Here is a 57,671-nt window from a genome sequence, read left to right as displayed (position 1 = left end):
ACGCAGCTTGTCGTGACCCGCTTCCGAGAATAGGTCTGCCCAGGCGGTATCATCCAGTTGTAGGTAGCGACATCCGGCGTCATAGAAAGCCTGAACCGCTTTTTGATACGCTGCGATCGTATCTTGCAGGAATGCTTCGCGATCCGTATAGACATTTGCACCGTTCTCCAAGCGATAGAGCAGCATGTTCGGACTCGGAATTGTTTGTTTTGCTACTGCGTCACCTGCATGCTGCTTAACGAAATTGAAATCCTCCAGGAAAGGATGAGTCGAGAAATCCACTTTGCCTATAACGCGAATTCCGCCTTTGCGCGTTTGCATATTGTGGAATTGTGGTCCGTCGATTTGCTCATACAGCTCTACGCCATCCAGACCGCCCAAGAAATCAAAATGCCACCAGCTTCTGCGCAGCTCTCCGTCCGTAACAGCGAGTACGCCGTTTTCCTTTTGCTTTTCAATAATGCGGATAATCTCTTGATCTTCTACAGCTCTTAATTGTTCATGGGTGATGCTGCCTGCTTTATATTGTTCGCGCGCCTGACTCAAGTTGTCAGGACGTAAAAAACTACCTACATGGTCATGTCGAAAGGGTATCATATCACTTGCTCCTTCTGCCTTTTTGTTCTCATGAGTATAACATGAGGGAAGAGGAGTCCTGTCATATGAAAAAGGTATGTCTGGCCATATGTTGGGGCTATAGCTGACGCAATCTCATTCTGGAAATCACGGCTTCCATAACGAGCAGATTAGGAATCCAGCACAACCAAGCGACAACCCGAAACGCCGCCTCGAAATCGCCAAGCACAAAAGCCAGCGGCGCTAACCAGATTCGAAGCGTGACAGCTGCAAAAGTAAGCGCATAACTGCGAAGCATCCATACTTTATGAGCCTGGACGTCTTTAGCCATAATTTTTCTCGTTGCAGTAAGCGTAGTCGCAATCCACAATACACCCAGCAACATAAACCCAAGCCCGGAAATCCAGCCTCCTGTCGCAAAAAGGGATAAATACACACTCACGATCCCACTAACTACAATCGAAAAAACATATCCATAACCTAATAGGCGATGCCAACGTCTTCTGGCGTGTGTTGGCTTTATAAATAGTTGAAAAGGTCCTATGATCAGGGCAAATATCGCGGTAAAAATATGGATGTATAACACATACACCCATGGTTGGAGTTCAAAATCCGGCTTTTGCAATTTGAAAGAGACCAGTCCAGCATCACTCGCTTGAAGAACGCCATACTGAACCATTGCGTATCCGGCAATCGAAAATGCGAGAATGAAAACGAGTGCCCGAATCATTTTACTTGTCATATTCTCAAAAAGCTCCTCTCCTATCGGTAGGATATTTACTCTAAGTATAGGGGAGTACATACTGTAGTCTTTGCCTTTTCTGTTAAAGTTTTTGCCTGATTCAACAAATTCCGTCATTTAATAAAGAAAAATCCGCAAGCTTCATGCTCGCGGAAATTGAAAATTCGTTTATGTGTGCGTTTCACTTCAACTGCTGCTGGTCTTGATGCCATCTTGTGATATCTCTAGCTGGAAGGGCTGTTTGTTGTCAGAATCATAGTTCTAGCATTTTTTGCGGTCTCTATCTGTACGGTAATCCTCACCAGTTCGCTCTACTTATGATACGGCTCACCGTAATGTACTTAAACGCAAAGTACAGTTTGACCATAAAATTTATATCAATATATAAAAGATCAAAGAAGCCGCTAATTACTTTTAGCGGCTTCAAACTCACTTCAGTGCTTTATTCACTTTTTCTATAAATAGCTTCCACTGTTCTTGTTCTTTTTGAGTCAGTGAATTTGCACTATTACTACGAGCCCATCGAAGAAATGCTTTAGCTAACTTATATTTAGAAAATTCCCTAATCTGAGAAGAAAAAATATCTGCTATAGGTCTAGAAACCTGAGAAGCAGCTATATCTTCTACATCCCATTCAAGTTCACTTTTAGCGATAGATACTAAGGTATCTCTTAATAAGTCTTCAACTTCTACTTTTTTAGCATTACCTTGATAAAAATCCTTTACTTGTAAAATATTAGTTTGCTTTAATAAAACCAGTAAGTTATCTTGTTTTGCAGCTTGCTCTCCTTCGGGATCAGAGTCAAATAGAGCAGCTACTTTGAGGTTATGAGATTTAAGAATTGTCGCATAAAAAACAACTTTGCTAGCTGTACCAGCAGGAATAAGTGCAATTTTCTCATTTAAATTGGCCATCTCTTCACTACGCAACATCTCAGAGACTGCTTCAATATACCAGTAATCAGTCAGTCCTTCAAAAACAAGATTTCTTTGTTGGGTAAATAAGCTTTGAGCCAAATCGTAACCTAATGCTTCTTGTAAAGGCAAAATAGCATTAGAGTCTGATGCTGTCACTGTAGTATTAACCTTGGTGCCTGCTTCTCTACTTATCATTTCGACTACGCGTACAATATCTAATTCGTTAGCTCCTACCATAAATGGAGAATGTGTAGTATAGATAGTTTGATTCGACTCTCCTAATCTAGATATTGTTTTTCTAAACTCTGCTTGTTTCAGGGCATGCAAATTCAAGCCAGGCTCATCAAGTAATAAAATTGCGTTTTTATACTTCTCTTCAGCTTCGGCAAAAAAGATAACGAAAAAAGATACAAGCCATTGGTAACCTTCCGACCTTTGGTCTAATTCAATCTCTACACCCATTTCATCTTCTACAACAACCTTTAAGTACTGACCGTCAGCTACAATTCTAAGTTTAGAAGCTTCAGCACGGTTTTCATCAGGTGCCCACACTTTATTTATTTCTCGCGTCAGTCTGACGCTTGCGGCATTGAGTTGATACTGTCTTTTATCAAGCTGATCTCGATATCTTTGCCATTCTTCCTGCGTAACTCCAGTTGCTGTAGCTTTACCCAGATTAGACAGTTCTCTTGCATCAAACCCAAGCAACTTAAGTAAACATACATTACCATAATCATAATAAACATCATCTAAAATATTACTTTCAATTCTGCTAGCTAATTGTTCCAAATGAATAAGCGGTTTTACTCTAGCATAATTATTGAAATATACAAAAGTAGGCATATGACTTGAAAATTCTCTTAATAACTGTTTTTCAATTTCATATAAATTAATCTTACTTTTAAGTTTATCGAATCTTTCCTCCTCTGTAACATTAGATTCGTCAATATGCTCAAAGACAACATCTAGCCATGTGTCTAACAATTGTGCTTTACTTTCTGTAATTATAGTTGAGTCGACCCAACTTGAAGTGATTTCAGAAAGTTTATATGCAAAACTCGTTTCATTTTCATCTGGACTAACTTCCGTTCGTTTATCTACGTAAATTGCTAACCGTTTAAAATCTTTTGAAATCTCTTTGTAAGTTATTTTGGAAGGACCATTTTCTAAGTGATGATATGCCTTGTTGTTCATTCTTTTTTCAAACACATAAAGACAATTTTCAAAACCTGATGGAATTTCAATATTGTCAGTTTCTTCGATTTTAAACTTCCCCTCAACTACTGTAACGTTACTTGAATTTACTTTATTAGTGCTAATATCATTATATTTTGATCTTGGATAGTCTCTAAGTTCATCCAGTTTTTTTACCCCTTCAGGGGGACTCAATTGTTGAAGGGCCTGCAAAACAGCAGTCTTACCTGCTTCATTCGGTCCTACTAAAATTAACTTATTTTCTTCAACAGAAAACCAGCCTGTATCAACTATGCTTCTATAGTTTTGTATACGTGCCATTAAAAGTCTCATTAGGAGCCCCCTATAGTTAAGTTAATAGCATAATATATAGTTCAAAATATGCCTCAGATTCTTATTCAAAAAGAAGCTATTCTTTTAGCTTAGAGAGCCACTTTTTGAATTCTGTACTTAGGTTAGCGTAGCACCTGATGCAACTAAGTTCGCAGCTAAAGTCCACCCAGATTCCACAGTAGCATTAATAAGCCTTTTAATCTTTTCTTGAAGTATGAGTTTCATGGGCGTTCCCTCCTCTTGGACAATCTTATTACGAAGAATTGAATTATCCAACCAATATCGTATTAGTGAAAGGATGGCTAGGGAGACAACAAAGCTTACGAACCCGATTGGATTCGAACCAATTGGCGCTAACCCTAACTTAAGTACAGAATATTTCTTCGTTTATACATTATACGTGATACATGATACGTGAAAACAGAGATAAAGTTTCAAATCATTTGTTCGATCAGTTTCTTTGTTATAAATCTTCTCTTTATTATAAAGAATTCTTATACTATAATATTCAAATCCAAAATTTCACCCTACTTATGGTATGGTTCACCCCGGTTAATCTTCACCGCCCGGTAAATCTGCTCTACCAGTACCAATCGCATCAACTGATGCGGCAGCGTCATCCGACCAAAACATAGCTTCTGCTGCGCCCGCTTCAGCACCTCATCCCCGATCCCGTGACTACCGCCAATCACAAAAACTACATGACTGCTGCCATACGTACCCAGCTTATCAATCTCGGCCGCCAGATCTTCGGAGCTCCACAGCTTGCCGTCCAACGTCAGTGTAATCACATGCGCATCCGGCTTGATCTGCGCTAGAATTCGCTCGCCTTCTTTGTCTTTCACAATCCTTACTTCGGCATCGCTGAGTGTATCTGGTGCTTTCTCGTCACTAACTTCAATTACCTGGAACTTGATGTATGGCGTCAGCCGCTTGGCGTACTCGGCGATTCCCTGTACGAGGTATTTCTCCTTAAGCTTACCTACTCCAATAATCTGTATGAACATAAATAATTTCCTCCTGAATACTACTTCTTTGTCTTCCGTCGCTGGAACTCACATATTATTATCATACCAGATATCATGATAGAGTCTGCTAATATCCTCTTTCATCATTTCAAAAATCATGTCATACTTTATTTTCTGCATTTTATTTTGAATAGATACTTTATTCTATGTAGACTATTTTAAGATCTATTTACATAAGGAGGCTTCATATGATTATAGGAGTTATCATTTTTTTTATTATAGTAACCTCTCCAATCTTGTATCGTCAAAATCGAAGAATACGTCTATTGGAAGAACAAGTACGTGCAATGGATGAAAAAAACAAACCTTATTACTAACATAATCCCTGTGCAATTAAAAACTCCCTCCACGCTGACTGAATGGCAGTCGGCCCGGAGGGAGCACTTGTGATACACGATTTTCTTCCTTTTATTATATCGAACATTTGTTAAATGAGCTGTATAGGACTTACGTATGAATTGTAAAATATATCCTCTAAATCTAGTTATATACACCAAAATCTGTTTCGCTAATATGATTCGACTACCGGCGTTCAATCCCGATTTACTTACCGGCAATCGCGTTGGCAACCAGCGTCGCGAATACTTTGGCACCTGACGGATTCACATGCACACCGTCGGTCGCGAAGAAGCTGTCTTGTCCCTTACTCGCCGAATACCAGTCTACAACAGTAATGCGCGAATCTTCCGCAGCTACTGCGTTGATCGTATCATTCACGAGCGTCTCCCATGGACGCGGTACGCGGGTGTTCACCAGAATAATCTTCTTCGCATCGCCCAGTTCATCCAGCAGACCTTCCAGCTGTTCCCGGGTAAAGGAACCATTAGTACCAAGCTCGATAATAACCTTGGAGCCCAGGTGACCACTGCGGCGCAGCTGCTGGATTTCTGCCGGGGCTTCGGTCATCTGGCGGCCTACCCGGCCGTCGATCGTAATACCCGGCATGACTTCGCTCAAATGACGGGCCACGTCCAGCATAACCGAATCCCCAATCGCAGTTACTCCGTCGCCAGAGACGATTTTATCCAGCACTTTCTTGTTCACCGCAGATGCAGGATCGGAAGAATTCTGCTGGGAAGCCGACGCCAGCTTGCTAGGCTTACCGGAAGTCGATTCCTTGGTACTGCCCGAATTCAGGCTACTCGATCCTGTCGTTCTGCCGGAAGATGGCTTGCTCGTTGATTCATCGTTACTCTCGTTAGACTTGTTATCCGATGAGTCGGCATTTTGTTTGTTCCCGGCATCCTGTCCAGCTGTGCTGTCCTGAGGAGTAGTCTTATCTTTGGGCTTCACAGTCTCTGCTACTTCCTTGGGCATCTTGTCCGTTTTCGAGTCGGACTTGTCTTCGGTAGAAGCAGGCTTGCCGACGATGAACACAGACTGTGGCTGCTGCGGATCGACTTTGGGTGCCGAGCTGGAGACGACATGTCCCAGCACGAGTGCCGATACGACGAACAGCATGGCAGCACCGCCGCCGTAGATCAAGGCGCGAGAATTGCGCCATTGGTTGCGCTGTGCATACGTGCGGTTCAGCACCTGACGGAAGCCGTTTTTTCGAATCGGCTCTTCGACATATCTCCAGCTAAGCTCGGCCAGTGCCAGACTGACTGCCACCTGGATAATGGCCCGCAGAATCGAAGGCTCCTCCGTGCTGACCTGCGGCGTACTGAGCGTAATAACGGGAAAATGCCACAGGTACAGACCGTAGGAGCGCTTGCCCAGCCAGCGCAGCGGCTTGCTGCCGACGATAACTGCCAGGCGGCTCGCCGGATGAGCTAGTACAGCGATTAGAATCGCGGTCAGGATAGCGATGAGCAGCATGCCTCCGCGATACAGGAACGGCTGATATTCATTCGTATGCCAGACGAGCCAGATCAGCACCAGCAGAGAGATGGTACCTATTCCATCGAGTACATTCCGTGCAGGAGCAGATACGCTGCTTTTAAGCTTCATGCTCGGCCAGACAATCGCCAGCGCCGCCCCGATCAGCAGGGCGAATATGCGCGTATCCGTCCCATAATATACACGGCTGGGATCTTCACCCGGCACATAGATGACGGCCATGAGCAGTGCCGAGATAATGGACAGGCTGACAATCCAGCCTGCCAGATTACCGCGCTTGGGCAGGAATTTCAGTCCAAGCAGCAGCAGGAACGGCCATAACAGATAGAACTGCTCCTCTACAGCGAGTGACCAGAGATGACCGAGTGGTGAAGCCGGTCCGAAGCTCTCAAAGTACGATACTTTATGGAAAATAAACCACCAGTTGCTCACATACAGCAGGGCTGCCGGAATATCTCCAGCCAGCGCGCTAAGTCTGGAGTGGTCGCCGATCAGACACCAGACCGCCACTACGGCGATCATGACGAACATGGCCGGCAGCAGTCTGCGTGCGCGGCGAATCCAGAAGTCCTTCATGGCAAAGCGGTGATGGCGTTCCCACTGCCCAGCCAGAATATCCGTGATCAGATAACCCGATAACACAAAGAAGATTCCAACACCCAGCAGTCCGCCGGGTGCCCAATCGGTATTGAGATGATAAATAATAACAGCCAGTACGGCGAATGCCCGGAGGCCATCCAGCCCTGGCATATAACGGTGTTGCTGGAGCGGCTTAGGCATATACCCACCGCCCTCTATGTATATTGAACCCGGTATGTCCGGAGTACCTTTCCCTCTGTTGCTGCGGTTCCTTTTTGTTCATTGTGAGCATTCCATACCTGATGTCTATCATTATTCCTTTCCTTTCCCTGGGCATTCTGATTCTGCATACTGACGCGCATAAACCGACATGTCCCATTATATCCAAGTATTCTGCAGCAATCGTCTCAAAGCAGTTAAAATTGGTTTACAGCAAAGTCGTAAATGAAAAAAAGCCTACGGCTCTGAGGGCAACAAGAAACAAGGACCGCGATATCCGGTCCTTTCCCCTTTGTTCCGTCATGATCAGTACGCGCTAATGGAATGTCTGGCTGTTATATAGTAGTGTAAGGCATTCGTTATCTCTCTGTATCAGCTTGACCCGTCTCTTCTGTCTCCATTCTTGGAGCAGGCAAAGACGGGCTGTGTATCATCCGGAACGATCCGGCAAATCAGACGACCAGAAACTCACCGTGCTGATCGCAATAAATACATTTGGCGGGCGGGTCCCAGTCCGAGAATTCGGTTTCTTTCAGATCTACGACATCCGGAGCATCTTCGAATTCATCGACGAAGGCTTCGAGTGCCTCTTCCACATGATCTTTGCATACGACATACATCAATAGTTTCAAGCTTCCTTTCCGGTGTATCCTGAGTTGTTATTTATGATTATCCGGCTGGGACTCCAGAGTGACGCTGACCGTCTTCTTGGCTCCACTGCGGTAATACGTAATTTTGAGTGTATCTCCGGCTTTTTTGTGGTGATACAGATATTTGCGCAGTTCCAGCGTAGAGCCGATTTTCTCGCGATCCAACTGGACAATGACATCATCGGCTGCCAGCCCCGCCGCTTTGGCAGGTCCGCTTGCTTCGACGATCACTGCACCCTCTTTGACATCATCGGGAAGTTTCGGCTTTTTGGACTCCGTTTCTTCTTCGTCATACGATGGATAGGCATATTCATTATCCAGATCGATACTGTAGACACCGAGATACGGGCGATTGATTTTGCCATCTTTCATCAGCTGCTCGGCGTTATCCATCACTTCGTTGATCGGAATGGCAAAGCCCAGCCCTTCGACACCGGTATCAGCAATTTTCATCGTGTTGATCCCGATCACCTGGCCGCTGAGATCGACGAGTGCGCCGCCGCTGTTGCCTTCATTGATCGCTGCATCGGTCTGAATCACGTTCTGTTCCCAGTCGTAATTTCCATCCTGGTTAAGCGATACGGGGATGAGCCGGTTGTCATAACTCACAATCCCTGATGTCATCGTACCATTAAACCCGAGCGGATTGCCAATAGCCAGCACGGTCTCGCCCAGCTGTAGCTGATCCGAGTCACCGATCTGGGCGACGGTATCCACATCTTTGGCACTGACCGACAGCACAGCGATATCGCTAATAAAGTCGGCACCCACTACCGTAGCTTTCAACATTGTGCCGTCTGTTAATACAGCATCCACTTCGTCGGCATCGGAGATCACATGGTTATTGGTGACAATATAGGCTTTGCCGTCTTCTTTGCGGAAAATAACGCCAGAGCCGAGCGCTGATTCATCCAGTGCAGGCGGCGTATCCAGTTCCTTTTCCCCATTTCGGTAATTCACGATGCTGACTACCGCAGGACGTACCTGCTCGGCAACCCGGGTCAGCTGCTCATACGGACTGCCTCCGGTCTGCTCCAGTGGCAGCAGACTGCTGGCTGATGCCGAAGCAGGGTAGCTGTTATGATACCAGATCAGGGCTCCCAGTACGGCGAATACGGTGACTGCACTCGTCAATGCACTGACCAGCACGATCTTCAGCATGGACGATCTGCGCGGCTGTACACGAAACGAGCGGGGAACCGGATAAGAAGGTGGAAGCGAAGCCTGGCGCCGGGATTTTCGCGGCACTTTGGTGGAATAGAAATCATCATCAAACAATGCCATGCTCATCGCCCCTCTGCGTTCTTCTGCTGTGCTTTATCTATTACCTGCGGTTCCCTGCTGTTCAAACGCCGGATTATAACATTTTCTCCGATATATAGGTTTCGCTGAGCATATCCCACGGTGTAGGCCGATCATAGTACGTATCACACAGCTGGAATTCGCTGTCTTTGAAAAAGCAGCCTCTGCTCTCCATCGCATCTCTCACAGTCATCTTGGCAATTTCCATCATGTTATGGTCGCGGCTAAGATGTGCCAAATACGTGCGCTTCATTTTTTTGCAAAGCAGCTCACTGAGCGCTTCTCCGGCTGCATCATTGGACAAGTGACCTACATCGCTCAGGATACGCCGCTTGGTGTTCCACGGGTAACGTCCCATGCGCAGCATTTCGATATCATGATTGGCTTCCAGCACGAGCACGTCCGAGTCGGAGATACTCTGCATCACCTTGTCGCTGACATAGCCGAGATCGGTCGCCACGCTGAGCTTCTGATCGCCATCCCGGAAAAAGTAACCTACCGGTTCAGCCGCATCATGCGAGATGCCGAATGACTCGATTCGCAGCGAACCAAAAGTCAGAAAGTCTCCTGTCTGCATAATCTGCTTTTGCTCGGGGGTGATTTTGCCGACTGCCCGTTCGATAGCCATCCAGGTCTTCTCGTTGGCATAGATCGGCAACTGATATTTGCGCGCGACTGCGCCCAGTCCTTTGACATGATCAGAGTGTTCGTGAGTGACCAGAATGCCGCTCAGTTCCTCCCCGGTCATCTCCCGCTCGCGCATCAGCTCATCGATCCGTCTGGCACTGAGGCCGGCATCGATCAGAATTGCCGCGTCTTTGTTGCGAACGACAGTCGCATTGCCTGTTGAACCACTCGATAATACTGTAAATTGTATACCATGTATGCCTATCATTTATGTCTACTCCTCATTTTCTGCCGCCGGGGATCTCATGACTTCCCCGTTTATTCCCTGTACATAATAGATTTCGCCGCTCTCCAGTACGATTCTCCAGACCGGTTCGGCTTTGAACCGGCTGCTGTCCAGCGGCTGTCCATAGAAACCCAGCGATATATCTTTAACTACCGCGTTGTCCGGCAGTTCTTTTTCAATCAAAGTACCCAATGCTACGGAAGCCGACAGAATCTCCTGTCTTGGCTGTCCTTCATTCTCGCCATCCACCATCAATTGCGGGGCGGTATAGGAAATAATCTTCTGATTACTATAATACAGCTCCAGATTCGCATTAAACAGGGGTAAATCGTTATTTATAAGCGGATGCATCACAAAAATGCCTTCTTCGGTAATAAACGGATCATATTGATACTTGTTGATATTCTGAATCTCGCCATTCAGCTGGTTTTTCAGCTCGTCTTCATTGAAAATAAGCTGGCTGTCCACCGGACGCGAAAGTTTCATCGGCTGCTGCACTGCCGGCGCATTGCTGCGATAGATCATTTCCGGCAGAATCGGAGTTTCCCTCGGAATCTGGGCGGTCACCTGCACATGCTTGTTCTCCAGGGCCCGCTGTGCATTTTCACTGAGGGAAGCGATATCCAGATTGGATTGGGCCTGATCACGTATATCCATCCAGAGCTGGTAACCCAATATGATATTCAGCAGTAAAAAGGCGCTGATCAGTACACTTTTGGCTCTTCCCCAATCCATCTTGGACCTCCTCTTCGGTTACAGTTTGTGATTTGACTGAATAAGCTGATGCGTCCCATCCTGCAGCTCTACCATCCATACCGGTGTCAGTACCACGACGCCATTGCCCAGTGTTGGACGATAGGCAGGAGACAGATTGCGAATCGTCTGACCGGCTGGAATCTGCTGCTGCAGCAAATGGGTCAGCTGCTGGCCTCCAGGCAGAATCTGAATCTGCGAATTGGACGATAGCGGCTGATCAGCCAGCTGTTGATCGGCTGTCAGATACAGCAGGGAACGCTCATAGGAAGATACGGTATTGTATTCGACCATCAGCCGCATATAACCAAATCGGAGCTTGTCTGTATCCATAATCGGATACGAATGATAGTACTGACGGAACGTAAAGCCTTTTTTGTTGTCTGTACTGCTCATATTCAGCATATACGTACCCGGCCAGCCCCCGTGCTGATTGACGAATTCGACAGCAGACAGCACATTATCGACTACACTGTTCGTGCCGGTTGTCGGTGCTGTTGGATCGGTATAGGTCATCCATCTCTGCTGCGTATCGACCTGCAGACTGCGCTTGCTGTCCGTATAGATTTCTGTACCGTTCTCTTCGTTGATATTCCGCGTCGCACCCGGATCAAAAAACAGATTGCGCTGCATCTGCTCGGTTGTCAGACTGTCCAGCTTGAGCGTAACGGTCGGAATACTCAGACTGGTCTGCGGAACATAATACCCACCTGTGGCATATTGATAGTTGATACCATTTTCGCCAATCAATACATGCTTCAGTACATCCTGGCTGGTCCACTTCATATCAGTCGCTTCATAGACCACATCACCACCGGCACTGAAAAAGAAAGCACGCGGCGTATTATTTTCGGCAGCGTTATAGATAAGGATACGATTAACGGCATCTCCTTCGAACAGGGAATCCGGATTCAGATTCATGCTGCGTTCCAGCAGGCTGACGGGAATTCCACTGTTAAAGGTCAATTCGATTCCGGCTTCACTGCGGATCATATCCCAGTCCATACTCTGCAGCGGCAGACGACGGAATTGTCCAAAGCTGCTATTTTTGAGATCGGTATAGATCGAATTGTAATTGGATGAAGAAGGATAGAAAATCGTATGCCGATTTCCTGATTTATGAATAATCATTTGATCCGGAAACACGAGGTTCTCGACATCTGATCGCGGACCGATATCTTCTGCCTGTACATAACCGGCTTCCGAATTGGCGACCGAGTCGGCACCCGGCATCCGGTAGATCAGGAAATAACTCTGGATCAGACTGAGCACAATCAGAAGCATGAGTGCACATGATTTGATGTTCTCTCTCAACTCATACCCTCTCCTTCCTCATGCAGCGGCAGCATAACGGTCACAGTTGTGCCCTGTCCAAGCTCGGAATCGAGCTCAATCGTACCGTCATGAGCACGCACCATTTCCCGGGCAATAGACAGACCAAGTCCGGTACCGCCCATATTGCGGGAACGGGCTTTGTCTACCCGATAAAAGCGTTCGAAGATCCGTCCCAGATCCTGCTTTGGAATACCGATACCGGTGTCCTCTACAGATAACGCCAGCATGCCATCCTCTGTACAACGCGCTCCCAGCTTGATACTGCCGCCGTCAGGCGTGTATTTGAGTGCATTGGAGACCAGATTATCGAGTACCTGATCCATCTGATCCCGGTCGATCCATACACTGCCCACTTCCGGCTGCATATCGATCGATGAACGAATATCCTTTTGTTTCATTTGTACAAAGAAACGATCAATTGTATCCTCCAGCAGCTCCAGTACATCCGTACGCTGCTTGCGCATCATCGCTTCACTGGAATCCAGACGGGAGAGATGCAGCAGATCGCTGACGAGCCGGATCATGCGCTGGGTCTCATTGCGAATTACACCAATAAAGCGTTCCGCGAGTGCACGTTCATCCAGTGCCCCATCTTCCAGTGCTTCGGTGTAGCTCTTGATCGTCGTGAGTGGTGTACGCAGCTCATGCGAGACATTGGCAACGAATTCTCTTCGTGCGCCCTCCAGCTTCTCCTGATCGGTCACGTCCTGCAGTACGGCTATTGCACCTGCAATATTGTCTTTGCGCCGGTGAATCGGACTGAATGTGACACGTATGATCGAAGTATTGCCTTCTTCTTCCTGTCCCATTTTCAAAATGACATGACGCAGCGTACCAGCCTGCAGCTTGCTGCGATCCTGTTCGGATAGTGGCAGCAGTTCAATTAGCGTTTTGCCGGTAATGTCCTGCTCGCTCGTATCCAGCATGGCACCTGCCACCCGGTTCACCAGAATCACACAGCCATGTTCATCGGTCGCTACTACGCCGTCGCTCATATTTTTGAGAATAGAAGCCAGCTTGTCTTTTTCCTCTTCATTCTGGGCCAGCGCATCCCGCAGGCGGCTGGTCATATAGTTAAAAGCTTCACTCAACTGCCCGATCTCGTCATTGCTGTATACCGTCATATGATGGTCAAAATCACCCTCAGCCACCTGTTTGGCACGCCGGGTCATTTCCTTGATCGGCTGGGTGATGGTATGAGCCAGAATCACACCGAGTACGGCAGTCAGCGCCAGTGCGATCAGTAGCCCTGACAGGAAGATTCCGTTAATCCGCTTCATCGTGTCGTACAGATCGGCCATCGACGCGACAATATAGACGGCACCCACTGTACGGTTGCCGCTCATAATCGGCTCGGCCACGACCCGTTTACGTTCGCCGGTCTCGTCGATAATATATTCTTCATTATCACTGATTCCCTGCAGAGCGCGGCTGACTACGGTCTGTGTATTACGTCGGGCTTCCGCATTGGAATCGGAATCCAGCGAAGAAATGACGATCCGTCCACTCACATCCAGCAGCTGAATCTCCTGAATCTCGGTACCGCTCATATTATAGAGATTGTCTACCATCAGTTTCAGATCGCTGACCGAGTTCGAGCCAGTCTCTCCGCTACCGGACCATTTGTCAGCTGCGAGTACAGACAATAGCTCGGCACGCTCCTGCAGATCCTGAGTAAAGTTGCTGGTGAGGGAGTTTTTCATTGAACTTACAAAATAGACACCGATCAGCTGCATCGCAATCAAAATGAGCAGCACATAAATAATGATCAGCCGCGCCTGAATCGTGCGGCTGAACCCTGGCAGCAGCCGAAGCCTGCGCTTCACCTTACCACCCTCCTGCTTTTGGACTGCGCATCATATACCCGAGTCCACGGCGGGTCAGGATATATTCCGGCTTGCTCGGATCATCCTCGATCTTCTCCCGCAGACGGCGAATCGTTACATCGACAGTACGCACATCCCCAAAGTATTCAAATCCCCACACCGCCTGCAGCAGATGCTCGCGCGTCATCACTCTGCCGGCATTTTTGGCCATATAATAGACCAGTTCATATTCACGGTGAGTCAGATCAAGCGGCTCTCCGCTTTTATACACCAGATACATATCCGTATCGATAAATAATTCAAATAAAGCCAGTCCGTTCTTCTCCTCCGGTACTTCCGGTACTACCGCAGCGGCTACAGGCGCTTTTTTCTGCTGACGGCGTACATGGGCTTTGACCCGAGCCAGCAGTTCACGGGTGCTGAACGGCTTGGTCACATAATCATCGGCTCCCAGCTCCAGTCCAAGCACTTTGTCGATCTCGGCGTCCTTGGCGGTCAGCATGATGATCGGCATATCCAGACGGGTCCGTACCTCGCGGCACACGTCCATCCCGTCCTTGCCAGGCAGCATCAGGTCAAGCAGAATGAGATCCGGTTCCTCGGCAAAAGCCTGTTCTACCGCACTGATCCCATCAAAAGCACATATGACTTCATAGCCTTCTTTTTCCAGGTTGAATTTCAAGATATCTGCTATCGGTTGTTCATCGTCTACGACCAGAATTTTTCCCTGCATTGGGTAGTCACCTCATACCTGCTTTGATTCTTTTATTTTACCATATTCAAGGCTATAAAAAATGCAGCTTCTGAGTATCGATTCAGAAGCTGCATTGATATAAGACAGGTCTCGTTCAGATGACCTGTCCATTCCGATAGGGATTAACGCAAATAAGAGAGTGGATTCTGCAGCGCACCGCCGCTATGAATCTCAAAGTGCAGATGCGTACCGGTTGAATGGCCGGTATTGCCCATTACACCGATGTGCTGGCCCTGCTCAACGACTGCGCCATTACTGACATCAATCTGGCTCAGATGACCATACAGGGTCTCGTAGCCATTGCGGTGATCGATAATAATGACATTGCCATAGCCAGTCATGGTACCCGCATAGGTAACGACGCCATCATCGGCAGCCATCACCGAGGAACTGCCCACAATATCGATTCCTTTGTGCATACGACCCCAGCGCTGTCCGAACGGACTCGTTACTGTTGCACCGCTGGATGGCCATATAAAGTTACCACTGCCTTCGCCAACGACTACTTTGGTACCTTTAATAATGATTTTGGGTGAGGCTTCCTTGACTACTTCCTGGCCTACCCATTCTTCGCGAACCATCTGACCGTTTTCTTTGGTCACCCGGTAGTCGATCCGTTTCAAGCCTTTGCTGCCGGCAGAGATCACTTTGGATTCACCTGCACGCATCGTGTCACTTTTGCGAATCTCTACCGCAGGTTCTGTCACGACCTGCTCCGAATAATCTTCCACGGTAGTAACAGTCACCGGCGGCTGCGGCACAGTTAGTGTCAGCTCATCGCCAATCTGCAGGGAAGTTTCCTGAATACCCGGATTATTATCGAAAATTTCCTGCTGGGATACATCATAAGCAGCAGCAATCGAGCTGATTGTATCTCCTTCACGTACTGTATATTTAAGTGGTGATTCCACGCCGGTTAGCATCACTTTGGCCAGTTCTTTGCTGCTCAGCAACTTTTGCGGATTAGCTTTGATTTCTTTGGATGTGACCTTCTCGTTGAGCTTGACCGATTCCAGCTTGTTTACCTTTTTGCTATAAGCATAGCTCTGGGTAAGCTTTTTCACGGATGTCTTGTTCATATTTTTGGCAGCATTTTCGGCTTTGCGGGTATAGTTGGCCTGTACCAGCTTAAGCGCTTGATCGATCGTTTTCTGATCATCAACGATACCGATATTTTTGCCACCGATCACGACTTCTTTGCCTTTGGCATAGGCAGTCAGCATGCTATCCAGCTGCTTCAATGTAGATGTAGAATCCACCTGGGCTTTAAATGCTTTTTCCTCGGTAGTGGTGATGCCGTTGGTATTCAATACCATCGTGGCATCCGGATACTTCTTCTGATATGCAGCACGCTTCTCATTAAAAAGCTTATCCAGCTGCGATTTTTGCAATACGCTACCAATAGCCTTGTCTTTGACATATACTACATAATACGAAGTGGTATTCGCGGTTACATAGTGGTTCCCCGCCAAAACAAGACCGCCTGCTACAGCTACACTGGCAGCTGCAATTATCAGACGACGACGTACTTTGTTTTTCCCCTGGCGGATCGAATCCACGGTAAGCGTGTACCACTTGGACGATAATGTCTCTTGCTGTTCACTGGACTGCTGATCGTTGTGCTGTTCTTCCCGGACTGTCTGCTGATCAGACTCGTTGCCGGTTCCCCGTTTACCTTTCAAACCTTTCATGACCGTCTCCTTTTGTGCTTTAGCATGATTCATTTTAATCGTTCAATAGCCTTTTCCGTTATGCGATTCAGCTGTTTAAGACTGCACTCGATTCACGGCATAAGGCCTATAAGGTCAAATATTACGTAAATTATGAATAATTGTAATCAAATAATGTCAAAAAATTAACCTTTATAACTCCCCGTTTACTTTACCATAATCCCGTCAAAACTTTCAACTTTCACGCTATAATAACCTCTACGCCTATCAAGTATTCTCAGCGATTCAAAAGGCTTCCATAAAAAAAGACACCCCGCAGGGTGCCTTGTCATTATTAAGCTCTGTCTCTATCATCTATATCGCTATTTCACTGCATCCCTTACAGATGCAATTATACGTAAATCGGTGCTACCAGATTCGTCTGCTCACGGTTACGTCCAACCGAGAAAATCGCAATCGGAATACCGGTCAGCTCGGATACACGGTTCACATAGTTGCGCGTGCTTTCCGGCAGTTCTTCCAGCGTCTTCACGCCGGTAATATCTTCGCTCCAGCCCGGCATTTCTTCGTATACCGCTTCACATTCTGCCAGCATTTTCAGGCTTGCCGGATAGTGAGTGATGAACTCGCCGCGGTATTTGTAGCCTGTGCAGATCTTCACTGTATCCAGACCAGTCAGTACATCCAGAGAGTTCAGGGACAGACCCGTAATGCCGCTGACGCGACGTGCATGACGTACTACAACGGTATCGAACCAGCCCACACGACGCGGACGTCCGGTGACTGTACCGTATTCATGACCCGTTTCGCGGATCTGATCACCTACCGCATCATGCAGCTCGGTAGGGAAAGGACCGTCACCTACACGAGTAGTGTAAGCCTTGGCTACACCGATAACCTGCTGAATCTTGGCAGGACCCACACCGGAACCGATGCATACACCACCGGCAGACGGGTTAGATGAAGTTACGAACGGATAAGTACCTTGATCGATATCCAGCATGACCCCTTGCGCGCCTTCGAACAGTACGCGTTTGCCTTCATCAATAGCATCATTCAGTACAACGGAAGAATCGCGTACATAAGGACGCAGTGTCTCTGCATAACCGAGGTAGTCCTGCAGGATCGCTTCTACATCAACCGGCTCGCCGCCATATACTTGTGTAATCATCTGGTTTTTCTCTTTGACCAGATGACGCAGCTTCAGTTCGAATTCTTCAGCGTCCATCAGATCTGCGATACGGATACCTGCACGGGCTGCTTTGTCCATATAACAAGGACCGATTCCTTTACCGGTAGTACCGATTTTGTTCGGGCCTTTGCGTTCTTCTTCAAGCTTGTCGAGTACCATGTGGTACGGCAGAATCACGTGTGCACGATCGCTGATCGTCAGGTTTTTGGTAGAGAATCCATTTTCATGCACATAGTTGATCTCTTCGATCAGTGCAGCCGGATTGATAACCATACCATTACCAATTACACATGCTTTTTCTTCATAGAAGATACCGGATGGTACCATTGTTAATTTATATTTTTTCTCATTAATCAGAATCGTATGTCCTGCATTGTTACCACCCTGGTAACGTGCAACCACATCCGCTTTTTCTGAAAGATAGTCGGTAATTTTACCTTTGCCTTCGTCTCCCCATTGCGTTCCCACAACGACTACAGTTGACATAGAATCATTCCTCCGTGGGTGTATGTACACCGTTATATTTGGGCTGCCCGTTCCAACACACATGACAAATGGACAGCATGAAAACCTCCATGCGAGGAACGGTCGGGCGGACAAACACATAATAACCGTTTCGCGGGCGGAAGTTCATCCCTTATGGGTGAGCCGGGTATTACATCTGACAGCATACTCCCATAAATAGAGTCTGTCGCGCTTTACCGCAGCATTAACAGTGTAACAGGAGCCATTTACAAAGTCAAACAAAAAGCGAACAATACCATGTTACAAAAATAACATTGTTCGGAATTAATTCATTCCTTGCGCCATACGCCTCCATTACCTGTCGTAAACCCGCATTTTTGATAAAAGGAGCGATGTTCCGCAGCAAAAGTGGCGGTTACGATTTCGACGCCTTTCTGTCCGGCATGCTCCAGCAGATTCTGTACCAGCTGCTGCCCGACTCCTCTTCCCTGCATGGATGGATGTACCATCACATCTTCCAGATACCCATGCTGCAAGCCCATTCCACATATATAAGCAAAAGCAATCAGCTGTCCCCGATCATCCCGACTGCCTGCATAGAACAGACATCGCTCCAGCAGTACCGGATAATCCGAATCTCGGCGATCCCAGCCTATCTGCTGTCTGAGATCCGGAACTTCATGACGCGCCAGCGGCAAATTCATCATTATTTTTGGAGTATTCAGAGAGTACACTTCCTTTGCTGATAATAGTTGACTTTCTTATGTAAGAGCCGTTGTTTCGCGAATTAGTAACTATCTGTATAGTCGCGTATGTCCTGATCCCTTCTTACTTTATCACAAAAAAAGAATATAAATAGAAATGGGAAATCAGGAATTATATGTTTAATACTGGAATAAAGGTTTATTTATACTTAACTATAATTCAAAGACATAAGGAGGCACAAAACATGGACAAAATTCTTACCAAGCTTGTCGTAAATGGTGTGGTTGTTATTGCTTCCCTGATGCTGCTGAGTAACGCAGGCTTCTGGGGTTCGCTGGTGACTGTAGTGGTATTGGGAGCACTCGCCTATGTGCTTGGCGATATGATGGTTCTTCCTGCTACCAATAATACGGTAGCCACTATCTGTGACGCAGTACTTGCTTATCTGGTATTGTGGGCAGCTTCGGCTATGGCTGGTTGGACCATGTCTTTCGTCGATCTGCTTGTTCCGGTCGTGATTGTTGGCGTATTTGAATATGTATTCCATATGTGGCTGCTGCGTGATGGCATCCCGGGACGTACACGAAGCATCAACTCCAATTCCAGTTTGTAAGCCAGACTGGATGCAGGTTTGAAGATCAACAATAGATGATGTACATCGTAGATCGATATCGCTCCCGCCTACCTATTATCATATCAGGTGATTTCGTGTTGGATTCTATCGGTCTGTAACCAAATAAAAGACCCTGAATTCTGCAAACAGATAACTGTCTGCTGCAATTCAGGGTCTTTGTTGTTGCTTTTATCCTGCGAACATATCCGACTGGACACGTTCGTAATTGACGAATTTATTGAAGTTCTTGAGGAAGACCAGTTCGACGGTACCGACCGGACCATTACGCTGTTTGGCGATAATGATCTCGATGATATTCTTCTTCTCGGTCTCCTGGTTGTAGTAATCGTCACGATACAGGAACGAGACGATATCGGCATCCTGCTCAATCGAACCGGATTCCCGAAGGTCGGACATCATCGGGCGCTTGTCCTGACGCTGCTCAACACCACGGCTGAGCTGGGACAGGGCAATTACCGGTACATGCAGCTCACGAGCAATCTGCTTCAGTGTACGGGAGATCTCGGATACTTCCTGCTGACGGTTCTCGCCCGCTTTACCGCGTCCGGAGATCAGCTGCAGGTAGTCGATTACGATCATGCCGAGGCCTTTTTCCTTTTTGAGACGACGGCATTTGGCACGAATCTCGGAGACGGTAATCCCCGGTGTATCATCGATATAGATTTCCGCTTCTGACAGGGAGGCAATCCCCATGGTCAGCTTCATCCAGTCCTCTTCCTTGAATTCACCGGTACGCATTGCATTTGCATCCAGGTTGGCTTCTGCACAGATCATACGCTGTACGAGCTGAGCCGCTGACATCTCCAGACTGAAGATGGCGACTGTCTCTTTGGCGCGAACAGCAACATTTTGCGCGATATTCAGGGCAAATGCCGTTTTACCTACCGATGGACGGGCAGCTACGATAATCAAGTCACTGCGCTGGAATCCTGCCGTCATTTTATCCAGATCGATAAAACCTGTCGGAATACCAGTCGTATTTCCCTTATTCTCGCTCAGCGTCTCCATTTTCTCGAATACTTCCATCAGTACATCACGGATCGCAATAAATCCGCTGCCTGTACGTCGATTGGAAATTTCCAGAATCTTGCGCTCTGCATCGCCGAGCATACTGCCTACATCTTCGCCACCGGTATATCCTTCGCTGACGATCTGCGTCGCTGTACGAATCAGTCGGCGCAGCATCGATTTCTCTTCAATAATCTGTGCGTAATAATCTACGTTGGCTGCGGTCGGTACAGCATTGGCCAGCTTGGCCAGATAACTAACACCGCCGATATCTTCCAGCTGCGAACGATCCTGCAGCAGGGAGGTCAGTGTGATCAGGTCAATCGGCTGATTCTCTTCCCCCAGATGAACCATAGCTTCATAGATCAGCTGGTGGGTTTTGTCGTAAAAGTCTTCGGTGTCTACTCGCTCCATGACGCTGATCAGTGCTTCGGCCTGTAGTAAAATGGCACCCAGAACCGCCTGCTCAGCCTCCAGATTCTGTGGGGGAACCCGGTCGTAAAATATATCGCCGCCCATGATTATTCCTCAGTCACTTGGACTTTAAGCGTTGCTTTTACTTCAGGATGCAGCTTCACAGTAATCTGGGTAACTCCCAGTGTACGGATTGGCTCATCCAATTCAATTTTGCGCTTATCGATCTTGTGTCCCTGTTTACCCAGTGCTTCAGCAATCTGCTTGCTGGTGATTGCGCCGAACAGACGGCCGCCTTCACCGGACTTGGCTTTCAGCTGAACGGTTACTTCTTCCAGCGTTTTGCCCAGTGCTTCCGCAGCTTCTTTTTCTTCCTGTTTTTGTCTTTCCACAGCAGCAGTCTGGTTTTCCAGAATTTTCACGTTACCGCCTGTCGCCGGTTTGGCGTGGCCGTTTTTGATCAGGAAATTCTGTGCGTAACCGTCAGAGACTTCCTTGATGTCTCCTTTTTTACCTGTTCCTTTAACATCTTTTAGCAAAATAACTTTCATTCGAATAACCCCTCTTCCTCATTCATTTGATGTAATACTTCGAGCAGCCGGGCTTCGGCATCTTCGATTCCGCCTTCCAGCTGAACCGCTGCATTGGTCAGATGACCTCCTCCGCCCAGGCGCTCCATAACCACCTGTACATTCATCTTGCCAAATGAACGGGCACTAATACCAATCAGCCCATCCATCCGCTCGCTGATTACAAAGGACGCATAAATATCATTCATATTCAGCAGCGAATCCGCCACCTGTGCAATCAGCAGCTGTGGCACCTGTTTGCCTGGACTCGTAACAGCAAGTGCTACATGATCATGAATAACACGGGCTTTTTTGATGATCTCCGCTTTGGCGATATACTCGGCCAAATCTTCTTTCATCATCTGCTGTACCATGACGGTATCTGCGCCATTGCGCCTCAGGAAACCGGCGGCTTCAAATGTCCGTGAGCCGGTATGCAGGGCAAAATGCTTGGTATCCACTGTAATCCCTGCGAGCAGAGACGTAGCTTCGAGCGTCGTAAACTGCACCTTGTCGTGAATATACTGCAGCAGTTCAGTGACCAGTTCGCAGGTCGATGAGGCATAGGGCTCCAGATAGACCAGTACCGCATCATTGATAAATTCTTCACCCCTGCGATGATGATCCACCACCACGACCCGGCGCGAACGATCTACCAGCTTCGGCTCTATCGTCATGGAAGCTTTGTGAGTATCCACTACTACCGTCAATGTACGCTCGGTCATCATGCTGAGCGCATCCTCAGGCGTAACGAAGCGAACAGAAAGACGCTCATCCCGGGAAATACGATCCATCACTTTCTCGATGGACGGATTCACTTCATCAAGCACAATGTAGGCTTCCACCTCATACATATCGGCAGCCTTGAGCATACCAATTGCAGCTCCGATCACGTCCGTGTCGGGAATCTTGTGCCCCATAATCAGTACCTGATCACTGTCGAGCATCAGATCACGCAGCGCGTGCGCGATGACCCTTGCCCGGACACGTGTACGTTTCTCGATCGCATTGGACTTGCCTCCATAAAAGGAAAGCCGCTGCTCCGCTTTGACGGCAGCCTGATCACCACCGCGACCAAGTGCCATATCCAGACTGGACTGAGCCAATTCACCCAGTTCGCTGATCGTTTTGGTACCGAATCCGATACCGATACTGAGCGTTAGCGGTACTTTGAGATCAGCGGTCATTTCGCGAATCTCATCGAGAATCACGAATCGACTCTGTTCCAGTTCACGCAGTGATTTCTGGTTGAGCAGCAGTAGATAGCGCTCGGAAGACAGACGACGTACATAGATCCGGTAGCCTTTGGCCCAGTCGGTAATACGCGTCGCTACGCGGGCTATCATGCTGGCCCGTTGCTGATCGTCCATACCCTGGGAAGCTTCATCAAAGTTATCCAGGAATACGATACCGACAGCCAGACGCTCTTCATCATACCGGGAGCGCATATCCGCATATTCGGTAATATCCTGGATATAAATCAGACGCTCATCCGGCAGGACGATACATTCCAGTGTCTTATCCTGATGCTCCAGTTCAAAGCGTACTTCCTTGGCTCCATCCTTGCGCCCTTCCCTGGCCGCTTTGTAATGCTCCTGAAATTGCGTAAAGCATTCTTCCAGCGGCGTGCCAACCAGTGTCTTGCGTCCAAATAAGCCGGCAATATAGCGGTTATGCCATTCTATCGAATATTTGTTATCGTACAAAATAAGACCAAAAGGAAGCGTACTGACCGCTTCCTCCTCAACGCGCCTGATCCGAAAGGATAATCCGGCAATATACTCCTCCAGCTCCCGGCGAAAGGCAAGCTCTGAACGAAGCAGAACCGCAGCGAAAAGGATGACGCAGCATAGCGCAGCCAGCCCGATCATCCAGTTGAACCAGGACAGCACAATCACCAGTCCCAGCATGAGCAGAGATGCCCATACGGACCGGTAACCATGCCAGCGGTTTAATAAAAAATTAGGCATCATTCATCACCTTACCGTTTCGGTCTCGTAATATACTCACGGAGCGGAAATGCCAGATCCAGAATACCAATAATCCGAAGTGGTGGAATCAACACAACGACAATGGATAGCAGGAACGGCAGGAACGAATTCCATTTCCGGTGATTGGCCCAGAAAAACACAAAGCCAATCGTCTGGATCGTAAAGGCTATGTGGATTAGCGGCATAAAGTTCAATACAATGGCAGCCAGCACACCAGTCATATTCGTACTTGCGATAAACTCCAGGAATACCGCAATCAGATAATACCAGATCATCGAACTTGGCAACCGCCAGTCGCGTGCAGGCTTGAGACGCGGTACGGAATAACCCATACTTTCCAGTAGCGGACGCGATATTGCATGCGTAATTACCGCCATCGTAAAGGAAGCAATAATCAATGCACACGGAATGAGCATCAATGTATAATTGCTCAGCCCGATAATATATTCCGGTGTCAAAATATCATTCAATTCCGGATTCACATCCGCCATCGCCTTCATAGGAGCGACCGATATCTCAATAACATCACGGATATAAGCGCCCAGACTGAAATCAAACATGACACGCGCTGCTACCAGCAGTACAAGCAGTTCGATCAATGTCGTAATGCCACCGGCAATAATAATACGTAATGCAGGCGTAAACTTTTTGTACATTCTTCCCATGACAATACCGGGAATCATAAAGAATACGCCCAGAATGGGCAGAAATAATCCGGCTTGCCCGGCAATAATAATCGCCACCAGCCAAACGGGAACCATGTGCATAATAAATTGGCGCAGGGTCAATGTCGAATACAGCACAACGACAGGCACGATCAGAAATAGCATACCGATGATTCTTACAGAAGTTATTAGAGATAGCAGCAGAAGCAGGTAAGCCATGCTCCATGCTATGGATGTCCAGCGCAGTTTCAAACGATTCACCTCTTACGCACAAGTTGTTCGGCGCCTATAAAAAAGATTTACTCATCATTATAGCATAGACGCCGATAATCACGCACGGGTTTGTGCAGAAGGATCAGGACATATTCATGTCTTTGGACATTCTGCTTTTCTCGGGCGTGTACTCTCCACCGCGGACAAATTGTTCGCAGTATTCAATAATCTGACTGCGTCGTACAATACCGATAAATCGGTTCATATCGTCCACAACCGGTACAAAGTTCTGTACTTTGGCCAGATTGATCAGGTCTTCCATATTCGCATCAATGGATACCGGCTTGTCATCCCGCTGCAGCGGAACTTCGGCCAACAGGAATTTCGAAGCGTTCTCAAAAGTCGCCTTACCGTCTGAATTTTTCATAAACCACAGCAGGTCGCCCTCGGTAATCGTTCCTACATACTTGCCATCCTTATCCAGCATAGGCACGGATGTATAGCGGTGGTACTCCATTCTCTCCAGCGTCTGACGCAGCGTCGAATTAAGGGTGACGCAAACGACCTCCTGCTTGGGAAGCAGAAAAAACGCGATATTCATGCAAAAACCTTCCTCCTCGCAATTTGAAAAATTGCAATTGTATAGTCCGCTCTTGATGCTGTATATCTATGTTGCTATCCGTTCCCCTGAGAGGGGTACTCTTCTATTTTAAGCGATAAGTATGACACAATAAAGCGGGTTATTCGTTATTCATCTATTGTACCTGAGATTGTGCTTCCGTATTTACCGGGTTGGCCGTTTCTCCCTGGGCAGCAGCCGGCTCCGGTCCCTGCGGACTCATCCACTGATCAATCAGATGCTTGGCTTTTTCCAGATCGTCTTCATTTGGTACATCATAATATACCCCATCGATATATTCGCCCTCTCCCGCAATGGTAAAGGAAGTAATCTTGGGATCACCGCCACGCATAATCTGACTGGCCAGTCCGGTCAGCATCTGCGGGCGCATATCTGTCTTGAAGTTGCTACCCATAATATTCAGCAGCTCCGGGATTTGATCAATCTGGTTCAGCTGTATCGCCTGATCGGTAATCGACTGCAGGAAAATCTGCTGGCGCTTGGTTCGGTTAAAGTCGCTGTCCTCACGATAGCGTACATAATATAACGCTTCCTGTCCGGAGTAGATCGGTTTATTGGATTTGATCGTGAATTTCTCATGGTTCGGGTCGCGGTTTACAATATCTTTCTCGATAGGCAGTTTGACGCCACCGAGAGCATCAACCGCATTCACCAGTCCCTGGAAATTGACGCTGGCATAATAATCGAGATCTTCATCCAGAAAATGCTCTACCGTATCCATCGTCATCTTGATCCCGCCAAAAGCGTATGCATGATTAATCTTGTCCATACGGTCTCTGCCAATAATTTCGGTATACGTATCTCTTGGAATGGAGATCAGCAGGACTTCCGGTTCCATCGGACGTACGACAGCATAAATCAGTGTATCTGAACGGGCCTTTTCATTTTTACGTTGGTCACTGCCGACCAGCAAAATGGAGAATGGCTCTGTCATGACTACACCTGGTTCTTCTTGCTCCTGTTCGCCACCGGTCTGACGTACAGGCTGATAAGTCTGCTCCAGCTGATTCTCGAGGGTATCCGCTACAAACCAGTCAAACATTTGGGCTGAAATCGGCTTCCACCACAGGAGCAGGCTGCACGCGATAAGAACTACAGCAGCGGCAATCGCGGACAGAATCTTTTGCTTTTTCGTCATTCTTCCATTCCTCATTTCGAGCAGACGTATATTCTTACTTCATTAAACGCCTCATACCAGCCGTGACACAGATGAGAATATTTTGTTCCATTTCTTCAGTTTCGCTTAAAGCTAGGTGAATTGCAAGCCTATTACAGGCACAGGTACTGGAAATAACAGGGCTATCTATATCCTTATGACGGGAATCTGCTATTTTAAATTTATTGTTTTGAGTATGACCACGTTGGATTTTTATATCCTTTGAATGTCCATGTTCTCTATTACCTATTCTCTATTAATAGTAGAAACAGGTTTGTTTTCTTTGCTGAAAGGAATAGTAGATACCCCGTATTGCATTGTAACAACGGCATAAAAAAGCCTGCTGACTCTGTGGAATCAGCAGGCTTTCTCGTGATCTTAATGGATCATCGGACAACTGTCCAATAAGATTCATTTGTTTTGTTAATTACATGGATTTAGTCAGGGTAATTTCACCAGTGGACTTGTTCCATTTTACATCCCAACCCAGCAGTTCCGTGATAGAACGCAGAGGCACCAGGGTTCTGCCATCGTTGTTTACCATAGCAGTTGCTTCCAGCTGCTGTGTTTTACCATTTACATCTACTGCTGTTTTGTTGATCCAGAATTTCATTGTGTCTTTACCTGCCATTACAGTCACTTCACCAGCAGATTTATTCCATTTTACTTTAGCACCAATGCCTTCTGCCAGATAACGCAGCGGGATATAAGTCGTTCCGTTTTTCACGACAGGCATTGTATCCATCATCGTAGTTTTGTCGCCTACTTTGAGTTGTTTGCTGTTCAGCTTCATCCATACCATCATCATTGAAGCATCCGAAGCTTTAGCTGGGGCTTTGGCTGGAGCCTTAGCGGGTGCTGCTGCTTTGAATTTGTCAGGGTACTGCTTCACGATCGCACCACCCAGTGCTTCGCCGATACCGAACATGGTTTTGAATCCTTCACGGTCTGCTTTGTAAGCAGCTGCATATTTTTTGGATGCATATTGGTCAATTACAGATTGTACCTGCTTCTCATGAGTCATGAGTGCTTTTTCTGCTGCACTTGCTGGCAGATTGTTAGCTGTAGCAGTTCCAAGGAATGTGGCGAATTCTTTGGTGAAATCGGTAATACGGTCTTTAACTGCCTGCAGAGAAGTTTTATCTCCTTTTTTCAGAGCAGCTACATAATCGCTTTGTGCTTTGATGTGGTTGGTGACCCAGATCTTCTCGAACTGGTTACCACCCTCTGCACCATAGATCGAAGTGATTGCTTTTTTAAATGCTGCTGTATTCGCTGCTTCTGCTTTGATCAGCGCATCGGAATCTTTGGCTTTGCCATTGTATTGTTTTTGCATTTGCAGGACGGACAGGGCAAAGTGTTCTGCTGCCAGGTGATTCAGAGCCGAACGCAGGTCTGCTGCCGGTGTGTCTACTGATCCATTGCTGAACTTCGCCGGGTTCTGGGCTACGATCGCGCCGGACAATGCTTTACTTACAGTAAACATGGTCTCAAAACCTTCACGATACTCCATGTACGCGCCATTGTAGTCACCTGCTACATATTTCTCAAATACATCCTGTACTTGATCTTCATGCAGTCGCAGTGCTTGTGCTGCTGCCTTTTGTGGCAGTTTGCCTTCTGTAGCTGTAGCCAGGAACTTGGAGAATTCATCTACGAATCCCTGTACTTGTGCTTCGGCTTTTTTGATTGCTGCCTTGTTATTCATTTTGGTAGCTTTAACGAGGTTGTCTGTGTATTTGTTGTGGGCACGGAAGATTCTTTCGAATTCAGCTGCGCCTGCTTTTCCGTAGATCGCTTCAATAGCCGGCTGCATGTCCAGTGCATTCTGATCCAGTGCTTGATAAGCTTCTTTGGCATCAGGTGCGCCTTCATAGGCTTTGGTCATGGCTACAACAGCCAGTGCGAAATGTTCGGATAGTAAGTAATCCAGGCCTGCACGCAGATCGGCTGCCTTGGTGCTAACCGTTGGTGTGGCAGTTGCCGGAGTGGCTGCAAATGCTCCAGCTGCCGGAAGAAGTAGAGAAAGACTTAATGCAGGTACAATCAGTTTCTGAATTTTCATAGTGTACGCTCCCTATTGTAAGTGAATTTGTTTTTCTATTTCTGTTTTGCCGTCCATGATTGGATAAACGGGCGCAATTTCGTTTTGGATCACTTTGTTTGTTTTTTTATCTGGATGATCTTCGAAATCTACCCTGCATGATAAGCGTATTTCACTAAAATACCTGATATTATTCGCCTTCTCTACCCACACTCATTCCTATACAAATGAAGTACAAAACTCCGGATTTTTCATACGTCGTTTATGTATAATGAATTAGAGGTATTAAGTAAGTAAGTGATTTTTCGGTACGATAAAATATAACCACTAACTTGCTGTTTAAACCTGATTTCCAGCTTATATTATAAAAAATTATTTTATAGTAAGGTAAATCTGACATCTTATAACTTCTGATTGAGGCTAATTTATGCAGAAATAAAACAAAAAACGCACCGAATGCATACCTTCCACGGGGAAGATTTCATTCGGTGCGTTCTAATTCAGAATACGGTTAAACCGCTGCTCTGAATTTATTTCTGCTACTATTCAGTAGTGTATGGCAGCAGTGCGATTTGACGGGAACGTTTAATCGCGATAGTCAGCATACGCTGATATTTTGCACTTGTACCAGTCACACGACGTGGCAAGATTTTACCACGCTCACTGATAAATTTACGAAGCAGGTCCGTATCTTTATAGTCGATGTGAGTGATTTTGTTTACAGTGAAGTAACATACTTTACGGCGCTTGTTACGGCCACGGCGTCCGCCTGGACGTCTGCCTTCTCCATCTCCGCTTTCACGTCTATTAAAGCTCATCTGATTCATTCCTTTCCGGTTTTAAAATGGCAAATCATCATCGGATATATCTATCGGTTTACCGTCATCGGAAAATGGATCCTGATTGTCACGCGAGTAGCTGTTTCCATTGCTGCTGCGGTTCGTATTGCTACTGTTACCGCCGCCGTAAGGTGCTTCCTCACGATTACCTCCACCGCTGCTGTTTCCTCCACCATCACGGTTGGATTCCAGGAAGCGTACATTATCAGCAATAACTTCAGTCACGTAGACACGTTTACCTTCGTTATTCTCATAGTTACGTACCTGAATACGTCCTTCAACCGCTGTTAAGCGGCCTTTCCGCAAATAGTTGGCGCAAGTCTCTGCTAGCTGTCTCCAAGTTACGACCGGAATAAAGTCCGCTTCGCGCTCTCCACCCTGGCTCGTAAAAGGACGATCCACCGCCAGCGTAAACTGCGTAACAGCCACACCTGCAGGTGTGTAGCGAAGTTCCGGGTCTTTGGTCAACCGTCCGATCAAAATGACACGGTTCAACAATCCAATCCCCTCCTCAAACGAGTTTACAATTCAATTTCTTATTTTGTTACATCAACAGTAATGAGATAACGAATAACATCGTCAGAAATTTTCATGATACGCTCAAGTTCTGCAACAACAGCTGGTGTAGCTGTGAAGTTAACAAGAACATAGATACCATCACGAATTTTCTTGATCTCATACGCAAGGCGACGCTTACCCATTACATCGTGCTTTGTAATTTCGCCGTCAGTTGTAATGATGCCTTTGAAACGCTCGTTGAGTGCTTCAACTGCTTCTTGCTCCATTTCTGGACGCAGGATGTACATTACTTCATAATTGCGCATAGTTTTCACCTCCTCTTGGACTAAGGCCCCTGATCATTGCCAGGAGCAAGGAACGAGCACAAACTCGAACCCTATTAGTCTATCAGAAATAAAGTAGAAGTACAAGACATTTTTAATAAGAAAACAGGTTCGCCAACTGCACACCGATTTTCCCTTTTATCCTGTCCCTTGATGTTTTATTACAGTCTGCAAATAAATGTATAAAATAAAGAAGCTCCACCGCAGAAAACTGCAGCAGAGCTTAGTCACGATGTTTGCCGCGCTCCAGTGCCGAGCGCTATATATATGTAGCAAAATCAATATGGGATGGCGGAGAGAGAGGGATTCGAACCCTCGCACGCCCTAAGACGCCTAACTGATTTCGAGTCAGTCCCCTTATAACCACTTGGGTACCTCTCCATAACATAGTTACGATCAACCCGCCAATTGGAAATGATCGATTTACAACAAAATTGATTATACTTGATTATATGGAGGTTGGCAATATACCTGCCGCAATAAATTCTGTTCGTCTGCTTTTAATACCAAGTCCTAAATATTATCGATCTGCACGTCCTATGCTTTGTTTGGGTTTGTTTAGTATGAGCAGATTGAATTCTGCTGTTGCCTTTTGGTAAAGAAGACTCTCTTATTTGCGTTATCCTTCTTTTGACAGTATGATCACATTACGTTTGCAGCTAATTTATTCTACATAGGATCGGTTATATGAACAATGAACCAAATGAACATATTGTCTAAATCAACAGATCGGCTCTTCACTAACTGCATTCTCTTGTCTATGTTCTATTCATTTATTGGGAAATTGCATACTGAATGTACTGCAGCGCTATTTCAACCTGGGCGGTAACGAAACTGGTTCCTTTTATTTTATGCACTGTGTCCCTATATGCTTATACTTTCAAGTTCGAATACTCAAATAAAAAAAGGTTATCCACAGTGGATAACCTTTTAAAGTCTTTCTATTCTTCTCTACCCATTGTTGATAACTTTTTTGCTGCGTTTTTTATTACTCTGGCAAAGGTGTCTCTTCAGCTGCCGATTTCAATACTTTTTTCATGTTTTTCTCAAACTTCGCTCTCGGTACAAGCACACTATGCTTGCAGCCTACACACTTGATCCGGATATCCATCCCCATCCGAATTACCTCCATCTCATTGCTGCCGCACGGATGCGGTTTTTTCATCTGTACGATATCTCCCAGTTGAAACTGCTTGCGCTCCATTCGGTCCACCCTCTCATTGTACTGAGCCGCTAGCTGTTTGCGGCTGTGCATAACTTTATTAATGTGCCTCTGTTATGCTGCCGATAGTTTATCCACAACCATTTTACCAGATTTTCTTGCTTTATTTAATCATTGGATTCCTTTGGATCTCTTTTTTCATTAACTTCTGTTTTCAATACACCGGTTACCGGTGCATTTCCGGTATTTTGCTGTTCCTGAGGTGCTGCTGACTGTACTTCTGCTGCTGCTTTGCGTTCTTCTTCCAAGCGCGCCTGTTCCTTGTCGCGATCCAGCTGTGTTTTGATCGCTGTATGAATAGCTCTTTCCACATCGGCACGTGAATTGGGCTGACACTTGGCGATAATTCGCAGCGAATACTCACCGGTTGTCAGTGTCTGGATACCCAGAATTTCCGGCGCATCCAGTACTTCGTCCTTGTCATTTTTCATATGTTCAGTAGCCCGGGTAACTAACAGCCGTGCATCTTCCAGCGAGCGATCCATGCTCATAGGAACATCGACTACAGCCAGAGAATTGGACAGCGAGAAATTCGTTACGCTGATAATCGATCCGTTGGGAATAATATTCACTTCCCCGTTCCAGCTGATCAGGCGCGTCGTACGCAGGCCCACCATCTGTACGGTTCCTTTATACGTACCGGTCTGAATCACATCACCTACTGCAAACTGATCTTCGAAAATAATAAAGAATCCGGTAATAATATCCTTGATAATACTCTGTGCACCAAAGCTAATCGCCAGACCGGCTACTCCGGCTCCTGCCAGTAGCGGTGCCAGATTGAAGCCAAATTCGTTCAGGATCAGCATAATCATAATAAAGTTGAATACACTGGATACTACATTTTTGGACAGCTCGCGAATAGTAATGAGCCGTCTTGGATTGGCGGCAAGTCGTGTTTTGTCCTTGCCTGCCAGCGAGCGGTCAATCACCTTGTTGATCAGTTTGATTGCAATCCGTGTCAGTATAAAAATAATAACGATTCGTAGCGCCGAGAAGGCAATATGCGACCACATGCTGATATCTGTGAACCAGTTCCAGAACCCGCTGGTAAAACTGTTAAATTCCTTGGCGGCATTCTCCGTAATATCCTGTGCCTCTGTAGCCTTGCCTGTTAAAAACAAATTCATTATTCGTCCTCCTTGCTTTTCCGCTTATGTTGGTTGTGCCAGTAGTTCATACCGACCCTGGTTGTTCTGGAAAATTCCCCGAATCTCTACCTGTTCTTCGCGGACAATCTGTCTGACCTGCTCCAGTTCCGCTGCCGGGAACTGCAGGGACAATGCGCACCCTGCCGTAATTTCCTTGGGCGTCGGGAACATATCGTTTTCGATATCCGCATATTCCAGCAGCATCTCTGCCCGTAGTGCCTGCTGGGTCGAATCAAAAGCCATTACCAGACTATCTTCCATCATTACCTTTACCCCCTTCTGTACAGACTATCTCGCCCTGCCACAGATTTGTCTTATGTACCAGTGTAATAATAAATAGGGCTCTTCTTCAATTCCGGCTGCATATACTGCCAAAAAAAGCCGGTACTCCAGCAGATATCCATATCGGATAAATCTGTGAAATACCGGCGATTCAGGAACATTTTCCGCGTCTGGAAATGCTCATACGTACAATAAACGGATCCTATTCACTCCCAAATGAGATGAATAACATCTTCTCTGAATCAAGAAGAGGATTTGGCAATACTGATGGCTTCCCGTTCTTCCGGAGATAGATTGTAAGTGGATTCTCCTTTGACGATCGGCTTGGCATATACGTAAGAGCTGTCCCGGTTGTGCAGCCCGGTCAATACGATTCCGTCCATTTCATCATTTAAAAGGGCTACCGAGAAGCTAAGATCACTGCCATGCTCCGAGAACGCATTATACCGCTTGATACCGGTGTAGGCTTGCACTCTGCGCAGACGATCCTCGATCGCCTGAAAGCGCGCCTTTTTCTGATTCTCTCCATCTTCCAGGGAATCCAGCTGCAGCTTCAGATCAAGCAGCAGGCTCTCCAGATCCTCTACTCCATTACCGGACATCATCAGTTCATACCGCTTGCGCATTTTCCGCAATTTGGATCCCTGCACCATGACAATGATCAACAAGATCACTACCAGCAGGGCAATTGCACCTACACATACAAATAATTGTTCTGCAATCAGACTATTCAATTCCGCCATCGTTGTCCGCTCTCCTCTTATTTCTTTCCGTACTGTAATGTTCTTTTGTTTTCACTGCTTTTCTGACAGTGGTGGCGTCTGCAGCATGTTATAGGTTCAGGATATTTTCCTGCTTCCGAATTTTACCACTTTCTACCTTGCATTCACCATATTACTCATGAATATGACTGTAAGATGATCATTTCGGTATACCTACAGCCGTTGTATTGGCCATTCAGTTGTCCTGACGCGATAGCCACTGCACTGCTTCGATCAATGTCTGTACTTGATCCGCTGTCGATCCATAACCGATACTAGCCCGTACCGCACCAGTACCGATTGTACCTGCCGACTGGTGAGCAAGCGGCGTACAGTGCATACCTGCCCTGACGGCAATGCCGAATTCACGATCCAATCGAAAAGCAATTTGTGACGGGTCCTGATGTTCCATTATAAAAGATACAATACCTGTACGCTCTCTGCCAAGTTCCGGTCCCAGTACCTGTACTCCCGGTATGGATAGCAGTCCTTCCATCATTTGATGGGACAACTGCTGCTCCTGATTGGCAATATCGGTAACGGACTGTTCAAGCACATGCCGTACCCCTGCTACCAGACCTGCGATCCCTGGTGTATTGGGTGTACCCGGCTCATAACGATCAGGTCGTACAGCCGGCTGACTGGATGATTCGGACTGACTGCCTGTTCCTCCGTATATCCAGGGTTTGAGCTCCATATCCGGCGCAATATAGAGACCGCCGGTGCCTTGCGGCCCCAGCAGTCCCTTATGTCCAGGAAAAGCAGCCAGATCGATCTTCCACTCTTCCAGCGATACCGGGATATGTCCGGCACTCTGTGCGATATCTAGCAGAATACGCGCTCCCCGGCGATGTGCCATTTCCGCCAGCTCGGCTGCCGGTAGTATGCTGCCCAGCAGATTGGAACTGTGGTTACAAATCAACAGGCGGGTGTTAGATCGAAAAGTTTTATCCACCTGCTGCAAATCCAGCTGTCCCTGTCTGTCCACCGGAATATAATCCACCTGCAGCTGTAAAGTCTCTTTTAGAGCCTCCAGCGGCCGCCATACGGAGTTATGTTCAGTCATGGTAGCAATGACATGGTCACCGGTTTCAAGAAAGCCCTGAATCGCCATATTGAGCGCCATTGTTGTATTGCCGGTAAAAGCAATATCTACCGGATTGCGAACATTCAGCAGTTTGCCTAGTACTTTGCGGCAGTCAAATAATACTCTGCTGGCTTTGACAGCCATCCGGTGGCTTCCTCGTCCCGGATTAGCCGCGTCATATTGAAGAGCATGCAGCACCGCCTCATATACGGCAGGCGGCTTTGGCCAGGAAGTCGCTGCATGATCGAGATAGATGATTGGTCGTTCCGCTTTCATTTCCGTATCCAATCGTTCCGTATTCGCCTGTTCAATATCCAACCGGATTCCTCCGTCATTACATATTATTCAGCATTTCCAGCAGCCGTTCCAGCTCCTGTCTGCTGTAGTAATTCAGCTCAATCTTACCTTTGTCCTTGCTGCTATTGCGGATTTTGACCGTTGTCTGGAAACGACTTTGCAGCGTCTGCTCCACATCGACCAGATATGGATCGGCTTTTTTGTCTTTATCCTTATCATTATCCTTGCGTCTGGTTTCCAGGTTCTGCACGGCTTCTTCCAGCTGTCTTACACTCCAGCCTTCTTCTATTGCGCGGTGAGCCAGCATCAGAATCAGATCTTCCTTTTTGATACCTACCAGAGCACGAGCATGGCCCATGGATAATGTTCCACGTGAAACATATTCTTTCACTTCATCAGGCAGCGATAATAACCGTAGGAAATTGGCAATATGCGAGCGTGATTTGCCTACCCGTGCCGACAAGTCTTCCTGGGTTAATTTAAACTCTTCCATGAGTGCCTGATATGCAGTAGCTACTTCCATCGCATTCAGATTCTCACGCTGCAAATTTTCGATCAGGGCAATTTCCATTACCTGCTGATCACTGAATGTGCGTACAACTGCCGGAATCGTCTTTTTGCCAGCGACCTGTGAAGCACGGAATCGACGCTCCCCGGCAATGATTTCATAACCTTTTAGTACTTTGCGTACAATAATCGGCTGAATTACGCCATGCTGGGCAATAGAATCAGCCAGTTCCTGAATATTGTCATCATCAAATGCTTTACGTGGTTGAAACGGATTGGGACGCAGCTCTTTTAACGGTATCTCGATCACTTTATCATCCTCACTCACGGACAGGGAGGGAATCAATGCATCCAGCCCTTTACCAAGACGTTTATTCATAAGAAACCACTTCCTTTGCCAACTCTAAGTAAACTTCTGCACCTTTGGAACGCGGATCGTAGGTAATGATCGCCTTGCCATGGGAAGGGGCTTCACTCAGCCGAACATTACGCGGAATAATGGTCCGGTACACTTTGTCCTGGAAGTATTTTTTGACTTCTTCAATCACCTGCAATCCCAGATTGGTACGGGCGTCCAGCATCGTCAGCAGCACACCCTCAATCTGAAGATCCGTATTCAAATGCTTCTGTACAAGCCGAACCGTATTTAACAGCTGGCTCAGTCCTTCCAGCGCATAATACTCGCACTGTATCGGAATCAATACCGAGTCGGCAGCTGTCAAAGAATTAATTGTCAAAATACCAAGCGAAGGCGGACAATCAATCAATATGTAATCATAAGATTGCTTCACCTGTGCAATCGCATTTTTGAGCCTTAGTTCACGTGAGATAGCCGGCACAAGTTCCACTTCTGCCCCGGCCAGCTGAATCGTCGCTGGCAGAATATCCAGCCGTTCAATCGCTGTGGACTGAATCGCTTCCCTTGGTTCTACATCATTAATAATGACATCGTAAATGCAATTTTCCACATCCGCCTTGTTGATGCCTACTCCACTGGTCGTATTGCCCTGAGGATCAATATCGATCAAAAGAACACGCTTTCCCAGCGTAGCCAGACAAGCTCCCAGATTCACGGATGTGGTTGTCTTCCCTACTCCACCTTTTTGATTCGCTATGGCAATGATCTTTGACAACTACTTCACCCCAATGTTATGAAAATCGTTCTGTGATCAGCGTCGGATAAGACAGAAAAAGCGGCTGAATGCCGCCTTGCTGTCAGCGTTTTGGTATTTTGATAACAATTTCGTAGTGATCTTCGTGATCTTGCTCGGACGTGTCGATCGCCAGGCCGGAACCCGAGACCATATCGATCGACTGACGAATCGTATTTAGCGCCAAACGTACATCCTTGCTATAAGACACCCGTTTGGACTTTTTCGCCACCTTGCTTTTTTCTTTATAAAAAGCGACACGCGCTTCGGTTTGTTTGACATTCAGCTCTTTTTCGATAATTTCGTTCATCAGGCGCAGCTGAATCTCCTCGCTGTCGAGTGACAGCAGGGCTCTCGCATGTCTTTCGGTTAGCTGACGGTTCATCAGTGACTGCTTGATTTCTTCCGGAAGTTGCAGCAATCTGATCTTATTGGCAATTGTCGACTGGCTTTTGCCAAGACGCTGTGCCAGACTTTCCTGGGTTAATGAATGCAGCTCAATCAGCTTATGGTAGGCAATAGCTTCCTCGATGGAAGTCAGATTCTCCCGCTGCAGATTCTCGATCAAAGCGATTGACGCTGCCTGCGAGTCATTGAACTCACGTATAATGGCCGGAATGGTAGCCAATCCGAGTTTGGTTACGGCTCTCCAGCGTCGTTCCCCCGCAATAATCTCATATTTTCCATTTCGCATCCGCACGACAATCGGCTGAATTACTCCATGCGTCTTGATCGTCTGGCATAACTCGTCGATTTTGGCATCATCGAAAATAGTACGGGGCTGAAACGGACTGGTTGTAATATTCGCAACCGGTATCTGTTTGACTTCATCCCCGCTAGCACGTTCAGACAAGCCAAACAATTTGGAAATTTGTTCTTTCATTCGGTATGAGACCACCTAATCTTATGATAGCAGCACCTGGTCTGCAGGTGTGCTTTATACTGACTCTCTGGCTGCATAATCCGGACCTGTCCTGCTCCGGTATTTTCCATCTGCTCCGTCTACTCATTTTATCACTTTTCGCCTTATAATCCTATGATTACCGTAGAATTTTCTATGAAAACTTCCGTCTGCAATTGTTCTGTAAATACTGTCGTATAGCTGTTTTTTACGGATACCAACATAAAAAAGGCGCCTTGCGGCGCCTTTGGCTTTTTCCTTTATTGTTCCACGTGAAACATCAAATTTGCTTATAGCAGCGGTTCTTTGAGTGGTGTACCCGGCTTACGTGGATACTTCACCGGTGTAGCCGCTTCTTTTTGTATGAGGATAATATGACGATCGGATTCCTCAACCGGCAGCTGGAAATGATGTACCTGCTGCACTTTGCCTCGCAGCAGTCCCAGACTTCGATAAGCTTCCTGAATCTCTTCGGCAGGATCGCTGCCTTTCATCGCTGCGAATGTTCCACCCGTTTTGACAAAAGGAAGACAGAACTCGTTCAATACTGCCAGTTTGGCTACAGCACGTGCTGTTACCAGATCATGCGCATCCCGGTATCCATCTTTGCGTGCTACTTCCTCGGCACGTCCATGAATCAGTTCAACATCTACCAGACCGAGACGATCCACCACACTTTGCAGGAATTTGATTCGCTTATTCAGGGAATCAATAATCCGTAGCTTGATATGTGGGAACAGAATTTTCAGAGGAATACCGGGAAATCCTGCACCCGAACCAATATCGGCAAGGGATTGTACATGATTCAGATCGGTATAGAATGCGAGTGTCACCGAATCATAAAAGTGCTTGTTGTATACCTGATCCCGCTCGGTAATACCGGTCAGGTTCATTTTTTCATTCCATGTGATCAGTTCTTCGTAATAATCTTCGAACTGCTGCAGTTGCTGCTCATTCACCTGGATATGGTGTGCTGCGAGTGCTTCTGTAAATTGCTGCTGTACCTGATCCATTATTACCCCCGTGCTGCCGTTACCCGGTTATAGTGCTCCAGATAGACAAGCAGAATCGAAATATCTGCCGGCGTCACACCGGAAATACGGGAAGCCTGTCCGATCGACAACGGGCGGATTTTAGCCAGTTTTTGCTGAGCTTCAATCGCCAGTCCCTTTACGTCTTCGTAAACAATATCTTCAGGCAGCTTTTTCTTTTCCATTTTTTTGAGACGTTCTACATGAGCCTGCTGTTTCTCGATATAGCCGGCATATTTGGTCTGAATTTCGACCTGTTCCTTCATTTCCTCGGTCAGCTCTTCCGGTGATGGAGAGATGCTTTCGATATGAGTATAGCCCACTTCGGTACGACGCAGTACAGTCAGCAGATCGGTACCATTTTGCAGTGGTGCCGACTCCAGACTGGCCAGCAGTTCATCTACCTCTACCGGCTTCACTTTGACTTTGCGTAGACGCTCGATTTCACGCTCTACTTTGGACTTTTTGTCCAGGAACTTTTGATAGCGTTCTTCGGTAACCAGGCCAATCTCATGACCAATCTCGGTCAGACGCAGATCTGCATTGTCATGACGAAGTAGCAGACGATATTCCGCGCGTGAAGTCAAAAGGCGGTACGGCTCGTTGGTTCCTTTGGTAACCAGGTCATCGATCAGCACACCGATATAGCCCTGGGAACGATCCAGTACCAGACCTTCTTTCCCCTGTGCTTTGCGTGCTGCATTGATACCAGCCATGATGCCCTGTCCTGCCGCTTCCTCATAACCGGATGTTCCATTGATTTGTCCGGCAGTGAACAGACCTGGCAGACGCTTGGTTTCCAGTGTAGGCCACAATTGCGTAGGTACCATTGCGTCGTATTCAATCGCATAACCGTTACGCATCATTTTCACATTTTCCATCCCCGGGATCGAACGCAGTACCCGCAGCTGTACATCTTCCGGCAGACTGGTAGACAGTCCCTGTACATAATACTCGGATGTGTTTTTGCCTTCTGGCTCCAGAAAAATCTGGTGCTTCGGCTTGTCATTAAAACGCACGACTTTATCTTCAATCGATGGACAGTAACGAGGACCCGTTCCTTCGATAATTCCGGAGAACATCGGCGCACGGTGTAGATTATCACTTATGATCTGGTGCGTCTCCCCGGATGTATAGGTCAGCCAGCATGGCAGCTGCTCATTAGTGGATGACTCGGTTTCGTAAGAGAAAAACTTGGGCTTGTCGTCTCCCGGCTGGATTTCCGTTTTGGAGAAATCAATCGTATCACGGTGTACACGCGGCGGTGTTCCCGTTTTGAAACGAACCAGTTCAAAGCCAAGCTCGCGCAGATGATCCGACAGTTTGAGTGACGGCTGCTGGTTGTTTGGGCCGCTCTCATAAGCCAGTTCACCCATGATAACCTTACCGCGCAGATACGTACCGGTTGTCAGTACGATAGATTTGCCTTTGTAGGTTGTACCCGTCTGTGTAATCACACCGGTACATACACCATCTTCAATAATCAGACGATCCACCATGCCCTGGCGAAGTGTCAGATTCGGCTCATTTTCCATCGTTTCTTTCATACTGTGCTGATACAGGAATTTGTCAGCCTGTGCACGCAGTGCATGTACAGCTGGACCTTTACCGGTATTCAGCATACGCATTTGAATAAATGTCTTGTCGATATTGCGGCCCATTTCGCCGCCCAGTGCATCAATTTCACGTACAACATGGCCTTTGGCCGGTCCGCCGATTGACGGGTTACATGGCATAAAAGCAATCATATCCAGATTGATCGTTACCATCAGCGTACTGCATCCCATTCGTGCTGCAGCCAGAGCTGCCTCACTGCCGGCATGACCTGCGCCAATAACGATTACATCGTATTCTCCACCCATATAGCTCATGGGTATTCCTCCTCTATAGCTCAAGCTGAATCTTCTCAGCTGACAGGTAAATTAAAAGCTGCAAGAATAGACTCACAGCCATACTCAAGTAGTATATCGTAAAATGAACAGCGATATGAGAGAAAATGAAAATTAAAATAATTTTAAATAAGTGGGTAAATATAGTATAGCGGTATCTAAAGCCACTAAGAGCATCTCAATTTATGAAATTCACATGAAATCCTTATTTCACTTTAAAAGGAGGACTCGATATGACAGATCATAATCACAAACCCGGTGAAAAGGTGACCGATTCCGGTCAATACCAGGAGCGCGGACCTCATGAACAGAAAGTGACCGAAAATGAGACTACTGCCATTGAAGGCAAGACGTTCCCGCCGACTGATAAAGCCGGTGACCACTGGACGCTCGTTGATAAAACCAAGCACAAGCGCAGTGGCAAATAAAATACCGATTCTGGATCATTTCTCCCGGTTTTCTGTTTATTTGCCCAGACAGAACTGGGAGAAGATCTGGTCAATCAGGGAATCGGGTGCGGAGTCGCCGATAATCTCGCCCAGCTGTTCCCAGGCCAGACGTACATCAATCTGGATCATATCGATTGGAATCAATTGGTCAGCCGCTTCATACGCATCTACCAAAGATTGTCTGGCTTGTTTAAGCAGACCAATATGCCGCACATTACTTACATAGGTCATATCTGCTGCTTCCAGCTTACCGCCAAAGAACAGGGACGAAATAGCCTGTTCCAGACGATCGATTCCTTCCTCATTTACAATGGACATCGGCACTATGCTTTCTTCCTGTACATATTGCAGCAGCTGATCCATATCCAGCTGACGCGGCAAATCAATCTTGTTCATAATCACGATCACCTGGCGATCCCGGATCTGCTCCAGCAGCTCCAGTTCATCTGCGTTCAGTGGTTCACTGCTATTCAGTACCAGCAGCAGTAGATCCGCTTCATTTACAGCACTGCGTGAACGCTCTACACCTATTTTTTCGACAATATCCATAGTCTCACGAATACCTGCTGTATCCAGCAGTTTGAGCGGAATATTGTTGATACTGACGAATTCTTCAATCACATCACGCGTGGTACCCGGAATGTCGGTTACAATCGCACGATTATCCTGTGCCAGCGCATTTAGCAACGATGATTTCCCTGCATTCGGTCTGCCAACAATTGCTGTCGTAATACCTTCACGCAGTATCTTCCCTTCATTGGCCGTGCGCAGTAGTTCATCAATCGCCTTCATTACTTCGGCGGACTTTTCCTTAATCAATTCAGAAGTAAATGATTCCACATCATGCTCCGGGTAATCGATATTTACTTCAATATGAGCCAGTGTCTCTATCAGTGTCTGCTGTAGAGGCTTGATCTGACGGGACAGCTTGCCTTCCACCTGCTTCAATGCCACGGTAAAGGCACGATCCGATTTGGAACGAATCAGGTCAATTACACCTTCTGCCTGCGACAGGTCGATCCGTCCATTCAAAAAGGCACGTTTGGTGAATTCGCCCGGCTCGGCGATACGAATCTTCTGCTGCAGCAACATATCCATCACTCGTCGTACCGCCACAACACCGCCGTGGGAACTGATTTCCACTACATCTTCCATCGTAAAAGAGCGTGGTGCACGCATGATCGTTACCAGCACTTCCTCTACTTTTTCCCCGGTTGCCAAATCCGTAATAAATCCATAGTGCACCGTATGACTATCTGCCTGCTGAAGCGGAATCCGTCCTTTAAAAATAGCATCCACTTCCTGTACAGCTTCAGGACCGCTTACCCGGATTACCGAGATACTCGCTTCGCCTACCGCTGTCGCAATTGCTGCAATTGTATCGCTGATCATTGCTGCTCCACCCTTTCCTATTTTCCTATCTATAGTTACAGAATCCTGTTCTGCTGTTTGGCTAAATAAAAAGCAATGATCTCCTGTCCGCAGACAGAAAATCATTGCATGTAAGACTTAACGAAGAGTAATCACTACACGGCGATTCGGTTCTTCACCTTTGCTGACCGTTTTGACCCGGTTATGATTTTGCAGCCGGGCATGTATGACTTTGCGTTCCTGCGAAGACATAGGTTCCAGTACGACTTCCTTGCCGGAGCGAATAACACGATTCGCCAGCCGGTCGGCTAATTCTTCCAGCGTTTTGCGGCGCCGATCACGGAAGTTCTCCGCATCCAGCATAATACGAATGTATTTATCGGAATAACGGTTCGCTACGATATTGACCAGATACTGCAGTGCATCCAGTGTCTGACCACGGCGGCCAATCAGCAGACCCAGATCATTACCGGATATGCTCATAATATAGCCGTCGCGGGTTCGTTTTACATCCACTTCCAGCTCCATACCGATACTGTCACCGATCTCTTTGACAAACTGTACTGCTTCTTCGTAAGAGGAAGCTTGCGCTCTGGAGTCGAGCTCCATCGGTTCGGTATCCGGCTGGACCGGAACGGCAGCCTTGGATGGCTGTAGCTCCGGCGCGGGCCGGGGAACATCTGTCGGAATAGAAACCTGAGCAGCGGACTCATGTGTCAGCGTCAGTTCAACCTGCGCCTGTTTTACACCAATCAAGCCCAGGAATCCTTTTGACGGCTGCTGCACTATTCTGATTTGAACATGTTCTTTACTCGTATTAAGACGGGCAAGTCCTTCGGCGATAGCATCATCAATTGTTTTTCCAGACGCAATGACTGTAGTCATTCGATGTTCGGCCCTCCTTGCGGTGGTCGGAATAGTAGAACACAATACTGCTCATGCAGTACATTAGCGACGTTTCTTTTTGGACTTTTTCTTGTTGCGGTTTTTGTTGGCACCGTTACCGGCAGTACCGCGTGTATCTACCGCTACACCCAGATCGGTAACGATCGGTTGGTTGTTGCGATACAGGAAATAGTTCTGAACAATTGTGTAGATATTACTGTATACCCAGTACAGCGGCAACGCTGATGGGAAACTCCAGGCCATAATAACGATAATGACCGGATAAATGTACATCATCATTTGCATCGGTCCCTGCATGGAAGCCGGATTCATTTTCATCATCATCCAGGTCTGCAGGAAAGTAGTGATTGCAGCGATAATCGGGAGGATATGCCATTTGTCAGGCTCACCGAGCTGCATCCATAAGAAGGTATGCTCACGAAGAGCACTGTTATAAATAATCGCATTGTACAGGGCAATAAAGATTGGCATTTGAATCAGGAGCGGGAAACATCCGGCAGCCGGATTAATCTGATTCTCCTGGAACAATTTCATTGTTTCCGCCTGCTGCTTTTGCGGATCATCCTTGTGTTGTTCACGCAGCTTTTGCAATTGAGGCTGAATCGCCTGCATCGCTTTGGAGCTTCTTACCTGCTTGAGTGTTAACGGCAAAATCAGTGTACGTACAATCAATACCAGGACCAGGACAGCCAGACCATATTCACCGTTGAACCATTTGGCAAATGTGTCCAGTGCATATGCAAACCAGTATACGACATACCGGTTCCACCAGCCATGATTTAATAAATCTGCTGTTGTATGGGTTTGTACATTGGAAGGCGTACAACCAGCCAACAGGGCTACCATTGCTACAGCAGCCATAAGGAGAAACCATCGTCCTCCACGAGTCTTCAATCGCGACACTTCATAACCCCTCTCTTAACCATTGCATTTCCTTGCAAATCATATCATATTTGCCAGCACAAATAAACCGAAACCACTAGCGTTGTGAACGCTTAAGTAATGAAGATTTGCGCAGTACATGCAGGATACTTTTTTCGAGTTCCTTATATTGAAGGGACAGGGCTCCCTTGCGTACGATCAGTACCATATCAATATGCGGGACAATCTCCCCGGCATGATGACGTACGATTTCCTTGACTACACGGCGCATCCGATTCCGGACAACCGCATTGCCTACCTTTTTGCTCACAGACACACCCATGCGGAATTGCTCAATCTCTTTTTTGTGAAACCAGTACACCACAAACTGATGATTGGCAAAGGAGCGGCCATGACGGTAGACACGGCTGAAGTCGGCTCGATTCCGTAAACGCAGCTTTTTTTGCACCGTAAATTCTCCTTACTGTTTACTTGGGCATCGCTTGCTGAATTATTTATCTAGTGACCCGTTCTCCATTTTATTGCAAAATCATCTGGAAAACAGATTCATTTTTATTATAAAAAGCTTCCTTAACGACGGATCGGGACCAAAATAGATCCCAAAAATCCGGAATTAAGAAAAAAAGACCACCGCAGTGGTCTTTACGTACATATTAGGCACTGATGACTTTTCTGCCTTTAAGGCGACGAGCCGCCAGCACTTTACGGCCGTTTTTAGTACTCATTCTTTTACGGAATCCGTGTACTTTACTACGTTTTCTTACATTCGGTTTGAATGTCGGTCTCATATTGTGCACCTCCTTGCAGGTAATCTATATCCCATATTGATTCTATGTCTAATTCACATAAAAATACCATTTTATATTTAATCATGAATAGTACGGTGGCGTCAATGGATTTTCTGCAATTTGTTAGAATAAATTATGGCCCCCTATGCAATATGAAGCCTGATGCATTCGGGATTCTCTTGAATATACCTGATAAAATCATATTAAGCTATACCTATTCCATAAATTTAAGAAAAGGGGATATCTGTATGAATTCGGAATGGATTGAACAATTGAACAGCTGGCATGAAGAGGAGCAGTATGAACGGATTGCCAAACAGATCGAAGAAATTCCGGCAAGTGAGCGAAATTATGAACTCACCGGACAACTGGCCAGAGCCTATAACAATCTGGCACGTTACCGGGAAGCACTGGAACTTTTGTTGTCCACAGCTTCTGAAGGAAAAGAAGACTACGCCTGGCATTTCCGCCTGGGATATGCCTACGCTCACCTGGCTTACTACGATAAAGCTATTTCTGCTTTTGAGCAGGCAAACCGGCTTCATCCAGAAGATGAGCATGTTCAGGAATTTCTGTCGGGCTTCCGGCCTTATGCACAGAAAATGGAACAGGATCGACAGCGGTACGAACAAGAAGCGGCATTATGGAAACAACAGCATGGTGCGCAGCTGCCTTTTGACTCTTTTGACCTGAGCGATTTTTGGGAAGAGAGCGAATATGCTACGGAAAATCATATAGAGCCTCCGTTTGATGAGGAAATAATCCGATCGATTGAGCAGAAGCTGGGTTACAAGCTACCAGCTTCTTATATCGCCCTGATGCATACGCAAAATGGCGGCTTTCCTACCCGTACTGATTTCTCGACAGCAGAAGCCACCTCGTGGTCAGAACATCATATAGCCATTACGAGTATATCCGGAATTGGCAGCCAAAAAGCATATTCACTTACCGGAGAGATGGGCAGCCGTTTCATGATCGAAGACTGGGGATATCCGGATCTGGGCATTGTAATCTGTGATTGTCCTTCTGCTGGACATGATGTTGTTATGCTGGATTATCGTTTTTGCGGACCTTCAGGCGAACCAGCCGTTGTTCATGTTGATCAAGAGGGTGGATATGAGATCACGTATCTGGCTCCAAACTTTGAAGCTTTTATCTGTGGACTGGTAAATGCAGAGGAATTTGATCTGTAAGGAAATGCTTCTATTTATCCATGAATAACCATCCTCTCTCCTCTCGATAGCTGCAGATCTTCCGAACTTCAGACTTTTCAGTAGAAATATAAACGGCTAAATACAAAAACGACTGCTATCCGTTCTCTCGGAGCAGTCGTTTTTTATATGTATCTGATTTTTCTGTTTTCTCAATGCCGAATCAACAGAGGGTGTACTTATCATCCTATTCTCTTCTCCTCCATTTCCAGTTTATCCACAATCAAAAGAAATCCCGAAATTATACACAGTTATTCACTTATTGACAGAAAGCCTGTGTATAATCATTTTTGGTTCTTCACAACTTCCACTTCTGTTCCGAACAATTTATAAACAATATCTAGTGGTGTGAATAACTTTTATACACAACAGATTGAATTTGTGGATAAATTATCAGTTTTCGTTGAAATAAAGGGTTCTTTTTGCTATTATGATATTGTTTTCGTTGTGAATAGATAATTAAAACTTAAAAACTATCAACAGCCTGTGGATAAAGTTGTGAACAATTTCTTCTTATCCATTTTTTATTTTATTCACCGTTTCGGTATTCTGGGGATAAATCATGCCATTTACCATATCCATTATCTATATTTCCGATATCTGCACATGGCTTCAGCCACACATTGGAAGTTTAAAAGGAGTGACAGTCTGTGGACAGCCATACCTCCGAATTATGGCAGCAAATTCTATCTATTATTCAGACAAAGCTAAGCAAGCCCAGCTTTGATACTTGGTTCAAGGCAACCAAAGCGCTGACATTTACGGAAAATCTGATCGTTATTTCAGCACCGACCACCTTCGCTGTAGAATGGCTGGAAAGCCGGTATACCAAACTGGTTAGTTCCACCGTTTTTGAATTTTTGGGAAGACAGGTAGACGTCAAATTCGTCATTGAAGAAGCCGTTCCCGAGGAGACACTTATCCCCCAGCAGGCACCGGTGCAGCCGGCAGTTGTGCAGTCGGAAGAGCCCCTCGCCAATATGCTCAATCCCAAATACACATTTGATACCTTTGTTATTGGTGCGGGCAACCGTTTTGCCCACGCTGCTTCACTTGCTGTCGCCGAAGCGCCGGCCAAAGCCTATAATCCGCTGTTTTTATACGGTGGTGTGGGACTTGGCAAGACGCATCTGATGCATGCGATCGGACACTACATTTTGCAGCACAACCCCAACAGCAAAGTCGTCTACATTTCTTCGGAGAAATTTACAAACGAATTTATCAATTCAATCCGGGATAACCGCGGAGAAAGCTTCCGCAACAAGTACCGGAATATCGATATTTTGCTGATTGATGATATTCAATTTCTGGCGGGAAAAGAGTCGACACAGGAGGAGTTTTTCCATACGTTTAATGCCCTGCATGAAGAAAGCAAGCAGATCATTATTTCGAGTGACCGCCCTCCAAAAGAGATTCCAACATTGGAAGAACGGCTCCGCTCAAGGTTTGAGTGGGGATTAATTACAGATATTCAGCCTCCGGATCTGGAGACGCGGATTGCTATTCTGCGGAAAAAGGCAAAAGCGGAGAATCTGGATATTCCGAACGAAGCGATGATGTATATTGCCAATCAGATCGATACAAACATCCGTGAGCTGGAAGGTGCATTGATCCGGGTAGTAGCCTATTCCTCTCTGACCAATCAGGATGTGACTTCTCATCTGGCAGCCGAGGCTTTGAAGGATATTATTCCTTCCAGTCGCCCCAGAATCATCACGATTCAGGATATTCAGCAGCGGGTTGGCGAATATTACAACCTCAAACTGGAAGATTTCAAAGCAAGAAAACGAACCAAAGCTGTAGCGTTCCCTAGGCAGATTGCCATGTATCTGTCCCGTGAGCTGACAGACTACTCGCTGCCCAAAATCGGCGAAGCTTTTGGCGGACGTGACCATACAACTGTCATACATGCCCACGAGAAAATTTCCCAGTCACTCAAGGTGGACCAGGAATTGTTTAAAGTCGTTAACAGTCTGATGGATAAGATCAAAAATCCATCCTGAACAACTAACAAGCCTATACACACTTTATACACATGTGGATAGGCTTACTTTTATGCGGCTTTGAAGGGGTTATCCACATATTCAGTGCCCCTACTACTATTACTATTAATTAAAAGATATATACTTCTTACATTTTGCGTCCGGTTGGACTCTTAAATGGCATGAAGCATATCCAAGCATGAACAATGCTGATTAGGAGTGAAAAAATGAAGATCCAAATATCCAAAACATATCTCAACGATTCCATCCAGCAGGTATCCAAAGCGATTTCCAGCCGTACCACCATTCCGATCCTTGGTGGTATCAAATTTGATGTAAACTATGCAGGTGTCACTTTGACAGCAAGCGACACAGATATTTCAATCCAATCTTTCATACCCGCAGAAGATAACGATAAAACAGTTGTTCGTATTGATCGTCCTGGTAGCGTTGTTCTTCCGGCCAAATTTTTCGTAGAGATTATCAAAAAACTGCCTTCCCAGGAAATCGAAATGGAAGTCAAAGATGGATTCCAGACCTTTATCCGTGCAGGCGCTACCGATATCCAGCTTGTTGGACTCGATCCGGAAGAATTCCCTGTTCTGCCTAGCATCGAAGAAAATCAGCAAATCTCTGTTCCAGGCGATCTGCTCAAAAATATGATTAAACAAACGGCCTTCTCCATCTCTACTCAGGAGACGACTCCAATTCTTACCGGTGTACTATGGAACCTAGCAGAAGGCGAACTGAAATTCGTCGCTACCGATCGTCACCGTCTGGCCAGTCGTACAGTTAACACAGGCGAAGATACCGGTGTTCGTTTTAGCAATGTAGTTATTGCAGGCAAAACACTCAATGAACTGAGCAAAATAATTCCTGACCAAAATCAGCTACTGGATATCGTTGTAGCCGATAATCAGGTATTATTTAAAATTGACCGTGTACTGTTCTACTCGCGCATTCTGGATGGTACCTATCCGGATACCTCCAAAATTATTCCGACCAGCTTCAAAACCGAATTGGTGATCGACACCAAAAAGCTGGCTGATTCGATCGACCGTGCATACCTGCTGTCCCGCGAAGAGAAAACGAATATCGTGCGGATGCAGACGCTGGAAAATGGCGCTGTAGAAATCTCTTCCAGTTCTTCCGAACTCGGACGTGTAACCGAGCAGCTGGACATTGCCCGATTTGAAGGCGAACCGCTGCGCATCTCGTTCAACTCCAAATACATGCTTGATGTGCTCAAAGTCATCGAGAGTGAACAGCTTTCAATCCAGTTTACAGGCATCATGAGTCCGATTATTATCAAGCCACTGGATGAGAGCCGCAGTTTGTATATCATTCTGCCGTACCGTACAACCAACTAATCTCCGGGATTTGTAATCTATTTCCGGATCAACTATATCAGGCTGTCTGTCGGACCAGGACAACAGGTCATTCTCCGGCAGGTCATGCATTCTGTAAAATAGCCGGGTACTTTGCATACTGTCTGTAATAGTGCGACAATCACTAGTACAAGATGCAAAGAGACCTGGCTATTCTATTCATCCCTACTGGCATCTATTTACGCCCATCTGTCATTGAAAGGACGGTTATTTATTCATGAAAAACATTTCGATTTCCACCGAATATATCAAGCTGGATCAGTTTTTGAAGCTGGCGGACTGCGTATCTACAGGAGGAAGTGCCAAAGCCCTTTTGCAGGAGCAAATGGTAAAAGTAAACGGAGAAATTGAAGAACGCCGTGGACGCAAGCTGTATTCTGGCGATGAAGTACAGGTACAAGGCGAGGGGTCTTTCAAAGTTCAAAGTGGACAATAATCCGGAGGATCTTATCCATGTTTATTAATCAGATCAGTCTGCAGAATTACCGCAATTACGAGAATATCCAGCTGGATTCCTTTTCCCCCGTCAATCTATTCATCGGGCAAAATGCACAGGGCAAGACCAATCTGATCGAAGCTCTTTTTGTGCTGGCTCTGTCCAAATCCCACCGGACCAATAAAGACAAAGAACTAATTTCCTTTGGCGCCGACAATGCCAGAATCACCTGCGAAGCCGAGAAAAAATACGGTAATGTCAAACTGGAACTGAATTTCTCATCCAGAGGCAAAAAAGCCAAAATCAACGGCCTTGAGCAACGTAAGCTAAGCGATTTTATCGGTACCATCAATGCTGTTATGTTCGCCCCCGAAGATCTGGAGATTGTCAAAGGCTCTCCAGGTATACGCCGTCGTTTTCTCGACATGGAGATTGGACAGGTACAGCCAAGCTACCTGTACCATCTGCAGCAGTATCAAAAAATACTCGTTCAGCGTAATAATTACCTCAAGCAATCGTGGAGTGCCGGCAGCAAGGATGCCACGATGCTGGATATCTGGAATGAGCAGCTGGTTGAACATGGTGTCAAAATCGTTCGCAAGCGCAAACAGTTTATCCACAAGCTTCAGGGCTGGGCAGAAAATATCCACATGGGGATAACTGGTGGCAAGGAAAAACTTGTTCTGTCGTATGTTCCTTCCTTCGGCGGGGTGGAAGAAGAAGATGAAGCTGTCTTATTTGAGCAATTTATGATAAAATTATCACAAGTGAAAGAACAGGAATATCGGCGTGGCGCGACTTTGGCAGGTCCTCACCGCGATGATCTTACCTTTCATATTAACGGGAATGAAGCCGCTGTTTTTGGATCCCAGGGCCAGCAGCGTACCACCGCTTTATCGCTGAAACTGGCTGAAATCGAATTAATACACGAAGAGATCGGAGAATACCCGATTCTTTTGCTGGATGATGTCTTGTCCGAACTGGATCCGTACCGTCAGACCCAGCTGATCGAGACGTTCCAGGATAAAGTGCAGACTTTCATAACAGCGACCGGAATAGAGAGTATCAATGCCGGCCGTCTGAAGGAAGCGCAGATTTTTCATGTCCATCAAGGGCATGTGGAGAAATAAAGGGAGGATTATTCCATGTATATTCACCTGGGCGGCGAGAAGATTATTCGCTTTTCCGAGCTTATTGCCATTTTTGATATATCGATAGAGAAGTCTTCCAAAATCTCCAAGCAGTTCGTCAGCTTTGCCCACGAAGACAAAAAAGTCGAAGCAATTGGCGAAGAAGAGCCCAAATCCATTGTCGTAACCAAGAACAAAGTATATTACTCCCCCATTTCCTCGGCTACACTCAAGAAACGTACCAATACCTTTTTTGCGAATGCATAGATACAGCTGGCGACTCCGGCTGTCTTAAAATATAGAAGTAGGTGAAAACAGCATGTCGATGAATCAACCGGCTTATGATGCCAGTCAGATACAGGTGCTTGAAGGTTTGGAAGCGGTTCGTAAGCGTCCGGGTATGTATATCGGATCGACCAGCTCCAAGGGACTTCATCATCTGGTCTGGGAAATTGTAGATAACAGTATTGACGAAGCATTGGCAGGGTACTGTGATCATATCGAAGTAACCATCCATGAAGATAACAGCGTAACCGTTGTAGATAACGGACGCGGTATTCCAGTAGGTGTAGAAGCCAAAACACAACGTTCCGCACTTGAAGTCGTTATGACTGTCCTCCATGCCGGTGGTAAATTTGGCGGCGGCGGATATAAAGTATCCGGCGGTCTGCACGGTGTTGGTGTATCCGTTGTGAACGCATTGTCCGAGCATGTACGCGTTGTCGTCAAAACGGAAGGCAAAGTACACCAGCAGGAATATACACGCGGTGCTCCAATGTACGATATCAAGGTTCTGCGTGATATGACAGAGGACGAAGGTACAGGAACAACAGTTACCTTTAGACCCGATTCAGAGATCTTTACAGAAACAACCGTTTATGATTATGATACGCTGCTTGGCAGAATCCGTGAGCTGGCTTTCCTGAACAAAGGAATCGCCATGACGCTGACAGACGAGCGTACAGGCGTGTCCAATCATTTCAAATACGATGGCGGTATTATCGAGTACGTGCAGTATCTGAATCAGAATCGCGAAGTGATTAGCGAACAGCCGATCTACGTCGAAGGTACACGTGATCAGATTCAGGTAGAGATCGCATTGCAGTACAACGAAGGATATACCGAGAATATTTATTCTTTTGCCAACAACATCAATACGCATGAGGGCGGTACACACGAATCCGGCTTCAAGAGTGCATTGACGCGGATCATTAACGACTATGCACGTCGTAACGGACTGCTCAAAGACAACAACAGCAATCTGACTGGTGAAGACGCACGTGAAGGTCTGACCGCAATCATTTCCGTCAAGATTCCGGAACCTCAATTCGAAGGACAGACCAAGACCAAGCTGGGTAACAGCGAAGTTCGCGGTATTGTGGAATCCCTGTTCTCCGAGAAGCTGCAGGAATTCCTGAATGAGAATCCTTCTGTAGCCCGCCGGGTACTGGACAAAGCATTGCAAGCATCCCGTGCGCGTGAAGCAGCCCGCAAGGCACGCGAATTGACACGTCGTAAAAGCGTACTTGAAGTTAGTGCACTGCCGGGTAAACTGGCAGACTGCTCCTCCAAAGATGCTTCGATCAGTGAACTGTATATCGTTGAGGGTGACTCTGCAGGCGGTTCGGCCAAGCAGGGACGCGATCGTCATTTCCAGGCGATTTTGCCGCTGCGCGGTAAGATCCTCAACGTAGAGAAAGCACGTCTGGATCGCATTCTGGGTAATGCCGAGATTCGTGCAATCATTACAGCGCTGGGTACAGGAATTGGCGATGAGTTCGATTTGTCCAAAGCCCGTTATCACAAAGTCATCATCATGACCGATGCCGATGTCGATGGTGCCCATATTCGTACGCTGCTGCTGACATTCTTCTACCGCTACATGCGTCAGATTATTGAAGCAGGCTACGTCTATATCGCTCAGCCGCCGCTGTTCAAGGTAGAACGCAATAAAACAGCAGTTTATGCGAACTCTGAAAAAGAGCGCGATGAAATTATTGCCGGCTTTGGCGAGAATGCCAAGTTTAACGTACAGCGTTACAAAGGTCTGGGAGAGATGAATGCGACCCAGCTGTGGGAAACAACCATGGATCCGGAGAGCCGCATCATGCTGCAGGTCAGCATCCAGGATGCGATTCTGGCAGACGCTATCTTTGATACGCTGATGGGCGATAACGTAGAGCCACGACGCGATTTCATTCAGGAAAACGCCAAGTACGTTAAAAACCTCGACTTCTAATGCATCCGTTTATAAACGAATAATCAGTATGCTGTAGTGTAATTATGCAAATTACAGAGAGCATCCGCGAAGCTGCGGATGCTCTTTTCATTAGCTTTTGTTGTTTCAGGAAAGGAAGCATCCGATTTATCATTTTTTACAGCAAATACATGCGAAATAACGTCAAAATACAGGACAGAATTGCAGAAAAATGGTATAATAAAGTGATGTAGCCGTAGGCATCCATAGTGTATGTAACACCGCACCATGTAACGATTTTCAACCCCAATCTGGTGACAAGAAACTTATTTTCATACAAAGAGTGAATACGAAGCTAAACATTCGGTATTCAGTCGATGAGCATCCATTTGTGCAAACGAAGGCTGCAATAAGGGAGGCTAAGCTTAGCATGGCGGAAGAGAATATTTCGCAAATTAAAGAACGGGATATTGGTACAGAGATGCGCGAGTCCTTTATGGACTATGCGATGAGCATCATCGTCAGCCGGGCTTTGCCTGACGTGCGTGACGGATTGAAGCCTGTACACCGGCGTATTTTATATGCAATGTCGGAATTGGGCATGGCACCGGACAAACCGTACAAGAAATCGGCGAGAATCGTCGGTGAAGTTATCGGTAAGTATCACCCACACGGTGATTCTGCTGTATATGAGACCATGGTACGTATGGCGCAGGATTTCTCGATGCGTTATATGCTGGTAGATGGTCATGGTAACTTTGGTTCGATTGATGGAGATATGGCAGCAGCTATGCGTTATACCGAAGCCCGTATGTCCAAAATGGCTTTGGAAATGCTGCGTGATATCAACAAGGAAACAGTCGACTTTGCTCCCAACTATGATGGTGAAGAAAAAGAACCGATTGTTCTTCCTGCACGTTATCCGAATCTGCTGGTAAATGGCGTATCGGGTATCGCGGTAGGTATGGCTACCAATATTCCTCCTCATAATCTGGGCGAGGTCATTGATGGTGTTCAGGCGATGATCCAGAATCCGGAGATTACATCGATGGAACTGATGGATTATATCCATGGTCCTGATTTCCCGACGGCCGGTTATATTCTGGGGCGCTCCGGTATTCGCCAAGCGTATCAGACAGGACGCGGCGCTGTTACCATGCGTGCCAAAGCTACCATCGAAGAAAACAACAACAAGGCTCGTATTGTAGTGAACGAGCTTCCTTATCAGGTGAACAAAGCTCGTCTGGTAGAGAAGATTGCTGAACTGGTACGGGAGAAACGCATCGAAGGAATTACGGATCTGCGTGATGAATCCGATCGTAACGGTATGCGGGTCGTGATCGAGCTCCGTCGTGATGTGAATCCTAGTGTTGTATTGAACAACCTGTACAAACACACAGCTATGCAGTCCACATTTGGTGTGAATATGCTGGCGATTGTAAATAATGAACCGAAATTGCTTGGTCTGCGCGAAGTTATTTATCATTACATCCAGCATCAGATCGAAGTCATTCGTCGTCGTACCCAGTTTGAGCTCAAAAAGGCAGAAGCCCGTGCTCATATTCTGGAAGGATTGCGTATTGCACTGGATAATCTGGATGATGTTATTGCGCTGATCCGTGCTTCCCAGACATCAGAAGCGGCTCGTGAAGGATTGATCGCACGCTTTGCACTGAGTCCGGAACAAGCCCAGGCGATTCTGGATATGCGTCTGCAGCGTCTGACTGGCCTGGAACGCGACAAGATCGAGAACGAATATAACGAGCTGCTGCGTATGATCGGAGAATATCGTGATATTCTGGCCAATGAATCCCGTGTTCTGGAGATCATCAGTGAAGAACTGAATGAGCTCAAAGAACGCTTTGGAGACGAGCGACGTACCGAGATTACAATTGGCGAAGAAAGCATTTTGGACGAAGACCTGATTCCACAGGAAGAGGTTGTTGTTACCGTCACGCATACCGGTTATATCAAACGTTCACCAGTTACTACCTACCGCAGTCAGCGACGCGGCGGACGCGGTGTAATGGGTGTGGATATGAAAGATCAGGACTTTGTCCAGCATCTGTTCGTAACCAACTCTCACCACCATCTGCTGTTCTTCACCGACAAAGGTAAAGTATACCGAATCAAGGCATACGAGATTCCGGAATTGGGTCGTACTGCACGTGGTACACCAGTTATCAACCTGATTCAGATCGAACAGGGTGAATCCGTTAACGCGGTTATTGCGGTCGAGAACTTCGAAGGGGATCAATACTTGTTCTTCGCTACCCAGCAGGGTGTAGTGAAGAAGACACGTCTGGATGACTACACGAATATTCGTAAAGGCGGTCTGATCGCTATTAATATGCGTGAAGATGACGAACTGATCGAAGTGAAGCTGACAGATGGACAGCAGGATATCGTTATGGGTACAGCCTACGGTATGTCGATCCGCTTTAATGAGAATAACGTACGTTCCATGGGACGCAGCGCGACCGGTGTCAAAGGGATTACCCTGGATGAAGGCGACTCTGTAGTGGGTATGGATCTTATTAATGATGATCTCAAAGTACTCATTGTCACAGCCAAAGGATACGGTAAACGTACACCTGGCGCAGAATACCGTCTGCAGACACGTGGTGGTAAAGGGATTAAAACTATGAACGTAACAGACAAAAATGGTCAGCTCACAGGACTAAAAGTAGTTGAGGATAATCAGGATCTGATGATTATTACCACCAGTGGTACGCTGATTCGTATGGATATGGAAAGTATCTCTACAATGGGTCGTAATACGCAGGGCGTGCGTCTGATTCATATCCGTGAAGACGACTCTGTAGCAACCATCTGCCGTACCAACAAAAATGAAGAGCCGGAAGAGGATGAATTGGAAGAAGCAGAGCAGGCAATGGAAAATACCATTGTTGAGACGATTGAAGAAACCAATGATTTCCCTGAACCGGATGCTTCTCCTGCAGAAGATGTAGAAGAATAAGATAAGCGCAGTAACTTGTGCAAAAGTAAATACATTCAGAGAACAAAATGATCACCATCGGCCTGAACCGACGCAGATTATGATCATAATGTTATTTTTTAACCTCTAGAACCTTTGCAAAATAAGGTTTTAGAGGTTTTTTTCTTACATCGAAGTTGCCCAAACAAGCAGAAGACTAACTTAATAGAGTGAAATAGATTGAAAGTGGATAAAAAATACATATAAATCTGATGAATCAAGTTGTTAGAACTTTATAGATAGAAAGTATGTTAAATAGATGGAGCTTACAATAAGTGATTCACAATAGTGAATCTTTATGATCGGATTAAGGAAAGAGAAGTTGCATAATATCTATGGTAGCAGTGGAAGAATAAAAGCCGAGTATAAAACGAAATAGCGATGTATGTGTAACAAGAGGGAGAATTGCTACTTTGCAAAGGTGAAATCCGAATTACATTTGATTTGGAGATTTGATGTACTTTTATGATGGATGAGATTGGTAAGGGAGCTATTACAGCGATTTCCACTTCTTTTATAACAACAATCAGAAATAACAAAAAATGAATCACGGCCAACTCATGCTGTACATCAAGTGAATTTCGAAAAATACTACTCTAAACGGGTGATCTTGATGAATAAAGAATTTTAATCTATCCTGGCTGAAGAATAATCTCTCTACAAGCTGCTTATCCATATGGAGCATTATTCCTCTATTCTTTGCCTTACCATGTGCTAAAGTGACTAATTTCCGAAGCGTTCGATAAAAATGACTCAGCCATCAACGATAGCCACTTTGCTTACCCACACAGTAACCTAACTATATACAGTACACGAATGTATCAAAGCAATAGCATGCTGTATCGTTTTTTCTGATCACGATCATCGAGTAAAACTCATAGTAGCTTCCAGAAAGGCCATTTATAATTCAATAGAGGATCACAACCTACATATATAGCAGTGCTTATATAACAAATATATATCAGCCTGTAGAGTAAATGTAGATTGGCTTTATATTGTCTGGCGCATAAGTGTAAGGAGAGAAGTTTTGCAAATCGAAGATAAAGCTACAGTAGCAATATAGTGCGACTAATAGAAAGGAATATTCGAATCATCAGAAGATCTTCATAACTTAAAAGCATTAGCCAGTGCTTTCCTCTTAATTATTACGAAATAGAAGGTCTGATCTCACCCTCCTAGTAAAAGCTATTATCAAATCAAGATGCTCTGAACATCAACTACTTAAAATAGTATTAGAAACCTTAAAATAAAAATACATAACAAAAATCTTCTATAATACATATTAGATATATAAAGAGCATGTACTCAACGATTTAAAATAGAACAATAAAATAACATAAGGCAAAATAATATAGGGATATAAAATTTTAACTAATAGTCCTTTTGCTATCTATTCACTACTTAAAGTAAAGTAAAGAAATATAAATCCAAGCCTATATATAAATAAATATAAAAATCGGTAAAAGGGTATTGACGTCGAATATAAAGACGTGATATAGTCTTATGTATAAGTCTTATTAACAACTTATTCGTGAAATTCTTTTCTAAAAAGAATCGAAAAAAACATCAAAAAAAGATGTTGACAGAATGGTTGCTAACATGATAAGATATAAAAGTTGTCACCGAGAGATACGGCGACAACG

50 protein-coding genes and 1 tRNA gene (1 of these 51 running past the window's edge) are annotated in these 57,671 nt (G+C 46.2%); 10 read left to right on the top strand and 41 right to left on the bottom strand.

The window, feature by feature from the left end; all coding sequences use genetic code 11:
• The 15 genes from WH46_RS14605 to WH46_RS14540 form a co-directional block, all read right to left on the bottom strand.
• A protein-coding gene (locus WH46_RS14605; RefSeq protein WP_046227300.1) for a 5-methyltetrahydropteroyltriglutamate--homocysteine S-methyltransferase crosses the window boundary here: on the bottom strand, window positions 1–597 show its 5' portion. The gene continues 489 nt to the left of window position 1, outside the view; the window shows 597 of its 1,086 coding nt (coding positions 1–597); its start codon is at window positions 595–597; its stop codon lies off the left edge, out of view.
• Window positions 598–694: 97 nt separating this feature from the next.
• The gene (locus tag WH46_RS14600) at window positions 695–1,318 is read right to left on the bottom strand and encodes a DUF2306 domain-containing protein (protein WP_231584360.1); all 624 of its coding nucleotides are present in this window, start codon (window positions 1,316–1,318) and stop codon (window positions 695–697) included.
• A 429-nt stretch (window positions 1,319–1,747) separates the two neighbouring features.
• Window positions 1,748–3,763 (bottom strand): AAA family ATPase, encoded by a 2,016-nt coding sequence (locus WH46_RS14595; RefSeq protein ID WP_046227299.1) that lies wholly within the window; start codon window positions 3,761–3,763, stop codon window positions 1,748–1,750.
• Window positions 3,764–4,290: 527 nt separating this feature from the next.
• Complete coding sequence (gene rlmH / locus WH46_RS14590; protein ID WP_046212405.1) at window positions 4,291–4,770, bottom strand: 23S rRNA (pseudouridine(1915)-N(3))-methyltransferase RlmH; 480 nt, start codon at window positions 4,768–4,770, stop codon at window positions 4,291–4,293.
• A 564-nt stretch (window positions 4,771–5,334) separates the two neighbouring features.
• The gene (locus WH46_RS14585) at window positions 5,335–7,413 is read right to left on the bottom strand and encodes an acyltransferase family protein (RefSeq protein ID WP_046227298.1); all 2,079 of its coding nucleotides are present in this window, start codon (window positions 7,411–7,413) and stop codon (window positions 5,335–5,337) included.
• A 470-nt stretch (window positions 7,414–7,883) separates the two neighbouring features.
• On the bottom strand, window positions 7,884–8,051 hold the full coding sequence (locus WH46_RS23685) for a CxxH/CxxC protein (RefSeq protein ID WP_017815415.1): 168 nt from the start codon (window positions 8,049–8,051) through the stop codon (window positions 7,884–7,886).
• A gap of 39 nt (window positions 8,052–8,090) precedes the next feature.
• Complete coding sequence (locus WH46_RS14580) at window positions 8,091–9,365, bottom strand: S1C family serine protease (protein WP_046227297.1); 1,275 nt, start codon at window positions 9,363–9,365, stop codon at window positions 8,091–8,093.
• Between the two features lie 73 nt (window positions 9,366–9,438).
• Complete coding sequence (locus WH46_RS14575; RefSeq protein ID WP_017815417.1) at window positions 9,439–10,278, bottom strand: MBL fold metallo-hydrolase; 840 nt, start codon at window positions 10,276–10,278, stop codon at window positions 9,439–9,441.
• Between the two features lie 6 nt (window positions 10,279–10,284).
• Entirely contained in the window at window positions 10,285–11,031 is a 747-nt protein-coding gene (gene yycI, locus WH46_RS14570; protein WP_017815418.1) for a two-component system regulatory protein YycI, read from the bottom strand.
• Between the two features lie 18 nt (window positions 11,032–11,049).
• Window positions 11,050–12,363 carry a YycH family regulatory protein gene (locus WH46_RS14565; protein ID WP_046227296.1) on the bottom strand — a complete coding sequence of 438 codons (1,314 nt, stop codon included), beginning with the start codon at window positions 12,361–12,363 and terminating at the stop codon, window positions 11,050–11,052.
• Entirely contained in the window at window positions 12,360–14,210 is a 1,851-nt protein-coding gene (gene walK / locus WH46_RS14560) for a cell wall metabolism sensor histidine kinase WalK (protein WP_017815420.1), read from the bottom strand. Before walK ends, WH46_RS14565 begins: the two co-directional genes overlap by 4 nt.
• Before the next feature lies 1 nt (window position 14,211).
• Window positions 14,212–14,943, bottom strand: a complete 732-nt coding sequence (gene yycF / locus WH46_RS14555; protein WP_017815421.1) for a response regulator YycF — start codon at window positions 14,941–14,943, stop codon at window positions 14,212–14,214.
• 143 nt (window positions 14,944–15,086) lie between these two features.
• A complete protein-coding gene (locus tag WH46_RS14550) occupies window positions 15,087–16,655 on the bottom strand; it encodes a peptidoglycan DD-metalloendopeptidase family protein (RefSeq protein ID WP_046227295.1) in 1,569 nt (522 codons plus the stop codon).
• A gap of 370 nt (window positions 16,656–17,025) precedes the next feature.
• Window positions 17,026–18,312 (bottom strand): adenylosuccinate synthase, encoded by a 1,287-nt coding sequence (locus tag WH46_RS14545; RefSeq protein WP_017815423.1) that lies wholly within the window; start codon window positions 18,310–18,312, stop codon window positions 17,026–17,028.
• Between the two features lie 308 nt (window positions 18,313–18,620).
• Complete coding sequence (locus WH46_RS14540) at window positions 18,621–18,998, bottom strand: GNAT family N-acetyltransferase (protein ID WP_046227294.1); 378 nt, start codon at window positions 18,996–18,998, stop codon at window positions 18,621–18,623.
• 242 nt (window positions 18,999–19,240) lie between these two features.
• Between WH46_RS14540 and WH46_RS14535 the strand changes: the two genes are divergently transcribed.
• Window positions 19,241–19,609, top strand: coding sequence for a DUF2512 family protein (locus WH46_RS14535; protein ID WP_046227293.1), 369 nt, complete (start codon window positions 19,241–19,243; stop codon window positions 19,607–19,609).
• A gap of 189 nt (window positions 19,610–19,798) precedes the next feature.
• Here WH46_RS14535 and dnaB read toward each other — a convergent pair whose 3' ends face one another.
• The 21 genes from dnaB to mnmG form a co-directional block, all read right to left on the bottom strand.
• Window positions 19,799–21,157 (bottom strand): replicative DNA helicase, encoded by a 1,359-nt coding sequence (dnaB, locus tag WH46_RS14530; protein ID WP_017815426.1) that lies wholly within the window; start codon window positions 21,155–21,157, stop codon window positions 19,799–19,801.
• A 2-nt stretch (window positions 21,158–21,159) separates the two neighbouring features.
• On the bottom strand, window positions 21,160–21,603 hold the full coding sequence (rplI, locus tag WH46_RS14525; RefSeq protein WP_017815427.1) for a 50S ribosomal protein L9: 444 nt from the start codon (window positions 21,601–21,603) through the stop codon (window positions 21,160–21,162).
• A complete protein-coding gene (locus WH46_RS14520; protein WP_046227292.1) occupies window positions 21,600–23,591 on the bottom strand; it encodes a DHH family phosphoesterase in 1,992 nt (663 codons plus the stop codon). Before WH46_RS14520 ends, rplI begins: the two co-directional genes overlap by 4 nt.
• Window positions 23,592–23,602: 11 nt before the next feature.
• Window positions 23,603–24,538: a DUF2232 domain-containing protein gene (locus WH46_RS14515; protein WP_231584359.1), complete on the bottom strand. Its 936-nt coding sequence runs from the start codon at window positions 24,536–24,538 to the stop codon at window positions 23,603–23,605.
• Window positions 24,539–24,632: 94 nt separating this feature from the next.
• Entirely contained in the window at window positions 24,633–25,091 is a 459-nt protein-coding gene (locus WH46_RS14510) for a CBS domain-containing protein (RefSeq protein WP_017815430.1), read from the bottom strand.
• A 154-nt stretch (window positions 25,092–25,245) separates the two neighbouring features.
• The gene (locus tag WH46_RS14505) at window positions 25,246–26,268 is read right to left on the bottom strand and encodes an LCP family protein (protein ID WP_046227291.1); all 1,023 of its coding nucleotides are present in this window, start codon (window positions 26,266–26,268) and stop codon (window positions 25,246–25,248) included.
• A gap of 445 nt (window positions 26,269–26,713) precedes the next feature.
• A complete protein-coding gene (locus WH46_RS14500; RefSeq protein WP_046227290.1) occupies window positions 26,714–28,351 on the bottom strand; it encodes a copper amine oxidase N-terminal domain-containing protein in 1,638 nt (545 codons plus the stop codon).
• Window positions 28,352–28,872: 521 nt separating this feature from the next.
• Window positions 28,873–29,148, bottom strand: a complete 276-nt coding sequence (rpsR, locus tag WH46_RS14495; protein ID WP_017815433.1) for a 30S ribosomal protein S18 — start codon at window positions 29,146–29,148, stop codon at window positions 28,873–28,875.
• Between the two features lie 21 nt (window positions 29,149–29,169).
• The gene (ssb, locus tag WH46_RS14490) at window positions 29,170–29,667 is read right to left on the bottom strand and encodes a single-stranded DNA-binding protein (RefSeq protein WP_017815434.1); all 498 of its coding nucleotides are present in this window, start codon (window positions 29,665–29,667) and stop codon (window positions 29,170–29,172) included.
• 38 nt (window positions 29,668–29,705) lie between these two features.
• Window positions 29,706–29,993, bottom strand: a complete 288-nt coding sequence (rpsF, locus tag WH46_RS14485) for a 30S ribosomal protein S6 (protein WP_017815435.1) — start codon at window positions 29,991–29,993, stop codon at window positions 29,706–29,708.
• Between the two features lie 307 nt (window positions 29,994–30,300).
• Window positions 30,301–30,392, bottom strand: a tRNA-Ser gene (locus WH46_RS14480).
• Between the two features lie 607 nt (window positions 30,393–30,999).
• Window positions 31,000–31,215: a DUF951 domain-containing protein gene (locus WH46_RS14475; RefSeq protein ID WP_017815436.1), complete on the bottom strand. Its 216-nt coding sequence runs from the start codon at window positions 31,213–31,215 to the stop codon at window positions 31,000–31,002.
• A gap of 125 nt (window positions 31,216–31,340) precedes the next feature.
• Window positions 31,341–32,363 carry a mechanosensitive ion channel family protein gene (locus tag WH46_RS14470; RefSeq protein ID WP_052714244.1) on the bottom strand — a complete coding sequence of 341 codons (1,023 nt, stop codon included), beginning with the start codon at window positions 32,361–32,363 and terminating at the stop codon, window positions 31,341–31,343.
• Between the two features lie 24 nt (window positions 32,364–32,387).
• Window positions 32,388–32,645 carry a putative Se/S carrier protein gene (locus WH46_RS14465; protein WP_026136402.1) on the bottom strand — a complete coding sequence of 86 codons (258 nt, stop codon included), beginning with the start codon at window positions 32,643–32,645 and terminating at the stop codon, window positions 32,388–32,390.
• Between the two features lie 263 nt (window positions 32,646–32,908).
• The gene (locus WH46_RS14460; protein ID WP_046227289.1) at window positions 32,909–33,409 is read right to left on the bottom strand and encodes a DUF4446 family protein; all 501 of its coding nucleotides are present in this window, start codon (window positions 33,407–33,409) and stop codon (window positions 32,909–32,911) included.
• 214 nt (window positions 33,410–33,623) lie between these two features.
• The gene (locus WH46_RS14455; protein ID WP_046227726.1) at window positions 33,624–34,790 is read right to left on the bottom strand and encodes an aminotransferase class V-fold PLP-dependent enzyme; all 1,167 of its coding nucleotides are present in this window, start codon (window positions 34,788–34,790) and stop codon (window positions 33,624–33,626) included.
• Between the two features lie 58 nt (window positions 34,791–34,848).
• Window positions 34,849–35,697, bottom strand: a complete 849-nt coding sequence (locus WH46_RS14450) for a ParB/RepB/Spo0J family partition protein (protein WP_046227288.1) — start codon at window positions 35,695–35,697, stop codon at window positions 34,849–34,851.
• Entirely contained in the window at window positions 35,690–36,451 is a 762-nt protein-coding gene (locus WH46_RS14445) for a ParA family protein (RefSeq protein ID WP_026136404.1), read from the bottom strand. Before WH46_RS14445 ends, WH46_RS14450 begins: the two co-directional genes overlap by 8 nt.
• Before the next feature lie 82 nt (window positions 36,452–36,533).
• A complete protein-coding gene (gene noc / locus WH46_RS14440; RefSeq protein WP_017815443.1) occupies window positions 36,534–37,352 on the bottom strand; it encodes a nucleoid occlusion protein in 819 nt (272 codons plus the stop codon).
• A 308-nt stretch (window positions 37,353–37,660) separates the two neighbouring features.
• Window positions 37,661–38,383 (bottom strand): 16S rRNA (guanine(527)-N(7))-methyltransferase RsmG, encoded by a 723-nt coding sequence (gene rsmG, locus WH46_RS14435; RefSeq protein ID WP_046227287.1) that lies wholly within the window; start codon window positions 38,381–38,383, stop codon window positions 37,661–37,663.
• A gap of 2 nt (window positions 38,384–38,385) precedes the next feature.
• Complete coding sequence (gene mnmG, locus WH46_RS14430) at window positions 38,386–40,272, bottom strand: tRNA uridine-5-carboxymethylaminomethyl(34) synthesis enzyme MnmG (RefSeq protein WP_017815445.1); 1,887 nt, start codon at window positions 40,270–40,272, stop codon at window positions 38,386–38,388.
• A 251-nt stretch (window positions 40,273–40,523) separates the two neighbouring features.
• On the opposite strand from mnmG, the gene WH46_RS14425 reads away from it, so the two are divergent.
• Window positions 40,524–40,718 carry a YjzC family protein gene (locus tag WH46_RS14425; protein WP_017815446.1) on the top strand — a complete coding sequence of 65 codons (195 nt, stop codon included), beginning with the start codon at window positions 40,524–40,526 and terminating at the stop codon, window positions 40,716–40,718.
• 36 nt (window positions 40,719–40,754) lie between these two features.
• On the opposite strand, the gene mnmE is transcribed toward WH46_RS14425, so the two are convergent.
• The 5 genes from mnmE to rpmH form a co-directional block, all read right to left on the bottom strand.
• Window positions 40,755–42,131: a tRNA uridine-5-carboxymethylaminomethyl(34) synthesis GTPase MnmE gene (gene mnmE / locus WH46_RS14420; RefSeq protein WP_046227286.1), complete on the bottom strand. Its 1,377-nt coding sequence runs from the start codon at window positions 42,129–42,131 to the stop codon at window positions 40,755–40,757.
• 117 nt (window positions 42,132–42,248) lie between these two features.
• Window positions 42,249–42,995, bottom strand: a complete 747-nt coding sequence (gene jag, locus WH46_RS14415) for an RNA-binding cell elongation regulator Jag/EloR (RefSeq protein WP_046227285.1) — start codon at window positions 42,993–42,995, stop codon at window positions 42,249–42,251.
• A 63-nt stretch (window positions 42,996–43,058) separates the two neighbouring features.
• On the bottom strand, window positions 43,059–43,919 hold the full coding sequence (locus WH46_RS14410; protein ID WP_026136405.1) for a YidC/Oxa1 family membrane protein insertase: 861 nt from the start codon (window positions 43,917–43,919) through the stop codon (window positions 43,059–43,061).
• A 76-nt stretch (window positions 43,920–43,995) separates the two neighbouring features.
• On the bottom strand, window positions 43,996–44,346 hold the full coding sequence (gene rnpA, locus WH46_RS14405) for a ribonuclease P protein component (RefSeq protein WP_017815450.1): 351 nt from the start codon (window positions 44,344–44,346) through the stop codon (window positions 43,996–43,998).
• 205 nt (window positions 44,347–44,551) lie between these two features.
• A complete protein-coding gene (gene rpmH / locus WH46_RS14400) occupies window positions 44,552–44,686 on the bottom strand; it encodes a 50S ribosomal protein L34 (RefSeq protein WP_017815451.1) in 135 nt (44 codons plus the stop codon).
• Between the two features lie 248 nt (window positions 44,687–44,934).
• On the opposite strand from rpmH, the gene WH46_RS14395 reads away from it, so the two are divergent.
• The 8 genes from WH46_RS14395 to gyrA all read left to right on the top strand — a co-directional run bounded on the left by WH46_RS14395 (window position 44,935) and on the right by gyrA (window position 56,010).
• Entirely contained in the window at window positions 44,935–45,879 is a 945-nt protein-coding gene (locus WH46_RS14395; RefSeq protein ID WP_017815452.1) for an SMI1/KNR4 family protein, read from the top strand.
• A 668-nt stretch (window positions 45,880–46,547) separates the two neighbouring features.
• Entirely contained in the window at window positions 46,548–47,900 is a 1,353-nt protein-coding gene (dnaA, locus tag WH46_RS14390; protein WP_017815453.1) for a chromosomal replication initiator protein DnaA, read from the top strand.
• Between the two features lie 206 nt (window positions 47,901–48,106).
• Complete coding sequence (gene dnaN / locus WH46_RS14385) at window positions 48,107–49,249, top strand: DNA polymerase III subunit beta (RefSeq protein ID WP_017815454.1); 1,143 nt, start codon at window positions 48,107–48,109, stop codon at window positions 49,247–49,249.
• Between the two features lie 235 nt (window positions 49,250–49,484).
• The gene (gene yaaA, locus WH46_RS14380) at window positions 49,485–49,703 is read left to right on the top strand and encodes a S4 domain-containing protein YaaA (protein ID WP_017815455.1); all 219 of its coding nucleotides are present in this window, start codon (window positions 49,485–49,487) and stop codon (window positions 49,701–49,703) included.
• A 17-nt stretch (window positions 49,704–49,720) separates the two neighbouring features.
• The gene (gene recF / locus WH46_RS14375) at window positions 49,721–50,833 is read left to right on the top strand and encodes a DNA replication/repair protein RecF (RefSeq protein WP_017815456.1); all 1,113 of its coding nucleotides are present in this window, start codon (window positions 49,721–49,723) and stop codon (window positions 50,831–50,833) included.
• A 15-nt stretch (window positions 50,834–50,848) separates the two neighbouring features.
• Window positions 50,849–51,100, top strand: coding sequence for an extracellular matrix regulator RemB (gene remB / locus WH46_RS14370; protein WP_017815457.1), 252 nt, complete (start codon window positions 50,849–50,851; stop codon window positions 51,098–51,100).
• Between the two features lie 52 nt (window positions 51,101–51,152).
• A complete protein-coding gene (gene gyrB / locus WH46_RS14365) occupies window positions 51,153–53,072 on the top strand; it encodes a DNA topoisomerase (ATP-hydrolyzing) subunit B (RefSeq protein WP_017815458.1) in 1,920 nt (639 codons plus the stop codon).
• A gap of 388 nt (window positions 53,073–53,460) precedes the next feature.
• Window positions 53,461–56,010 (top strand): DNA gyrase subunit A, encoded by a 2,550-nt coding sequence (gyrA, locus tag WH46_RS14360; protein WP_046227284.1) that lies wholly within the window; start codon window positions 53,461–53,463, stop codon window positions 56,008–56,010.
• The last annotated feature ends 1,661 nt before the right edge of the window (window positions 56,011–57,671 follow it).

Source organism: Paenibacillus dauci, assembly GCF_000971985.1.
GTDB lineage: Bacteria > Bacillota > Bacilli > Paenibacillales > Paenibacillaceae > Saccharibacillus > Saccharibacillus dauci.
The sequence above is the reverse complement of the archived record's forward strand: the minus strand, read 5'-3'. Positions and strand labels throughout refer to the sequence as shown.

Excerpts from the sequence above, each read along its gene's own strand:
- gyrB (WP_017815458.1), top strand. The coding sequence starts at position 51,153 with ATGTCGATGAATCAACCGGCTTATGATGCCAGTCAGATACAGGTGCTT.
- rpsR (WP_017815433.1), bottom strand. The coding sequence starts at position 29,148 with ATGAGCTTTAATAGACGTGAAAGCGGAGATGGAGAAGGCAGACGTCCA.
- WH46_RS14470 (WP_052714244.1), bottom strand. The coding sequence starts at position 32,363 with ATGAATTTGTTTTTAACAGGCAAGGCTACAGAGGCACAGGATATTACG.
- WH46_RS14475 (WP_017815436.1), bottom strand. The coding sequence starts at position 31,215 with ATGGAGCGCAAGCAGTTTCAACTGGGAGATATCGTACAGATGAAAAAA.
- rsmG (WP_046227287.1), bottom strand. The coding sequence starts at position 38,383 with ATGGATCAGGTACAGCAGCAATTTACAGAAGCACTCGCAGCACACCAT.
- gyrA (WP_046227284.1), top strand. The coding sequence starts at position 53,461 with ATGGCGGAAGAGAATATTTCGCAAATTAAAGAACGGGATATTGGTACA.
- dnaB (WP_017815426.1), bottom strand. The coding sequence starts at position 21,157 with ATGGGCGGCGATATATTTTACGACCGGGTTCCCCCACAGAATCTGGAG.
- WH46_RS14575 (WP_017815417.1), bottom strand. The coding sequence starts at position 10,278 with ATGATAGGCATACATGGTATACAATTTACAGTATTATCGAGTGGTTCA.
- recF (WP_017815456.1), top strand. The coding sequence starts at position 49,721 with ATGTTTATTAATCAGATCAGTCTGCAGAATTACCGCAATTACGAGAAT.
- WH46_RS14580 (WP_046227297.1), bottom strand. The coding sequence starts at position 9,365 with ATGGCATTGTTTGATGATGATTTCTATTCCACCAAAGTGCCGCGAAAA.
- rpmH (WP_017815451.1), bottom strand. The coding sequence starts at position 44,686 with ATGAGACCGACATTCAAACCGAATGTAAGAAAACGTAGTAAAGTACAC.
- WH46_RS14395 (WP_017815452.1), top strand. The coding sequence starts at position 44,935 with ATGAATTCGGAATGGATTGAACAATTGAACAGCTGGCATGAAGAGGAG.
- WH46_RS14425 (WP_017815446.1), top strand. The coding sequence starts at position 40,524 with ATGACAGATCATAATCACAAACCCGGTGAAAAGGTGACCGATTCCGGT.
- remB (WP_017815457.1), top strand. The coding sequence starts at position 50,849 with ATGTATATTCACCTGGGCGGCGAGAAGATTATTCGCTTTTCCGAGCTT.
- rplI (WP_017815427.1), bottom strand. The coding sequence starts at position 21,603 with ATGAAAGTTATTTTGCTAAAAGATGTTAAAGGAACAGGTAAAAAAGGA.
- WH46_RS14595 (WP_046227299.1), bottom strand. The coding sequence starts at position 3,763 with ATGAGACTTTTAATGGCACGTATACAAAACTATAGAAGCATAGTTGAT.
- WH46_RS14600 (WP_231584360.1), bottom strand. The coding sequence starts at position 1,318 with ATGACAAGTAAAATGATTCGGGCACTCGTTTTCATTCTCGCATTTTCG.
- WH46_RS14500 (WP_046227290.1), bottom strand. The coding sequence starts at position 28,351 with ATGAAAATTCAGAAACTGATTGTACCTGCATTAAGTCTTTCTCTACTT.
- WH46_RS14450 (WP_046227288.1), bottom strand. The coding sequence starts at position 35,697 with ATGAATAAACGTCTTGGTAAAGGGCTGGATGCATTGATTCCCTCCCTG.
- WH46_RS14540 (WP_046227294.1), bottom strand. The coding sequence starts at position 18,998 with ATGATGAATTTGCCGCTGGCGCGTCATGAAGTTCCGGATCTCAGACAG.
- WH46_RS14535 (WP_046227293.1), top strand. The coding sequence starts at position 19,241 with ATGGACAAAATTCTTACCAAGCTTGTCGTAAATGGTGTGGTTGTTATT.
- rpsF (WP_017815435.1), bottom strand. The coding sequence starts at position 29,993 with ATGCGCAATTATGAAGTAATGTACATCCTGCGTCCAGAAATGGAGCAA.
- WH46_RS14585 (WP_046227298.1), bottom strand. The coding sequence starts at position 7,413 with ATGCCTAAGCCGCTCCAGCAACACCGTTATATGCCAGGGCTGGATGGC.
- WH46_RS14460 (WP_046227289.1), bottom strand. The coding sequence starts at position 33,409 with ATGGCGGAATTGAATAGTCTGATTGCAGAACAATTATTTGTATGTGTA.
- noc (WP_017815443.1), bottom strand. The coding sequence starts at position 37,352 with ATGAAAGAACAAATTTCCAAATTGTTTGGCTTGTCTGAACGTGCTAGC.
- rlmH (WP_046212405.1), bottom strand. The coding sequence starts at position 4,770 with ATGTTCATACAGATTATTGGAGTAGGTAAGCTTAAGGAGAAATACCTC.
- jag (WP_046227285.1), bottom strand. The coding sequence starts at position 42,995 with ATGACTACAGTCATTGCGTCTGGAAAAACAATTGATGATGCTATCGCC.
- WH46_RS14465 (WP_026136402.1), bottom strand. The coding sequence starts at position 32,645 with ATGGAAGATAGTCTGGTAATGGCTTTTGATTCGACCCAGCAGGCACTA.
- yaaA (WP_017815455.1), top strand. The coding sequence starts at position 49,485 with ATGAAAAACATTTCGATTTCCACCGAATATATCAAGCTGGATCAGTTT.
- WH46_RS23685 (WP_017815415.1), bottom strand. The coding sequence starts at position 8,051 with ATGTATGTCGTATGCAAAGATCATGTGGAAGAGGCACTCGAAGCCTTC.
- yycF (WP_017815421.1), bottom strand. The coding sequence starts at position 14,943 with ATGCAGGGAAAAATTCTGGTCGTAGACGATGAACAACCGATAGCAGAT.
- WH46_RS14505 (WP_046227291.1), bottom strand. The coding sequence starts at position 26,268 with ATGACGAAAAAGCAAAAGATTCTGTCCGCGATTGCCGCTGCTGTAGTT.
- yycI (WP_017815418.1), bottom strand. The coding sequence starts at position 11,031 with ATGGATTGGGGAAGAGCCAAAAGTGTACTGATCAGCGCCTTTTTACTG.
- WH46_RS14550 (WP_046227295.1), bottom strand. The coding sequence starts at position 16,655 with ATGAAAGGTTTGAAAGGTAAACGGGGAACCGGCAACGAGTCTGATCAG.
- WH46_RS14520 (WP_046227292.1), bottom strand. The coding sequence starts at position 23,591 with ATGCCTAATTTTTTATTAAACCGCTGGCATGGTTACCGGTCCGTATGG.
- mnmG (WP_017815445.1), bottom strand. The coding sequence starts at position 40,272 with ATGAGCTATATGGGTGGAGAATACGATGTAATCGTTATTGGCGCAGGT.
- mnmE (WP_046227286.1), bottom strand. The coding sequence starts at position 42,131 with ATGATCAGCGATACAATTGCAGCAATTGCGACAGCGGTAGGCGAAGCG.
- WH46_RS14545 (WP_017815423.1), bottom strand. The coding sequence starts at position 18,312 with ATGTCAACTGTAGTCGTTGTGGGAACGCAATGGGGAGACGAAGGCAAA.
- WH46_RS14455 (WP_046227726.1), bottom strand. The coding sequence starts at position 34,790 with ATGAAAGCGGAACGACCAATCATCTATCTCGATCATGCAGCGACTTCC.
- dnaN (WP_017815454.1), top strand. The coding sequence starts at position 48,107 with ATGAAGATCCAAATATCCAAAACATATCTCAACGATTCCATCCAGCAG.
- WH46_RS14510 (WP_017815430.1), bottom strand. The coding sequence starts at position 25,091 with ATGAATATCGCGTTTTTTCTGCTTCCCAAGCAGGAGGTCGTTTGCGTC.